The organism is Collinsella aerofaciens, from assembly GCF_039752775.1.
Classification (GTDB): Bacteria; Actinomycetota; Coriobacteriia; order Coriobacteriales; family Coriobacteriaceae; genus Collinsella; species Collinsella aerofaciens_R.
The window spans coordinates 1-41,982 of the sequence record NZ_JBDMGT010000021.1 but is presented as its reverse complement, the minus strand read 5'-3'; the positions used below and the strand labels follow the sequence as shown (position 1 = coordinate 41,982).

33 protein-coding genes are annotated in these 41,982 nt (G+C 58.7%); 28 read left to right on the top strand and 5 right to left on the bottom strand.

Annotation, left to right across the window (positions count from 1 at the left end):
• The first annotated feature begins 267 nt into the window (after positions 1 to 267).
• The 3 genes from coaE to uvrB are packed head-to-tail and all read left to right on the top strand — an operon-like array spanning position 268 to position 3,775.
• Entirely contained in the window at positions 268 to 909 is a 642-nt protein-coding gene (coaE, locus tag ABHR63_RS06795; protein ID WP_346965166.1) for a dephospho-CoA kinase, read from the top strand.
• A complete protein-coding gene (locus ABHR63_RS06790; RefSeq protein ID WP_346965165.1) occupies positions 902 to 1,483 on the top strand; it encodes a lytic transglycosylase domain-containing protein in 582 nt (193 codons plus the stop codon). Before coaE ends, ABHR63_RS06790 begins: the two co-directional genes overlap by 8 nt.
• Before the next feature lie 51 nt (positions 1,484 to 1,534).
• Positions 1,535 to 3,775, top strand: a complete 2,241-nt coding sequence (uvrB, locus tag ABHR63_RS06785; RefSeq protein WP_346965164.1) for an excinuclease ABC subunit UvrB — start codon at positions 1,535 to 1,537, stop codon at positions 3,773 to 3,775.
• Positions 3,776 to 3,840: 65 nt separating this feature from the next.
• Here the strand turns inward: uvrB and ABHR63_RS06780 are convergent, their stop codons facing one another.
• The 4 genes from ABHR63_RS06780 to ABHR63_RS06765 all read right to left on the bottom strand — a co-directional run bounded on the left by ABHR63_RS06780 (position 3,841) and on the right by ABHR63_RS06765 (position 9,962).
• Positions 3,841 to 5,481 carry an NAD(P)/FAD-dependent oxidoreductase gene (locus ABHR63_RS06780; protein ID WP_346965923.1) on the bottom strand — a complete coding sequence of 547 codons (1,641 nt, stop codon included), beginning with the start codon at positions 5,479 to 5,481 and terminating at the stop codon, positions 3,841 to 3,843.
• Positions 5,482 to 5,560: 79 nt separating this feature from the next.
• Positions 5,561 to 6,832 carry an NAD(P)/FAD-dependent oxidoreductase gene (locus ABHR63_RS06775; RefSeq protein ID WP_346965162.1) on the bottom strand — a complete coding sequence of 424 codons (1,272 nt, stop codon included), beginning with the start codon at positions 6,830 to 6,832 and terminating at the stop codon, positions 5,561 to 5,563.
• Complete coding sequence (locus tag ABHR63_RS06770; protein ID WP_022094864.1) at positions 6,833 to 7,663, bottom strand: Mrp/NBP35 family ATP-binding protein; 831 nt, start codon at positions 7,661 to 7,663, stop codon at positions 6,833 to 6,835.
• A 145-nt stretch (positions 7,664 to 7,808) separates the two neighbouring features.
• Complete coding sequence (locus ABHR63_RS06765) at positions 7,809 to 9,962, bottom strand: LTA synthase family protein (protein ID WP_346965161.1); 2,154 nt, start codon at positions 9,960 to 9,962, stop codon at positions 7,809 to 7,811.
• A gap of 193 nt (positions 9,963 to 10,155) precedes the next feature.
• Between ABHR63_RS06765 and uvrA the strand changes: the two genes are divergently transcribed.
• The 25 genes from uvrA (at position 10,156) to ABHR63_RS06640 (ending at position 41,577) form a co-directional block, all read left to right on the top strand.
• Positions 10,156 to 13,035 (top strand): excinuclease ABC subunit UvrA, encoded by a 2,880-nt coding sequence (gene uvrA / locus ABHR63_RS06760; protein ID WP_346965921.1) that lies wholly within the window; start codon positions 10,156 to 10,158, stop codon positions 13,033 to 13,035.
• 132 nt (positions 13,036 to 13,167) lie between these two features.
• Positions 13,168 to 13,668 (top strand): Cys-tRNA(Pro) deacylase, encoded by a 501-nt coding sequence (gene ybaK / locus ABHR63_RS06755; RefSeq protein ID WP_006236166.1) that lies wholly within the window; start codon positions 13,168 to 13,170, stop codon positions 13,666 to 13,668.
• Between the two features lie 3 nt (positions 13,669 to 13,671).
• Positions 13,672 to 15,354, top strand: a complete 1,683-nt coding sequence (murJ, locus tag ABHR63_RS06750; RefSeq protein ID WP_346965919.1) for a murein biosynthesis integral membrane protein MurJ — start codon at positions 13,672 to 13,674, stop codon at positions 15,352 to 15,354.
• Positions 15,355 to 15,360: 6 nt separating this feature from the next.
• Entirely contained in the window at positions 15,361 to 17,301 is a 1,941-nt protein-coding gene (gene uvrC, locus ABHR63_RS06745; RefSeq protein WP_346965158.1) for an excinuclease ABC subunit UvrC, read from the top strand.
• A 365-nt stretch (positions 17,302 to 17,666) separates the two neighbouring features.
• Positions 17,667 to 19,280 carry an ABC transporter substrate-binding protein gene (locus ABHR63_RS06740; protein ID WP_346965157.1) on the top strand — a complete coding sequence of 538 codons (1,614 nt, stop codon included), beginning with the start codon at positions 17,667 to 17,669 and terminating at the stop codon, positions 19,278 to 19,280.
• A 157-nt stretch (positions 19,281 to 19,437) separates the two neighbouring features.
• Positions 19,438 to 20,394, top strand: a complete 957-nt coding sequence (locus ABHR63_RS06735) for an ABC transporter permease (RefSeq protein WP_035138896.1) — start codon at positions 19,438 to 19,440, stop codon at positions 20,392 to 20,394.
• A gap of 3 nt (positions 20,395 to 20,397) precedes the next feature.
• Positions 20,398 to 22,413: a dipeptide/oligopeptide/nickel ABC transporter permease/ATP-binding protein gene (locus ABHR63_RS06730; RefSeq protein ID WP_346965918.1), complete on the top strand. Its 2,016-nt coding sequence runs from the start codon at positions 20,398 to 20,400 to the stop codon at positions 22,411 to 22,413.
• A complete protein-coding gene (locus ABHR63_RS06725; protein ID WP_006236159.1) occupies positions 22,414 to 23,241 on the top strand; it encodes an ABC transporter ATP-binding protein in 828 nt (275 codons plus the stop codon).
• A gap of 80 nt (positions 23,242 to 23,321) precedes the next feature.
• On the top strand, positions 23,322 to 24,299 hold the full coding sequence (locus ABHR63_RS06720) for an acetylxylan esterase (protein ID WP_346965154.1): 978 nt from the start codon (positions 23,322 to 23,324) through the stop codon (positions 24,297 to 24,299).
• Positions 24,292 to 25,143, top strand: a complete 852-nt coding sequence (locus ABHR63_RS06715; protein ID WP_346965153.1) for an acetylxylan esterase — start codon at positions 24,292 to 24,294, stop codon at positions 25,141 to 25,143. Before ABHR63_RS06720 ends, ABHR63_RS06715 begins: the two co-directional genes overlap by 8 nt.
• Positions 25,144 to 25,211: 68 nt before the next feature.
• A complete protein-coding gene (locus tag ABHR63_RS06710; RefSeq protein WP_346965152.1) occupies positions 25,212 to 26,132 on the top strand; it encodes a dihydrodipicolinate synthase family protein in 921 nt (306 codons plus the stop codon).
• Positions 26,133 to 26,304: 172 nt separating this feature from the next.
• Complete coding sequence (locus ABHR63_RS06705; protein WP_346965151.1) at positions 26,305 to 27,270, top strand: ROK family protein; 966 nt, start codon at positions 26,305 to 26,307, stop codon at positions 27,268 to 27,270.
• Between the two features lie 140 nt (positions 27,271 to 27,410).
• On the top strand, positions 27,411 to 28,097 hold the full coding sequence (locus tag ABHR63_RS06700; RefSeq protein WP_022094877.1) for an N-acetylmannosamine-6-phosphate 2-epimerase: 687 nt from the start codon (positions 27,411 to 27,413) through the stop codon (positions 28,095 to 28,097).
• Positions 28,098 to 28,195: 98 nt separating this feature from the next.
• Positions 28,196 to 29,116: an RNase adapter RapZ gene (gene rapZ, locus ABHR63_RS06695; RefSeq protein WP_022094878.1), complete on the top strand. Its 921-nt coding sequence runs from the start codon at positions 28,196 to 28,198 to the stop codon at positions 29,114 to 29,116.
• 6 nt (positions 29,117 to 29,122) lie between these two features.
• The gene (whiA, locus tag ABHR63_RS06690) at positions 29,123 to 30,052 is read left to right on the top strand and encodes a DNA-binding protein WhiA (RefSeq protein WP_346965150.1); all 930 of its coding nucleotides are present in this window, start codon (positions 29,123 to 29,125) and stop codon (positions 30,050 to 30,052) included.
• A gap of 193 nt (positions 30,053 to 30,245) precedes the next feature.
• Positions 30,246 to 31,271: a type I glyceraldehyde-3-phosphate dehydrogenase gene (gene gap, locus ABHR63_RS06685; protein WP_022094880.1), complete on the top strand. Its 1,026-nt coding sequence runs from the start codon at positions 30,246 to 30,248 to the stop codon at positions 31,269 to 31,271.
• 140 nt (positions 31,272 to 31,411) lie between these two features.
• The gene (locus ABHR63_RS06680; RefSeq protein WP_006236149.1) at positions 31,412 to 32,602 is read left to right on the top strand and encodes a phosphoglycerate kinase; all 1,191 of its coding nucleotides are present in this window, start codon (positions 31,412 to 31,414) and stop codon (positions 32,600 to 32,602) included.
• Complete coding sequence (gene tpiA, locus ABHR63_RS06675; RefSeq protein ID WP_346965149.1) at positions 32,595 to 33,362, top strand: triose-phosphate isomerase; 768 nt, start codon at positions 32,595 to 32,597, stop codon at positions 33,360 to 33,362. The genes ABHR63_RS06680 and tpiA overlap by 8 nt, the downstream gene beginning before the upstream one ends.
• Positions 33,363 to 33,367: 5 nt before the next feature.
• Positions 33,368 to 34,921, top strand: coding sequence for a 2,3-bisphosphoglycerate-independent phosphoglycerate mutase (gene gpmI / locus ABHR63_RS06670; protein WP_346965148.1), 1,554 nt, complete (start codon positions 33,368 to 33,370; stop codon positions 34,919 to 34,921).
• A 164-nt stretch (positions 34,922 to 35,085) separates the two neighbouring features.
• Positions 35,086 to 35,340 (top strand): preprotein translocase subunit SecG, encoded by a 255-nt coding sequence (gene secG / locus ABHR63_RS06665; RefSeq protein WP_006236144.1) that lies wholly within the window; start codon positions 35,086 to 35,088, stop codon positions 35,338 to 35,340.
• A 294-nt stretch (positions 35,341 to 35,634) separates the two neighbouring features.
• Positions 35,635 to 37,311 carry a peptide ABC transporter substrate-binding protein gene (locus ABHR63_RS06660; protein WP_346965147.1) on the top strand — a complete coding sequence of 559 codons (1,677 nt, stop codon included), beginning with the start codon at positions 35,635 to 35,637 and terminating at the stop codon, positions 37,309 to 37,311.
• 156 nt (positions 37,312 to 37,467) lie between these two features.
• The gene (locus tag ABHR63_RS06655) at positions 37,468 to 38,505 is read left to right on the top strand and encodes an ABC transporter permease (RefSeq protein ID WP_161144843.1); all 1,038 of its coding nucleotides are present in this window, start codon (positions 37,468 to 37,470) and stop codon (positions 38,503 to 38,505) included.
• A gap of 14 nt (positions 38,506 to 38,519) precedes the next feature.
• Complete coding sequence (locus tag ABHR63_RS06650) at positions 38,520 to 39,455, top strand: ABC transporter permease (RefSeq protein ID WP_035138881.1); 936 nt, start codon at positions 38,520 to 38,522, stop codon at positions 39,453 to 39,455.
• A 2-nt stretch (positions 39,456 to 39,457) separates the two neighbouring features.
• Entirely contained in the window at positions 39,458 to 40,549 is a 1,092-nt protein-coding gene (locus tag ABHR63_RS06645; RefSeq protein WP_022094887.1) for an ABC transporter ATP-binding protein, read from the top strand.
• Positions 40,549 to 41,577, top strand: a complete 1,029-nt coding sequence (locus ABHR63_RS06640) for an ABC transporter ATP-binding protein (protein ID WP_022094888.1) — start codon at positions 40,549 to 40,551, stop codon at positions 41,575 to 41,577. Before ABHR63_RS06645 ends, ABHR63_RS06640 begins: the two co-directional genes overlap by 1 nt.
• 190 nt (positions 41,578 to 41,767) lie before the next feature.
• On the opposite strand, the gene ABHR63_RS06635 is transcribed toward ABHR63_RS06640, so the two are convergent.
• The coding region (locus tag ABHR63_RS06635; protein WP_346965917.1) for a hypothetical protein at positions 41,768 to 41,982 on the bottom strand (215 nt) is incomplete at its 5' end.

The following is a 41,982-nucleotide window of genomic DNA, read 5'->3' as shown; positions in this document are numbered from 1 at the left end:
AACCCGGAAGCTAAGCCCCATCGCGCCGAGAGTACTGCGGGGTCAGCCCGTGGGAGGCCAGGGCGCCGCTGACCGGTAGACGGCACCGAGCCGTGCATGGAACTGAAGAAGGGGGAGGCCTCGCGGCCTCCCCCTTTTTTGCGTTTGATAGAGACCTGTAATACAAGAACTCGCCTTCATTTAGCTTGTCTTACTGTTTGGCTGTATTTTGAGTCCTTCTTTTGTATTTGCGCGATAATAACTCCCATTGGCGTTAGGGAGGACTTGATGTTTACCGTTTTTTTCTTGGGCAATATTGCTTCGGGTAAGTCGACTGCCTGCCGCTATCTCGAATCTCATGGCGCCATGCTTATCGATCTGGACGAGCTTGCCAAATCGCTGTATGTGCCAGGCTCCGATATCGTCAATGCCCTCGCGGAAGAATTCGGTTGGGACATTCTGGACGGGGAGGGCGGCATTCGCCGCAATGTCCTCGCTGCTCGAGCTTTCGCTTCTCCTGATACAGTTGCGCGGCTCAATGGCATCGTTCATCCGGTTCTTGTCGAACAGCTGTCACTGAGGATTCTTGATCCGGTCTGCTGCACGGTTTCGTCTCCCCATTATCCCTTTGCGGTGGTCGAGGTTTCTGCCCCGACTGGTTTTGAGGATGCTTTTGGCCTGGCTGATGAAATTCTGGTTATCAGCGCTCCTTTAGCAGTTCGTCGCGGGCGTGCCATTCATTGTGGTATGGAGCCCACTGATTTTGATGCGCGGTCTGCATGCCAACCTGATGAGGCTTCACTTTGCAATCTCGCTACGACGGTAATCGATAATGCGGCGGGCGACAACTCGCTCTTTGAACAACTGGACGCATGGCTTGTGCACCATGGCTTCGGGGATGTAGTGGATAAGGAGGAGGCCGATGTCTAGGACACGTTTCTTTACGTGGTTTCGCGTGGCGCCACTTGCCGTCGTGTTCGTCTTTGGCCTTATTTCGCTCGTCTACTCGTATGCTCCTGCCGCCTTCTTTAAGCCTTTGCATCCGATTGACTACGAGGCGTACGTAAAGCAATCGAGCATTTCGCACAATCTAGATCCGTATCTGGTGTGTGCTGTCATAAAGTCGGAATCGAATTGGGATCCCGAGGCTGAGTCGAATCAGGGCGCTCGGGGGTTGATGCAGCTGATGCCCGAGACTGCCCAGGATATGATTGCCTTGGGTCTTGTCGATGGTAGTGAGTATTCAACCGACAATCTTAACGATCCCGCTACGAACATCGAGTTTGGCTGCGCGTATCTTTCGTATCTTCTAACGTATTTTAACGGGTCGACGGATAGCGCTATTGCCGCATATAACGCCGGCATGGGCAATGTAGACGGTTGGGCACAGCAGGACACATCGCTTCACAACGCGATTACCTTTCCCGAGACGCAGGCGTATCTGATTCGCGTCAATAATGCCTGGGTTCGCTATAAGACGCTCTATCCCGATCGGTTCGTATAGGACTAGGCCTGCCGCCTGCGTATGCTGCAGATATATGAGTTAGGAGTATCCATGGCGGAATTTGAAGTAGAACGCGTTGGCGGTGAACTTAAGCGCTTTGGCGTTGAGGGCTCTGAGGTGCCTTTTAAGGTCGTGTCCCCATACGAGCCCGCTGGTTCCCAGCCTAAGGCCATTGAGTCGCTTGTACAGGGCGTGAGGGATGGAGATCGCTATCAGGTTTTGCTGGGCGTGACTGGTTCGGGCAAGACCTTCACGATGGCTAAGACTATTGAGGCCCTGGGGAAGCCGACGCTGGTCATGGCTCCCAATAAAACGCTTGCCGCTCAGCTCGCGAGCGAGCTCAAGGAATTCTTCCCTGACAACGCCGTGGTCTATTTTGTGTCGTACTACGATTACTATCAGCCCGAGGCGTATGTGCCGCAAAGCGATACGTATATCGAGAAGGATTCCTCGATTAACGAAGAGGTCGAGATGCTGCGACATCAGGCGACCGCATCGCTGCTATCTCGACGCGATGTGATCGTCGTCGCATCGGTCTCGTGTATCTATGGCATCGGTTCTCCCGAGGACTATGCGGGGCTGGCACCGAACGTCGACAAGAAGGTGCCGCTCGAGCGCGATGACTTTATCCATGCACTTATCGATATCCAGTACGATCGCAATGACTATGATTTGGCACGTGGCACCTTCCGCGTGCGCGGCGATGTCGTTGACGTGTATCCGCCCTATGCCGAGCATCCGTTGCGGTTTGAGTTCTTTGGCGACGAGGTCGAGCTGATTGCCGAGATCGATGAGGTCACCGGCGAGATGCTGCGTGAGTACGAGGCCATTCCCGTATGGCCGGCCTCGCACTACGTGACTGAGAAGCCTAAGGTCAAAGCGGCCCTGAAATCAATCAGTGAAGAGTGCGAGAAGCGTGTGGCCGAGCTCAAGGCGACTGATAAGCTGCTCGAGGCACAGCGTCTGCAGCAGCGCACCGACTATGATCTCGAGATGCTCGAGACCATGGGTTTTTGTAACGGTATCGAGAACTACTCGCGTCATCTGGACGGTCGAAAACCGGGCGAGCCGCCGTTTACCCTGATCGATTACTTTCCTAAGGACATGCTCTGCATCATCGACGAGAGCCATGTAACGGTGCCGCAGATCCGCGGCATGCACGAAGGCGACCGTTCGCGTAAGGTGACCTTGGTGGAGCACGGCTTTCGCCTGCCCTCGGCGCTCGATAACCGTCCGCTTCGTTTCGATGAGTTTGAGGCGAGGATTCCCCAGTTCATCTACGTTTCGGCCACGCCGGGCGACTATGAGCTGCGGGTGAGCCAGAACGACGTTGAGCAGATCATTCGTCCGACCGGTCTGCTCGACCCCAAGATTGACGTGCGTCCGGTTCGTGGGCAGATTGACGATCTTGAGGACGAGATTCGCGAGCGCGTTGCCCGCAATGAGCGCGTGCTGGTGACCACGCTCACCAAGCGCATGGCCGAGGACCTGACCGACCATCTGCTTGATGCCGGCATTAAGGTCAATTACATGCACTCCGATACAGCGACGATGGACCGTGTCGAGATCCTGCGAACGCTGCGCGAGGGAAAGATTGATGTTCTCGTTGGCATCAACCTGCTCCGCGAGGGTCTAGACCTTCCCGAGGTCTCGCTGGTGGCAATTCTCGACGCTGACAAGGAAGGCTTCTTGCGCAATCGCCGTTCGTTGATTCAGACGATTGGCCGTGCGGCCCGTAATGCCGACGGCGAGGTCATCATGTATGCAGACGTTGTGACCGATTCGATGAAAGAAGCCATCGAGGAGACGCAGCGCCGTCGCGAAATTCAGATGGCATATAACAAAGAGCATGGCATTGTTCCCAAGACGGTTCGCAAGGCCATTAACGACATTTCGAACTTTATTGCCGAGGCCGAAAAGACCGTGGGCTCGAAGGGGCGCTCGAGAGGCGATTCGCTGGGTCACGGTGCGTTCTATACACCCGACGAAAACGGCGAGGGCGCCGCGCCGGAGACGGTGGCACCCGAGCAGACGCTTGCCGAGCAGCTGGAAGGGTTACCGCATGACGAGCTCGTGCGGATTGTCGAGACCATGGAGGAGGACATGCGTAACGCTTCCGCCGCCATGGACTTTGAGGAGGCGGCACGTCTGCGCGATGCCGTCGTTCAGATTCGGGCGATGCTTGAGGGCGCATCTGAGGACGAGACGATCGAGCGCTTACGTTCGCAGGCCCGCAAGGGTTCCACTTTCGCATCGGGCAGAAAACGCCAGGGTGCACGGTTTAAGAAATAACGAACAGGCCCCGAGTTCCCTGTGGAGCTCGGGGCCTGTGTCTTTTGAGCGCTGGAATTCGTGCGTTAGAGGTCTGCGATCAGGGCTTCGGCACAACGGACGCCGTCGGTGGCCGCGCTCATGATGCCGCCGGCATATCCAGCTCCCTCACCACAAGGGTAGAGACCCGGGGTCGACACGGCATGGCACGCTCGGTCTCGGGTGACAGTGACCGGTGAGCTCGAACGCGTCTCCACGCCAGTGAGGACCGCATCGGGGCGGTCATAGCCACGCAGTTTCTTACCGAGCAGGGGGATTCCCAAACGAAGCGACTCGACGATATGCTGCGGGAGGGCATCGTCGATCGCCGTCCAGGTCACACCAAGTGGATAGGTTGGTTTTACCTTTCCGGGTGCCGTGCTGGCGCGTCTAGCAAGGAAATCTCCGACGAGCTGTGCCGGCGCCTTCCAGTTGGAGCCACCCAGGCGATAGGCGGCTCGCTCGCAGGCGCGCTGGAGCTCAATGCCTGCGAGCGGATCATCGCCGGGAAGGTCGTCAGGTGTGACGTTGACGAGTAGGGCGGCATTCGCGTTGCGCCCGTCGCGGGCATTGAGGCTGGCACCGTTGACGCACAGATGGCCCTGCTCGGAAGAAGCCGCGACAACCTGTCCGCCGGGGCACATACAAAACGAGAACACGCTGCGGCCGTTGGGGAGATGGGCGACAAGCTTGTAGGGGGCTGCTCCGAGTGCCGGGTGCCCCGCCGAAGGGCCATATTGGGCGCGGTCGATGTCGCGCTGTGGATGCTCGATGCGCACACCCATGGCAAAGGTCTTTTGCGCGAGGGCAACATTATGTTCTTTGAGAAGCTCGAATACGTCGCGGGCGGAATGGCCGCAGGCGAGAATGAGGTGCTTTGTGGCGATTGTCTCGCTTGTGGTTTCTTGGGGCGGTTGGACATCGACGCCGGTGATGGCGCCAGATCCATCGGTTCGAATATTGACGAGCTTTGTTCGATAGCGGACGGTTCCACCGAGCTGCTCGATGCGTTGAGAAATGTTGGTGACGACGGTGGGGAGGATGTCAGAGCCAATGTGCGGCTTGGCGTCCCACAGGATGTCGCGAGGTGAGCCAGCTTCGACGAAGGTCTCAAGAATCAGTCGATGGGCAGGATTCTTGGTTCCCGTGTTGAGCTTGCCGTCCGAGAAGGTCCCTGCGCCGCCCAGGCCAAATTGGATATTGCTTTCGGGGTCGAGGATACGCTCCTTAAGAAAGAGATCAATCGCTTCTGAGCGGCGAAGTGCGGGGTCGCCGCGCTCGATGAGCAGGGGTTTAAGGCCCGCTTCGGCAAGGGTCAGGGCGGCGAAGAGACCGGCGCAACCGGCGCCGACAACGACGGGACGCTCCTTAGGTGCATTCGGGACAGGGTTGGGGAATGAAGGCGCCTCGCCGTCTACCATGCGGATGCGCGAGCGGTCGCGCTCGGCGACGCGGTCGACCACCTCCTGCTCGAGTCGGGAGCTTGTCAGTTCAACTCGAAAGCTCAAAATAAAATGGACATCTCGCTTTTTACGGGCGTCGATTGACTTGCGATGGAGCTCAATGGCTTTAATCTGGGAATCCTCGCATCGCAGGGCTCGTTTGACGGCGCGTCTACCAATAGCAAGACAGGCGGTTTCGTCGCCGGCCTCATCGAGTGACGCGTGGACTTGGGTGATTTCGATCATCGAGGTCTCCTTAGATGCAAGAAAGAGGCCGCCCGGTGTCCCAGACGGCCCGAATGCGTTTTGATTATAGACTGCGCGGCTATAGGCTGCTTGCAGCGCGAATACCCGAGATCCAAGCCCACGCAAGGTTGAAACCGCCGCAATCGGCATCGATGTCGAGTGCCTCGCCACAGATGTAAAGTGGGGCGCCTGCCGCGTTGCTCACGCAGAGGTCGGGAGCTGAGACGCTCTCGATGGGCACGCCGCCGCGCGTGACCTGGGCCGAACGCTCCTCTGTCGTTCCCTCGACGAGCAGCTTAAAGTGCTTGAGGATTGAGACCAGATGGATGACGTCGTACGACCCGGGGTGGCACTGTTCGAATGCGGTGCAGACAACGTGAGAGAACTGCGGGGCGAGCATGCCGTCGAGCCAGCGGGGGTCGCGGGGTGAAAAGCCGCCGAGCAACTCAACTCGCTGGTTGAGCATATCGAGCAACTCGTCTTTGGAGAGGTCGGGGAAAACGTCGAGCAGAATCGTGTCTCCGCGCTGGACGCGACGGGAGAGGTTAAAGGCGGCAACGCCCGAGATGCCAAAGGTTCGGAAGAGCACTTCACCGTCTTCGTGCCAGAGCTCATTATGATTGCGGGCGAGCGTCAAGCGGGCGCGGACGCGCAGACCGTCCAACGTCTTGAGTGCCGCCCGATCGCCGACGACCGTTGCCGATACGGGGCAGAGGATGGGGCGCAGCGAAGTGAGGGGGAGGCTAAACGTATCGGCGATACCGGTGGGGTTGCCACCCGTGGCGATAATTACGGCATGTGCCTCCAGGGCCTCGTTCTTGCGAGGGACATCGGCGAGCGCTTTCCGAAGCGAGCGGAGCTCCGATTTTCGGTCGTCATGCTTTTTTGCCTTGAGTGCCCGCGCTGGACGGTCTATTTGGAGTGTCCAGCCTTCGGAAGCTTTGTGCGCCGAGGCAACGTTGGCTCCGCAGATTAAGGTGATACCTAGGCGGTCGCAAACGTTGAGAAGCGCGTCGCGCACCGATTCTGCGCGAAGGGAGCGCGGGTATAGCCGGCCTTCCTCGGAGGTTGTCATGATGCCCAGCGAGGAGAAGAAACCCATAAGCTCTTGTTCGGGTTGGGGGCCCATGACAGATTCGACGAATGCGGGGTGGTTATACCGCTGAGGATCAATCGATTCGTTGGAGAGGTTGCAGCGGCCGTTACCGGTCGCAAGGAGCTTAAGGCCGCAGGCGACATCGCGCTCAACGATGCAGACGCTTTTGCCAGCACGTGCAGCCGTAATGGCGGCGGCGAGGCCTGAAGCCCCGCCGCCGATTACCAGGACGTCATAGAAGGCGCTCGTGTTCACTTAGGCCTCGTCGGTCTCGTGCGGGGTAATAGCCTCGACGGCAGAGACTGCCTTGGGCAACATGCCATCGGGCAGTGCGGTCTCGACCTCGCCCTTATCGCAGGCCTCGGCGAGTGCCGGATTGATGGGAAGCTGGCCCAAGATGTCGAGGTTATAGCGTTCTGCGACCTCGGGGAGCTTGCTCTTGCCAAAGACCTCGATCTTCTTGCCGCAGTCGGGACACTCAATATAGCTCATGTTCTCGACAATGCCCAGAATGGGGACGTTCATCTTCTCGGCCATGTTGACCGCCTTGGCGACAATCATCGAGACCAGATCCTGCGGGCTCGTGACGATGACGATGCCGTCGACGGGCAACGACTGGAAGACGGTGAGCGCGACATCGCCTGTTCCCGGAGGCATGTCGACCAGCAGGTAGTCGATGGGGCCCCACGAGGTCTCGCTCCAGAACTGCCTAATGGCGCCTGCGATGACCGGACCGCGCCAAAGGACGGGGTCGGTCTCGTTTTGGAGCAGCAGGTTGGAGCTCATGACCTTGACGCCGTGCTCGGAGATTTCGGGCAGCATAAGGTTGCCGAGGGCATGGACGTGGCGTCCGCTCATACCGAACATCTTGGGGATGGAGGGACCGGTGATGTCGGCATCGAGGACGCCGACCTTGTGGCCGTGACGGGCAAGCTCGGTGGCGATGGCACCGGTGACAAACGACTTGCCGACACCGCCCTTGCCGGAAAGCACGGCGATGACGCGTTTGACCTCGGACAGCGTGTTCTCCTCAAATTGCGACGGCGACGTTTGTCCGCCGGCGGCCTGTGCGTGCTCGCAACCCATGTATGACTCCTTTGTATATGTTGGGGCCGGGGCCCCGTGGTGTGACACGAGCGTCATTGTACCCTCGTTTGCGAGCGGGAGTCATTTGCGATGCATTTGGGCCGAGCGTGCTTGCAATACGATGGGTCCAAACGAATGGGCGGGCTTACTGAACTTTGCTGGCGAACTCGAGGTATTGCATGCGCTGCAGCTTGTCGATCGTCGAGGCGTATGGGCTATCTTCAGATTCCAAGTCGTAGCGCAGCCCGTCGGCACCAAGGTAGCCGGCGACATTGATGGTGGGCACATCTGACCTTGTTGCAAGCAGAGCCTTTTGATAGTCGGTGAGCGGGGCGCCGATCTTATTAAGGGTAATGGCTGCAATCTCGTTTGCCCCGACGGTGTCGTAGACGTTGAGCTCGGTATTGCCGGCGATTTCATAGTTAGCCCAGACAAAATATGTCGACTGATAGATACGGAAAGCGTGGCTTGCCGTATCTTCCTGAGGGTACAGCTCGTCGTTGAGGGTCGTTGCGGCGCTCGGCTGATGGTCGCCAAAAAAGACAAGGACAACCGGTCTGCCGATATTGCGGAGCTCGTTGATAAAGTACTCGAGGTCCCGGTCAGATGCGTTGATGCAGGTAAGATAGGTGTTGAGCGCGCTATTGGCGCCCTCGCTGGCTCCCTCGACCCAATAGTTTGTCAGCTCCTCGGCGGGAACGGTGCCATAGTCGTAGCCGCCGTGATTTTGCATCGTGACGTCAAAGATGAACTGCGGGGCTTCGTCGGTTCTAAGCAGGTCGAGTATCTTGTCGTAGGTGGCGTAGTCGCATACGCCGGCATGGTAACAGGGCGCACCTTCGAAATCGCCGATTGAAAGAAAGTCTCCAAAGCCCAGCTGCTGATAGTTTTTATCTCGATGGTAGTTGACGGGGTTTTGCGGGTGCATAGCGGTAGCGGTATACCCAAGCTCCTTAAGGTCCTTTGCCAGGCTGTTGACGCCATTCATCTGATATAGCTGATAGGGGATTTTGCCTAATCCGACAAAGGCCGTTGTCGCTCCGGTCAAAAATTCGAATTCGGAGTTCGCCGTTCCGCCACCGGCGACCGAAGCGAGCATGGTGCCGCGAACAAGTGTGTCGGGAAGTGAGTTGTAGAATGCGGGGCCGGTGTACCCGGCCGCCTGGAGCTGCTCAAAGCACGAAAGGTCGCTAAAACTCTCGTTCATGACGGCAACAATCGTCGGCTTGATTTCATTGAACTGGGCAACGGCCGCCGCGCGCTGCTCGCTCGAGCCATACGTGCTGTCGTAGGTGGCGGCGAGCTCCTGCTCGATGCTCTGCGCCTCATCGGGCGTATAGTCTTCGGGCTTCTCAATGGGCAACTCGTTGACCATTTCGGTGAACGAAGTGATAAAACCCTGAGACGCATACGTGGTGATGGGCTGCCAACGGTCAAATCCAAAATTCAGCGCCTGCTCCAAGTCGATGCTGGAAAAGCCCGAGAGCCCCACAACGGTCACTAGCAGAAAAGCGCAGAGGTTAGCGGCGATTGCGGGGAACACATGGGTGGGTGTACGGAGCTTTCTCGGTCGGATAAGCGAAAGAAGCCCCAGGGAAATCTCCAGCAGGGCTAGAGAGGTTACGATTCCGGCGGTAAAGGTAAACTCGTATCCCTCGCTCACTTCCATTGCGGTGCCAAGGGCCAAGATATCGCTTGGCAGGATGGCCTCACCTTTAAACGTTATGACGAAGTGCTCGGCAATGCCAAGGATGCAACAGGCGACGGGCACGAGGGCCATGACGCCTCCATGACGCTGTCCCAGCAAATAAAGGGAGAGCAGAACCGTCGCGAGCAGCCCGACGGAAAACCCGAATGAGTTGGCGGGAATGCGATAGAACGTTTCGTTACAGGCAATTTCGAGTGAAACGAACGAGAGCGCTGAAACAGCGGCGATGACAAGGATGTCACGGCAAATACAGGCAACCGTTCCCGTCGCAAGATCGGTTTGGTCGATAAGTCCCGAAACCAAGGGTTCGACAAGAAGTATGACGGCGGCAGCACCGAGCGCCGAATAAGAAAGGAGCCATAGGGAACTGTCCTCATTTACGAGCAATTGATTCGTAACCCATGCAGCTACCACGCCGAGCGGGATGAGGAGCGTCGCGCACCAAAAGACGCGGGCAATGGGCGGCTTTTCATTGTGTTTGATTGAAAAATACACGCGCACGACGACGGCGGCCACGATAAGGACGGCGATGAATATGGGCAGATTGGCCATGTCACTCGAAGTGATTTCAAGGGGGATATCTTCGGTCATGGACGTTCCTCTGTTACGGCAAATTAAGTTCAGTATTAGATTACTGTAACCTTTCCACGGCATTTCGAGAAACAAAGCGCCCGATACGCAAAGCTAAAGGTCTGCGAATCTTGTATTACGAACATCTGTGCGCGTCGAGTGCGCTAAACTCATCGACAGTATGATTCGATGCAATAGGAGGCAAGGAGCTTCCATGTCTGATTCTTCTATCGTTATTCGCGGCGCTCGTGAGCACAACCTCCGTGATATCGATGTTTCCATTCCGCGTGACCAACTCGTGGTCATTACCGGTCTTTCTGGCTCGGGCAAGAGTTCGCTGGCATTTGACACTATCTATGCCGAGGGCCAGCGTCGATACGTTGAGAGCCTTTCGAGCTATGCGCGCCAGTTCTTGGGCCAGATGGACAAACCCGACTTGGATTCAATCGACGGCCTTTCGCCGGCGGTGTCGATTGACCAAAAGACGACGTCTAAAAACCCTCGCTCGACGGTTGGCACCGTAACCGAGATTTATGACTATCTGCGCCTGCTGTTCGCCCGTGTGGGCACCCCGCACTGTCCCGAATGCGGCCGCGTCATTGAGCGCCAGACGACCGACCAGGTTGCCGACAAGGTCTTGGCGGCGGGGGAGGGCCGCCGCGCGTTTGTGCTGGCACCGGTGGTGCGCGGGCGAAAAGGCGAGTACACCAAACTGTTTGAGGACCTTCGCGCCGAGGGCTTTAGCCGCGTGCGTGTCGACGGTGAAGTGCGCTCGTTCGACGATCCGATCGATCTGGATAAGAAATTCAAGCACGATATCGAGGTCGTAGTCGATCGCATCGTGATCCGTGAGAATTCTCTGGGCCGTATCGCCGAGTCTGTTGAACAGGCGACTGCCTTGGCGCACGGCAATGTAAACGTGTACATGCTGCCCGATCGCGATGCTCCCGAGGGGACCGAGGGCGAACTGCTGGAGTATTCGTTGGCCTTGGCGTGCCCGGAGCATGGACACTCCATTGACGATCTTCAGCCGCGTGATTTTTCGTTCAACGCTCCCTATGGCGCATGTCCTGAGTGCGACGGCCTGGGCTTTAAGAAAACCGTTGATGCCGAGGCGCTGATTGAGGACCCCTCGAAGTCCATTGCCGACGGAGTCTTTGGTAGCCTGTTTGGCAATTCGAACTACTATCCGCAGATTTTTGCTGCGGTCTGCAAACACTTTAAGGTGAGCGCCGATACGCCGTGGGAGGACTTGCCCCCTCGCGTGCGTCGTGCATTCTTGGATGGCCTGGGCGATACGAAGATCTCGGTCGACTACCAAAAGCTCGACGGACGTCGTAGCCAGTGGGATACAAAGTTTTCGGGCGTTCGCAACATCCTGTACGAACGCTATGCCGAGACGACGAACGAGAACACCAAGGCGCGCCTGGAGAAGTACATTCGCGAGGAACCGTGCTCGAGCTGCCACGGCGCTCGTTTGCGCCCTGAGATGCTCGCCGTCACCGTGGGCGGCAAGTCCATTTACGAGGTTTGTTGCCTGTCGTGCCGTGAGTCGCTCGAGTTTTTTGAGGGCTTGGAACTTACCGAGCGTCAACGGTTTATCGGCGGCCGTATCGTCAAGGAAATCCTGGAGCGCTTGCGTTTTCTGGTTGATGTTGGACTCGACTATCTGACGCTCGATCGTGCCTCGGCGACGCTTTCCGGTGGCGAGGCACAGCGTATTCGACTGGCAACGCAGATCGGCGCGGGTCTCATGGGCGTGCTCTATATTCTGGATGAGCCCTCGATCGGTCTTCATCAGCGTGACAACGAGCGCCTGATCAAGACGCTCGAGCGCCTGCGCGATATCGGCAATACCGTTATCGTCGTCGAACACGACGAGGATACAATCCGTGCCGCCGACTACGTGATCGACATGGGGCCCGGCGCCGGCGTCAACGGCGGACACGTAGTCGCGGCGGGAACGCCTGCCGATATCATGGCGTGTCCTGAGTCGATGACGGGCGCTTATCTGACCGGCAAACGAATGATCCGGGTGCCTGATGAACGGCGCAAACCCGGTCGCGGCTGCCTTAAAATTACGGGCGCTCGAGCCAACAACCTCAAAAACGTTACTGCCAAGATCGAGTTTGGTACGCTTACGGTTGTTACCGGCGTGTCGGGATCGGGCAAGAGCTCCCTAGTTACCGACACCATTGCGCCTGCCCTTACGAATGCCATTCACCGCTCGACGCGCCCTGTGGGTCCGTATAAGAAAATCGAGGGCATCGAGTGTATCGATAAGGTTATCGATATCGACCAGTCGCCGATTGGCCGCACGCCGCGTTCCAACCCTGCTACCTATATCGGCCTGTGGGATGATCTTCGCGCACTGTTTGCGAGTACGCCGGAGTCGAAGGCGCGCGGCTACTCGCCAGGTCGTTTCTCCTTTAATGTGAGTGGCGGGCGCTGTGAGGCGTGCAAGGGCGACGGACAGATCAAGATCGAGATGCACTTCCTTCCCGATATCTACGTTCCCTGCGAAGTTTGCGGCGGTAAACGCTACAACCGCGAGACACTCGAGGTCACCTATCGTGGCAAGACCATCTCGGACGTGCTCGACATGAGCGTTACCGAGGCGCTGGCCTTCTTTGGGAATATCCCGCAGATTAAGCGCAAGCTCCAGACGCTGTACGATGTAGGCTTGGGCTACGTGAGCCTGGGCCAGCCCGCCACGACGCTTTCGGGCGGCGAGGCGCAGCGTGTAAAGCTCGCCAAGGAGCTTCATCGACGCCAGACGGGCAAGACGTTCTATATTTTGGACGAGCCGACGACCGGCCTTCATTTTGAGGACGTCCGCCAGCTGCTCGATGTACTGCAGCGCTTGGTCGATGCGGGCAACACGGTGCTGGTGATTGAACACAACCTTGATGTCATCAAGGTTGCCGACCGCCTGATCGATATGGGTCCCGAGGGCGGTAACGGCGGCGGAACCGTCGTGGTTTCGGGTACACCGGAGCAGGTTGCGGACTGTCCGCAGAGTTATACGGGCAAGTTTTTGGCGCCGTTGCTCAGGCGTGACCGGGAGCGCCAGGTTCAACTTGATGCTCAATAAATAGGCGATTCAGTTTATGGGCGCCATCGACTCCTTGTGATTCGATGGCGCTTGCTGTGCCGAAGTGACGTATGCAGCCGAATTGGACATATACTTAATCCTTGCGTCCGAATGCGAGGGAAAGGATATGTCATGGCAAAGGCTGTAAAGACGCCAAAAACCAATGCGATGCGCGAGCTGGAAAGCGCCGGCATTTCCTATGTTCTACATACGTACGAAGACGATGGCGATGAGTCGGTGGGCCTGGGGGTCGCGATTTCGGAGCAGCTTGGCGAGGAGCCCGGTCAAGGATTTAAGACTTTGGTCTGTGTGACACCGTCCAACGACTATGTCGTGTGCTGCATCCCTGTTGCCGACGAGCTCGATCTAAAGTCCGCCGCGCGTGCCGCGGGGGAGAAGTCCTTGGCCATGATGCATGTGAAGGATTTGCTTGCGGCGACTGGCTACGTTCGCGGCGGCTGCAGCCCGGTCGGTATGAAAAAACGCTACCGGACGCTCATTGATGAGACATGTGTCCTTTGGGATACCATTTTTATTTCGGGAGGCAAGCGTGGTTATCAGCTCGAGCTTGCACCCGATGATTTAATTGCATTTTGCGGGGCGACGGTTGCCGCGATTACGAGAGAGGACTGAGCGATGCCGCAGGAAGAATTGAAGCGCGGAGCTCATTTTGCAAAAGAATCTGCGCCTCAGACACCCTCATCCGAAGCTTCTTCGTCGCGAGATGACACTGACGACATGGGCTCGTCGGACTACTCCACGGTTGGTCGTTCCGCCGGGCTTATGACCATCCTGACTATCGTGTCTCGCGTCACCGGTTTTATCCGCACGTGGGCAATGGCGGCCGCTATCGGCATGTCGCTACTCTCGTCCTCCTATCAGGTCGCCAACAACCTGCCCAATATGCTCTACGAACTCGTGATGGGCGGCATGCTCGTGACGGCGTTTTTGCCCGTGTACATGGGCGTGAGGCGTGAGCAGGGTCGCGAGGCCTCAAACGAGTACGTGGGCAACCTGCTCGGCATTCTGCTTTTGGTGCTGGGTGGCATTTCGTTGCTGGGGACCGTGTTCGCCCCGGGCTTTGTCTGGACGCAATCGTTCCTTTCGGGTGACGGCGGCAGCATGGATACCGCTGCGTTCATGTTCCGTTTCTTTGCCATCCAGATTCTGTTTTATGGTTTGGGCTCGGTGTTCTCGGGCGTTCTCAACGCACACCGCGACTACTTCTGGTCGACGTTTGCTCCGGTCCTCAACAATGTGATCGTCATTGCGAGCTTTATGGGTTTTGCGCCCGTGTCCGCACAGTTTGGCGAACGTGCCGGCATCATCTTGATTGCGGCCGGTACGACCCTCGGTGTCTTTGTTCAGATGGCATGTCAGATCCCCGCGCTTGGCAAGCACGGCGTGCATCCCCATATCCATATCGACTTTAAGGACCCCGCACTGCGGCAGACGATTGCGCTCGGTATCCCGACGCTGCTCGCCACGGTGTGCATGTTTGTCTCGACTTCTATCACCAACGCTGCCGCGCTGGTGGTCCAGCCCGAGACTGGTCCTTCCGTCATCGCCTATGCGCGCCTGTGGTACACGCTGCCCTACGCGCTGATTGCCGCCTCGCTTTCGACGGCGCTCTATACCGAGCTCTCTCACGACGCGCAGGAGAAGGATTACGACAGCGTTCGCACGGGCATTTCGCGTGGCGTCGCCCAGATGCTGTTCTTCCTGATTCCGTTCGCGCTGTACCTGATTGTCTTCGCGCGTCCGCTCAACATGATCTACTGTGCTGGCAAGTTCGATGAATCCGGCGTGACGCTGGTGTCCGAGTACCTTGTCTACCTGGCGCTCTCGCTGCCGCTCTACGGCGTGGTCGTGTTGATGCAGAAGAGCTTCTCTGCCTTGCTCGACATGAAGCCCTATAGCCGCTATTGCCTGTATTCTGCCATCGGCCAGGCCGGCTCGGTTCTGCTGTTTGGCGTTGTGCTGGGCTTCGGCATGCCGGCAATCGCGCTTTCGTATGTCGTCGACTACGTGATCTTGGTCGGTTGTTCGCTGTGGTGGCTGCGTCGTCGTCTGCGTGGCCTTCACGTCAAATCTATCCTACATGGCGGTTTCTTTGGCCTTTTGCTCGGTGGCCTGGGTGCTGCCGCAGGCGCCGGCGTCATGTGGGCGCTTGAGCACTTTGTCGGGGCGCTTGGCGGTTCGATTCTGATTACTCTTGGCTATGTTTGCGTTGCGGGTGTCGTCTCGCTTGCTGTTACCTTTGGCCTTGCCGTCGTCCTTAAGATGCCCGAGGTCTCGGCGCTGCTTCGTCGCAAGTAGGTGCGCGTGGCCGGTCACGACAACATTCCAACGCTTGCCGAGCAGGTTTCGCGCGTTCCCACACAGCCCGGATGCTACCTTTGGAAGGATGCCAAGGGCGATGTCATCTACGTGGGCAAGGCGAAAAACCTACGCGCCCGCATGCGTCAATACGTGACACTGCAGGATGAGCGTCAAAAGATTCCGCTGATGATGCAGCTGGTGGCGAGCTTTGACTATATCGTGGTGGAGACCGAGCATGAGGCGTTGGTGCTCGAGCGCAATTTGATTGGTCAGTACCATCCGTACTTTAACGTCGACCTCAAGGATGACAAGAGCTACCCCTTTATCGCCATTACAAAGGGCGACCTGTATCCCGCTATCAAATATACGCGTGAGCGTCATAAGCCGGGAACGCGCTATTTTGGACCCTATACCGATAGCCGTGCGGCACGTGAGACGATAGATACGCTGCGCAAGGTTATTCCCATCTGCTCCGCATCCTGTGCGGAGTGGCGTCGTTGTCGCCGTATCGTTGAGTCCCACAAGGGCGAGGAAGACATCGTCAATATGATTTGCGCGCAAAACGGGCGTCCCTGCTTTGACTACCATGTCGGGCGCGGCCCGGGTGCGTGTGTCGGCGCGATTTCCCCGGCAGACTATGCCAAGAACGTCAAGCGTGTCGAGCGCTTTTTGTCTGGCCATCGCAAGGATGTCGTCGATGAGCTCACGTCTGAGATGACGGAGGCCGCCGAGGCACTCGACTTTGAGCGTGCGGCGCGCGTCAAACGTCGTTTGGAGGTCATCAGGGGTCTGGACGATCGCCAACAGGTTGTTTTTCCATCGTGCGTCGATATCGATGTCATCGGGTTCTATCGCGAGGAGACCATCTCCGCCGCTTGCGTCTTCGTCGTTCGCGAGGGCCGAACAGTTCGCACCTGCGAGTTCATTCTCGACAAGGGTCTTGATGTTGACGAGGAAGAGCTCCAGTCGGGCTTTCTTAAGCGCTATTACGACGAGACGGCTGATATTCCAGCTGAGGTCAACCTTTCCGTCGAGCTTGAGGATGCGGAGGCGCTGGGGGAATGGCTTGCGGGCAAGCGCGAGCGTTCCTGCCATCTCCATAGGCCGCAGCGTGGCGAAAAGCACCGTTTGCTCGATATGGCATCCAAAAATGCGCGCCATGCCCTCATGCGCTACATGATGCGAACGGGGTACGCTGACGACCGCACCAATCAGGCGCTCCTGGAGCTCGAAAGCGCGCTGGCGCTGCCAGCGCCGCCGATGCGTATCGAGTGCTTCGATATCTCGACGCTGCACGGAACCTTTACCGTCGCCTCGATGGTGGTGTTTACCAACGGACGCGCCGACAAGAGCCAGTACCGTCGTTTTAAAATTCAGGCCGAATTGGACGAGGCAAACGACTTCGTGTCGATGTCCGAGGTTTTGGGACGACGCTATGCTCCCGAGCGCATGGCCGACGAGCGCTTTGGATCGCGCCCCGATTTGCTCGTTGTCGATGGCGGTAAGCCGCAATTGACCGCTGCGATCAAGCAACTTGAGGCTCTTGGGCTCGATATACCAGTTTGTGGCTTGGCAAAGGCCGATGAGGAGGTTTTCGTGCCTTGGGACGAGACTCCAGTCGTGCTTCCGACCGGGTCCGCGTCGCTCTATCTAATCAAACAGGTGCGCGATGAATCGCACCGTTTTGCCATCACGTTCCATCGCGAATTGCGCGATAAAGCCATGACGGTTTCGGTACTCGATGACGTTCCAGGCGTGGGACCCACCAGAAAACGTGCCCTTATGCGCCATTTTGGCTCGATGAAGCGTTTGCGCGCGGCGAGCGAGCAAGAGATCGCGGAAGTTCGAGGCGTTCCGGCCGATGTCGCCAAAGCGGTCCACGAGGCACTTGTTGCATGGAATGCCGAACGCGCCCAGGCATCGGCCAACCGTTCCGAAAACTAAACGTGCTTCTAAACAACTGATATACATGATTGGCCGATTTTCAATCATTTATTTCGCGGCGATTACCTGTCGATTTCGGGTTTTATTAACGCTAAAACGTTTGACTAGCCATGGTGAACAACCCTGCTATCCTGCGGGTTGACGATGACTGATATCTCACCTCGTCGATACATACTGTCTGGCGAATCGTTTGTCAATGAATTCGGTGAACGGTAGTAAATACCGTTCAAGCGTATGTATGTATCGGTCGCCGAGCGCGGCACCTCAGTTGGGTTCGTCGGTAGGTAAGGTATATATCGTCCGCAAGTTGCGCGGGGGCAAGTCTAGGTGCTCCCGGGTAAGATTCTCTATTGATAGGAGAAGACATGGCCATCATCAACAAGGGTATGTCCAGGCGTTCGTTCCTCGGCCTCACCGGCAGCGTCGCTGCTGTCGCAGGGCTTGGTCTCACCGGCTGCGGTGGCAGCTCCAACGACGAGGGTTCCGCTTCCGGTTCCGCCGATTCCGCCAACCGTGGCGGCGGTGTGATTACCGCTGGTTCCGCTTACGCTCCGTCCAGCTTCGATCCCGCCAGCACCGGCTCCGCTGTGGGCCTGGGTGCTAACTGGCACGTCGTCGAGGGTCTCTACGGCATCGATTACCACGACTACAGCACCTTCAACGAGCTCGCCACCGACGATCCCAAGTCCGTGGACGACACTACCTTCGAGGTCACCATCCGCAAGGGCGCCAAGTTCTCCGATGGTACCGAGGTCACTGCTGACGACGTCGTCGCTTCCTACACCGCTTGCGCTGCTTCCGCTACCTATGCTCCGTTCTTCCAGCCCTTCGAGTCCATCGAGGCCAAGGATGCCAGCACTGTAACGGTCAAGACCAAGGTCCCCAACTTCTCCCTGCTCAAGGATCGTCTGGCCATCATCCGTGTTACCCCGGCTACTCAGTCCGAGGAGGATCGCGCCAAGCAGCCGATCGGTTCCGGCCCCTGGATGTACGACTCTATCTCCGATACCGAGATCACCCTGGTTCCCAACCCCGAGTACAACGGTGAGTATGCTGCCGAGGATAAGAAGATCCAGTACAGCATCCTGACCGACCCCACCGCTCGCGTTACCGCCCAGCAGGAAGGCTCCACGCTCGTTATGGAGCTCGTTACCGCTGACGCCGTCGACCAGCTTGAGAGCGCCGGCTGCAAGATCGATAACGTTCAGGGTTTCGGCACCCGCTTCATCATGTTCAACGTCGCCAAGGAGCCTTGGAACAACGTCAAGGTCCGTCAGGCTGTCATGTATGCGCTCGACACCGAGAAGATGGTCAGCAACACCTTCGCCGGCCTTGCCACCGCTGCCAGCTGCTACCTGCCCAAGAGCTTCACCAACTATCATGAGGCTTCCACGGTGTACAAGACCGACGCCAAGAAGGCTAAGAAGCTCATCGAGGAGTCTGGCATCACCCCGGGTGCCATCACCCTGCGCACCACCGACAACGAGCAGATTAAGGGCATGGCCGCCCAGGTCAAGAACGACCTCGACGCTCTCGGCTTCGATGTGACCATCCAGACCGATACCTCGCCGGCCACCTACGCTGCCATCGACGGCGGCGAGGCCTACGATATCCTCCTTGCCCCTGGCGATCCTTCCTGCTTCGGCGCCGACCCCGACCTGCTGCTCAACTGGTGGTACGGCGACAACGTCTGGATGCAGACCCGTTGCCCGTGGAAGGAGTCCGCTGAGTGGCAGAAGCTCCACAGTCTCATGGACGAGGCTCTTGCCGCCGAGGGCGACGAGCAGCAGAAGAAGTGGAACGAGTGCTTCGACATCATTGCCGACAACGCCGTTCTGTACCCCGTTGTCCACGTCAAGACCGTCTCCGCTTCCTGGGACGATCCGTCCACTGCGCCCAACGGCGAGGCCCTCGATGGCTTCAAGGGCATCGGCACGACGAGCATGTCCTTCAGGGGCGTTGCGACCGTCAAGGCGTAAGACTCGCTTGAGTCTGTATGCAGGATATCGGTCATTGGGGCCGTATCCTCATAGTTGAAACAAAGACCCGGGCGGCAACGATGTCGCTCGGGTCTTGTAATGAGTACCCGTACTCATATACCAGTTGGTCCTACCGACAAAAGAAAGGGGAGAGAACGTGAACAACTTGCTACGTTTGATTGGAAGGCGTCTTGTGGCGCTGCCGATCATGGCATTGGGCGTCACCGTCCTGGTGTTCTTCCTTATGTCGTTCTCCAAGACCGACCCCGCCTACACGGCGTTGGGTGACGGTGCCTCGCCCGAGGCGGTTGCCGAGTACCATGAGAAGTATGGTCTGGACGACCCCTGGCCCGTGCGCTACGTGCGCTATATGGGCGATTTGATCCATGGCGACATGGGCACCTATGGTGCTGCTCGCAACTCCGTTGCCAAGCGCATCTCCACGGCCCTGCCCGTCACGATGCAGCTGACCTTTATCGGTCTTGCCATCGGTGCGGTCGTTTCGTTTTTGCTCGGCGTCATCGCGGCACTGTATCGCGACAAATGGCCGGACCAAGTGATCCGCGTCTTTTCCATCGCCGGCTTGGCAACCCCGTCGTTCTGGCTTGCCGTTCTGTTGATCCTGCTGTTCTCTTCCTACCTTAAGGTGCTCCCGGCATCGGGTGCTCTGCCTCACTTCACCACGAATCCGGTTGGCTATCTGGGACGTATGATCATGCCCGCTATCGCCTTGGCATTTCCGCTGACGGGCCAGATGACTCGTATCGTGCGTACCGCCATGGTCGAGGAGCTCGACAAGGATTATGTCCGTATGGCTCGCGGTGCCGGCGTTCCCGAGAAGGTCGTCGTCGGCATCAACGTTCTTCGCAATGCGCTGATCACCCCGGTCACCACCCTCGGTCTTAAGATCGGTTACCTCATGGGCGGCGCCGTCGTCATCGAGGTTATCTTCAACCTCCCCGGCATGGGCACTGCGATTCTGCAGGGCGTTCAGGGCAACGAGGCGAACCTGGTTCAGGGCGTCGTTATCGTCGTTGCTCTTGCCTTCATCATCATCAACATCGTGGTTGACATGCTCTACCTGCTCATCAACCCGCGCATCAGGACGGTGTAGATTATGGTAAAGATTCGAGAGAAGCAAACCGAGCAGCTCGAGAAGGCTGCCTCCAAGGGGCTCAAGCTCGGTGGCTGGAAGAAGATGACGTTGTCTTCTAAGATTGCCGCCGTCGTGCTGGTGCTGGTCGCCCTGACTGCGATTCTGGCGCCCCTTCTTGCCCCCTATAGCCCGGTCGAGATCTTTACGGCTCGCCAGGCTCCCGGCAACGGATTTATCTTCGGTACCGACGATAAGGGTCGCGACATTCTGTCGCGCATGCTCTACGGTGGTCGTTACTCGCTGATCATCGGCTTTGGCGCCACTGCCATGGCTCTGGTCTGCGGCTCGGTCGTGGGCGCCCTCGCGGCGGTTTCGCGTAAGTCCGTTTCCGAAGCGATCATGCGCATCCTGGACATCATCATGTCCATCCCGGGCATCGCCCTCGCTGCCGTCTTCGTCTCCATCCTGGGCAATTCCGTGCCGTCGATTATCTTCGCCATCGGCTTTATGTACACTCCGCAGATTGCCCGTATCGTGCGCGCCAACATCGTGTCCGAGTACGGCGAGGACTATGTCCGCGCGGTCATCGTTTCCGGCGCCAAGGCTCCGTGGATTTTGATCAAGCACGTCCTGCGCAACTGCATCGCCCCGATTATGGTCTTCACCGTTACTCTGGTCGCCGATGCCATCATCTTCGAGGCCTCGCTGACCTTTATCGGCGCTGGTATTCAGGAGCCTACCGCTACCTGGGGCAACATCCTCGCTGACGCCCGCGGTGGCGTGCTCGCTGGCCGTTGGTGGCAGGCGCTGTTCCCGGGCCTGGCCATCATGATCACCTGCCTGGCACTCAACATCCTGTCCGAGGGCATTACCGACGCCATGGCCGCTGCTCCCTCCGCCGCCCTGGATCCGACCGACTCCTCCAAGCGCCGCGAGGCCGACCTGCTGGTCTCCGACCCCGTTCGCGCCTACAAGGAGCAGGCTCAGTCCCTCTCCGCTCGCCTTGGCGCCCTGCGCGATGTTGAGCTCAAGCGTGACGATCGCCATGTGCCCGACGAGTCTGTCGAACCGATTCTCTCGGTCCGTGACTTCTGCATTCAGTTTGAGCATCACGGCGATATCAACGTCGTCGACCATGTCAACTTTGACGTCCGTCCTGGTCAGACCATGGGCCTGGTGGGCGAGTCCGGTTGCGGTAAGTCCATCACCACGCTGGCCATCATGGGCCTGACCGACGATGACGAGCACCTTTCCGGCCAGGTCCTCTGGGAGGGCCGCGACCTGCTCAAGATGAGCAAGAAGGAGTGGTTCGGCCTGCGCGGTACCGATATCGCTATGGTCTATCAGGACGCCCTGTCCTCGCTCAACCCCTCCATGCTCATCTCTGCCCAGATGAAGCAGCTCACCAAGCGCGGCGGCACCCGCAGCGCCGAGGAACTCCTGGAGCTCGTGGGCCTCGACCCCAAGCGTACGCTCGAGAGCTACCCGCATGAGCTTTCCGGTGGCCAGCGTCAGCGTGTCCTGATCGCTATGGCCCTTACCCGCGACCCCAAGCTGGTCATCTGCGACGAGCCCACGACCGCTCTGGACGTTACCGTCCAGAAGCAGGTCATCAAGCTGCTCAACGACCTTCAGGCCAAGCTCGGCTTTGCCATGATCTTCGTCTCGCATGACTTGGCGCTGGTCGCCGAGGTCGCCCATAACATCACGGTTATGTACGCCGGTCAGGTTATCGAGCAGGCGCCCACCAAGGAGCTGCTCACTAACCCGATCCACGAGTACACCCGCGGTCTTCTGGGCTCCGTTCTGTCCATCGAGAGCGGTTCGGGCCGCCTGCACCAGGTGCCCGGCGCCGTTCCGAGCCCGCGCGATTTCCCCAAGGGCGATCGCTTCGCGCCCCGCTCGAGCCATCCGCGCATTGGCCTGGACACCCGTCCGGTCTTCAAGCGCGTGCCCGGCACCGAGCACTTCTATTCCGAGCTCCCCGACGAGGTGCTCAAGGCAAATGGTTTGACCCCTCACGCGGAGGTGATGTAGATGAGCGAGACCGCAGTCAACGGCGTCGAGCCGATCATCTTCCTTGATGACGTCCACGTCACCTTTAGGACCCGTACCGGTTCGATTCTCCACCCTAACCTGGTTCACGCCGTCCAGGGTGTAACGATTAAGCTCATGCCCGGTCAGACGATCGGCATCGTCGGCGAGTCCGGTTGCGGTAAGTCCACCACCGCCAACGTCATGTGCGGCCTGCAGGCCCCCACGAGCGGCAAGGTCTACTTTAAGGGCAAGGACGTTACCAAACGTACCGCCGAGGACCGTCGCCACATGGGTCGCGTTATCTCGGTCGTGTTCCAGAACCCGGCCACGGCGCTCAACCCCCGCATGGTCGTTCGCGAGCAACTGCTCGACCCCATGCGCGTCCACAACCTGGGTACCGAGGCCGAGCAGGAGAAGCGCGTCAAGGAGCTCTTGGAGCTCACCGGTCTGCCCAGCTCTGCCGCTGAGGTTCTTCCCGGCCAGCTTTCGGGCGGCCAGCGCCAGCGCGTCGCAATTGCCCGTGCCCTGTCGCTGAACCCCGATGCCATCATCGCCGACGAGCCCACCTCGGCTCTGGACGTTTCGGTCCGCGCGCAGATTCTGAACCTGCTGACCGACCTTAAGAAGGAGCTCGGCCTGGCCATGGTGTTCATCAGCCATGACATCCAGACGGTCCGCTATATCTCTGATGACATCATCGTTATGAATGGCGGCAAGATCGTCGAGCAGGGCGAGGCCAAGCAGGTCTTCCAGCACCCCCAGGACCCCTACACCAAGATGCTGCTCGGCGCTGCACCGTCGCTGCTGCATCCCAAGCTCGGCGAGTAGTCTCGCTTTCCCTCCCGTGCGCCCGGTTCCCTTGCCGGGCGCACCTCCGTTGCGATTTCGAAAGGTTGGGTTCACGAGCCATGCCAAGTGCTCAGGAGCTGCAACATCAATTTGGTGAATATCGAGGCGCCATGCCCCGTCCATCAGATTTCGATCTCTTTTGGAAGGACCGCATGGCCGAGGCCGACGCCGTCGGGCTTGACTATGCGATCGAGACGGCATCGGTCACCGATGCCGTGACCTGCCAGCTTTTCGACCTCTGGTATACCGGCATGTGTGGCGCTCGCCTGCATGCCAAGTACCTTAAACCCGTCTCGGACGAGCCCGTGCCATTGGTACTTCAGTTCCATGGGTATCCGGGTGCAAGCCGCAGCTGGTTTGAGCAGGCGTCGTTTGCGGGCATGGGCATGGCGCTCATCGCGCTTGACTGTCCTGGTCAGGGCGGTCCCTCCGAGGATATTGGCGGATTTGAGGGTACGACGGTCGCGGGCCATATTGTCGCCGGTATCGACGGCGATCCGGCCAACCTCTACTATGTCCGTCTGCACCAGGACATTCGCATCCTGTGCCGTATCGTCCGTGAGCTCGAGGGCATCGATTTAGCCCGTGTGTTTGTGAACGGCGCGTCGCAGGGCGGCGGTTTGGGCATTGCGACCTGTGCACTTAACAGCGAGCTTATCAATCGCGCCGCCATCCTCTATCCCTTCCTGTCGGATTTCCGCTTGGTCTGGGATTTGGATGCCGACGACATTGCCTACGAGGGCCTGCGCTATTGGTCTCGCTGGTTTGACGAGGATTCGACTCGTATCGAGGAAGCCTATGCCAAACTGGCGTACTTCGATTCCAAGAACTTTGCCCCTATGGTCAAATGCCCCGTCCTGTTTGGTACGGGCACGGCGGATATCGTCTGTCCGCCGGCAACGCAGTTTGCGGTGTACAACAACCTGTCCTGTGAAAAGCGTCATGAGTTCTTTGAAGGCTTTGGCCACGAGGAGATTCAGGATTTTGACGATCTGATCATTCCGTTTTTCTGCAAGGGAGGGGAGGCTCATGTCTAAGTGCGAGAGCAATGTCAATGAGCTGATTGTCTCCGACCTTGTGGGGATTCCCGGAACGGTCTCGTCAAGGCTCGCTGATTTCCGGGATTGGCGCGGTGATGCTTCTGCGGATGTTTCCGAATTAGAGATAGCCGCTTCGGACCTTGAGGCTTGCGGGCCGAGTATTACGGCGATCGATTTCGCCAATCCGTATGCCCGCTACTCCGAGGTTTCCTTTGAGCTTGGTGGCGATGTGGTCCACGCACGTTTGATCGAGCCTGCCGGTCGCGCCCGAGCATCCGAGCTTGTGCCGCTATGTCTGATGTTTCACGACATCGACCGACCCGTGCGGGGATGGCATCACATGACGAGGTTTGCGGCCATGGGATATGCCGTGCTTGCGCTGAACGATGAGGCGATTGGACCCAGCGATCTGCGGCAGGGGATTACCTCGCCTGCTTTTGTCAGGCGCGTCCGTTGGGGCTGCGCGTTGGCGGAGGTCGCGCGCAATCTTGATGGCATGGACCCCGACCGCATCTTTGCATGGGGCGAGGGTCTTGGCGGCGGAGTCGCGCTGGCGGTTTCCGCTCTGGACGAGCGGGGCCTCGCCTGCACGGCGGTTGCCAATCCGCTTCCTGGCGGCCTCGAGGTGCTGTCGTCTCGGGTGCGCGGATCGGTGCTCATGGGCACATCGCTTATGGATACCGTGAGCGATCCCAAGGATCAGTTTGCCGTATTCAACGGTCTTGAGTGTGACCGGAGGCATATCATCTATGCAAAATACGCTCACGAGCGCATCAATGCGTTCGAAAACGAAGTCGTAGACTTTTTTAACCAAACGTTCTACTCGTGTTCTTTGGCCTAGACGGCCTGGACACTGCCAACAAGAGTGGGTGGCATAGGGCCGCCCGCCAGACAACTAAGGAGATTCTTGTGGCAACTCAGAAATTCACCGGCGTTATCCCTCCCGTCGTTGTTCCCGATACCGAAGATCACCAGCTCGATGTTGCCTCCTTTGAGCGCAGCATCAACCGCATGATCGATGCCGGCGTCGATGGCCTGTTCTTCTTGGGCTCTTCGGGTGAGGTCGTTTTCTCCACCGACGAGCGTCGTCGCCAGATCATCGCCGAGGCCGTCCGCATCGTCGACCACCGCGTGCCTGTTCTGGTCGGCATCATCGATACCGAGACCGAGCGCATGATTGAGCACGGCAAGGTCGCTCAGGAGCTGGGCGCCGATGCCCTCGTCGCCACCTGCCCGTTCTATGCCCTGCAGGGCATGACCGAGGTCGAGGAGCACTTCCGCATCCTGCACGAGGAGCTTGACCTGCCCATCTTTGCCTATGACATTCCCGTCTGCGTTCACACCAAGCTCCCCTGGAAGCTCCTTGCCAAGCTCGGCGCCGAGGGCGTCCTTGCTGGCGTCAAGGATTCCTCGGGTGATGACATCTCGTTCCGCTACCTCGTTCAGGAGAACGAGAAGAACGGCCATCCGATGAGCATTCTCACCGGCCACGAGGTTGTTGTCGACGGCGCTTACCTCGGTGGCGCCGACGGCTCTGTCCCGGGTCTCGCCAACGTTGAGCCCGAGGGCTACGTTCGTCAGTGGAAGGCCGCTCAGGCTGGTGACTGGGCTACCGTCAAGGCCGAGCAGGATCGCCTCAATGAGATTTCGCACATCTGGGATGTCACCTCGGGCGTCCAGGGCTATGCCGGTGGCGTCGGCGCCTTCAAGACCGCTATGAACCTCATGGGTATCTTCGACAGCCCGACCATGCCGCGCCCGGTGAAGGCCATGACCGGGAAGAACGTCGAGGCTATTAGGAAGGTCCTCCAGAACAACGGCCTCCTGTAAAGCTTTCCCAGGCACCCGACCTCGCCGTTCAACCGTGTGGCCATGACTATTAGGTCAATGGCCACACGGTTTCTCGGCGATCTTGGGCACCTGGAAAACCTTTACTGCGCTGTGACGGCTAGCCTGACGGCGCATTTCCTATAGTTGTTTTTTATCTCCGAAGGAGAGCGACATGGAGAACAAGTACGTCTGTTCTGTCGATATCGGCGGAACTAAGATCGCGACTGCCGTCATGGAGTACCCGGCTGACGGTAGTGTGCCCCATCCCGTTTTTGAGGCCGAGGTTCCCACCGAGGCCCAAGAGGGCGGCGAGGCCGTCTTCCAGCGTATCGAGGCGTCCATCAAGGCTGCTCTCGAGGCGAATCCCGATGTCGAGGTCCTTGGCGTCGGTATCGGTGCCGCCGGCGTCGTCGATCCCAAGACGGGCGCCATCGCGTATGCCAATGAGATCATGCCCGGCTGGTCCGGCGTTCAGTTGGGGCCGCGTCTGCGCGAGGATCTCGGTCTTCCCGTTGCCGTTGTAGGCGACGTGCAGGCTCATGCTCTGGGCGAGGCCCACTGGGGCGTCGGCAAGGGCAAGTTCTCCGTCTTGTGTCTTGGCATCGGTACGGGTATCGGCGGCGCATATGTCGAGAACGGCCGCGTGATGCAGGGCTTCCATGGTGCTGCTGGCCATATGGGCCACATCGAGTGCTCGGCTGCCGCCGGCATTCCCTGCGCCTGCGGGCGTTCCGGCCATCTGGAGTCGGTTGCTTCGGGCACTTCCATTGGTCGTATGTACGATGAGCGCTTTGGCCGCGTCGACCCCAGCCGTCCTTCGGTCGGTCGCGATGTGAACGACCTGTGCCGTGCAGGCGACGCAAAGGCGACCGAGGTCATCCATGACGCCGGCTTTGCACTGGGCGCCAGCTTAGGCTCGCTCGCCAACATCTTGGATCCCGAGGTCATCGTGCTTTCGGGCGGCGTGATTCACCAGGGTCCCGATTGGCGTTCGCAGACGTGGAAGGACTCGGTGCACGAGGGCTATGCCAGCCAGGCGCTCGACCCGCTTCAGGACACACCGATCCTCATCGGGTCTCTGGAGGGCGATGCTCCGCTCATCGGTGCCGCCGAACACCTTCTTGCTTCGTTGAAGTAAACATAACTACCAAGTGTGCCTTCTGAGGTGCCGCAGATTGACGTGAAAGAGGAGCGAAGCGTACTTCGGTACGCGAGCGACGGTTTGAACGTCAAGGTGCGGCGTCTCAGAAGGCTGTTTTGAGAAAGGTTGAGTCGAACATGACCGTCGATCCTTTGATCCAGTCCCTGAAGGGCAAGCTCGTCGTGAGCGTTCAGGCGTATATGGGTGAGCCGCTTCGTACGCCCGAGACCATGGCTCAAATGTCTCGCGCTTGCGAGCTTGGCGGCGCCGCCGCCATTCGCTGCCAGGGCCTTGCCGATATTGCCGCCATTAAGGGTCGTTGTGAGGTTCCTGTTATCGGCCTGTGGAAGGATGGGCACGAGGGCGTTTACATCACGCCGACGCTGCGCCACGCTCGCGCCTGCGTTGCTGCGGGTGCCGATATCGTGGCGATCGACGCCACTGATCGCCCACGTCCCGATGGCAAGACCGTCGAGGACACCTTCCGCCCGCTGCACGAGGAGGGTGTGCTCCTGATGGCCGACTGTGCCACCATCGAGGACATTCGCCGCGCGGTTGATATGGGCTTCGACCTGGTATCCACCACGCTTTCTCACGGTGTCGCCGCCATCGACTGCACCATGGCCGATGGCCCCGATCTGCCGCTCCTGCGTCAGGCGACCGAGGAATTCCCCGGTCTTCCCATCATCTGCGAGGGCCGCGTGCACACGCCCGAGGAGGCCCGCGCCGCGATTGATGCGGGCGCCTGGGCCGTTGTCGTCGGCACCGCCATCACGCACCCCACGAGTATTACAAGTTGGTTCAAGGCTGCGCTTGAGGCGTAAGACGGACCTCGTATCCACTTGGGGCGGTATACTCAATAAAGGCAATTGATCGCGCGTGATCCGCTGGCCGGATCCCGCGCTTGTTTTAGGAGGCACACATGCAAAAGGGAGATGCCATGGATGCGGCGGAGCGCTCGGAGCGCATCCCCGATATCGTCATCATCACCGGAATGTCCGGATCGGGCCGAACGCAGGCCATGCATGTGTTCGAGGACATGGGCTACTTTTGCATCGACAACTTGCCTCCGCGTCTGATCGCCCAGCTTGCCGAACTCGTCGGCATCAATACGGGCGTGGGCAGGCATCTTGCCGTCACCTGCGACCTGCGCAGCCAGGGCTTGTTCGATGAGCTGCTCGATGCCGTTGCCGCACTCGAGGAGCGCGAGATGAGCTGTGACATTGTGTTTCTCGAGGCCTCTGACGAGGTGCTGATCCGTCGTTATAGTGAAAACCGCCGCCGCCATCCCATTGCCAAGCCGGGGGAGACTACGGCCGATGCGATTCAGCGCGAGCGCCTGCAGCTGCAGGGCGTTCGCGACCGAGCTGACATGATTATCGATACGAGCCGCTTGCGCACCTCTGCTCTGCGCAACAAATTGCGCATGGCGTTCTCCGAGTTGTCCGACCAGCAGCTCATGGACGTTCACGTGTTCTCGTTTGGCTTTAAGCACGGTATGCCCGTCGAGGCGGACATTATGATCGACGTTCGCTTCCTGCCCAATCCGTTCTACGATCCCGAGATGCGCACCATGACCGGCCTCGATAAGAAAGTCTCCGACTTTGTTCTGGATCATCCCAAGACCCAGGAGTTCTGGAAGGCCTGGACGCAGCTGCTCGATACGGTCATGCCCGGCTATATCGCGGAGGGCAAGCCACAGCTTTCTATTGCCATCGGTTGCACGGGCGGTCAACACCGCAGTGTTGCCATCGCCGAGGCCACGGCACGTTATTTGGAAGGCGCCCAGTATCACGTGAGCATTTCCCATCGCGACCTGTCGCGCGCCAACACGAAAGCATAGGTCTGCATGTCGTTTACCGCCGAGGTGCGTGACGAGCTCGCGCGCTGCGAACCCGAATGTGAATACTGCGATTTGTCGACGCTTGCCGCCCTGACGCGTGTGAGCGGTACACTTTCGCTGGCCGGCTCCGGGCGGTATCGTTTGACGGTCGCGACCGAGACGGGTGCCGTCGCGCGCACGATGATCACACTGACGCATCGCATCCTTAAGCTCAAAACGGAATTCACCGTTCGTAAATCGGTCTTGCATAAGGTCCGTAACTATCTCATTACCCTGCCCGATCAACCCGACCTGGACAAGGCTCTGGTGCTGCTGGGCATTCTCGACCGCAGGGGAGGGCTCGTCGCTGGTGTTCCCCGGCACATCGTTGCTCGTCCCTGCTGCAGGGTTGCCTACATTCGCGGCGCGCTCATCGCCGGCGGTTTCGTGGCCGATCCCCGCGGCGACTTTCATTTGGAGATTGCGGTGCAGGGCGAGCAATATGCCAAGGGACTTTGCGATCTATTGGAGCAGATTGGGGTCCATGCGCGCGTTAACGCGCGGCGCGGGTCTTATGCCGTGTACATTAAGAGCGCCGAGGAAATCGAGCATCTTTTAAAGCTGATTGGTGCCAAGCGCAGCGTTGCCGAGATCGAGGAGGCGCGCGCGGTCAAATTGGTTAAGAACGATGTGAACCGTCGCGTGAATGCCGAGCTTGCCAACCAGACCAGAAGTGCGGGTGCCGCCCAACATCAGCTTGCGTTGATCGATGAGCTCGAACAGCGGGGTTTGCGCGACACGCTTCCGGACGCCTTGGCGGTCTTTTGCGACCTACGCGAGCGCTATCCCGATCTGTCGCTGCGCGATCTGGGCGAGATGGCTGACCCTCCCTTGTCGAAGTCTGCCCTGTACCATCGCGTTTTGAGGCTTGAAAAGCTCATTGAAGCAAACAAGTAGTTTGAAGTATCGACTTATATACGGATTTAGCTGCTATTTTATTCTTTAAAACGTTTTAACGTAAATTTGATTTTCAATTTCGAGCATTCTCGTGAAATTCAAGTCAAAAAAAAGGTATATTAGGCGAGTGGTTAGTTTGTGGGCCTCAACGGCGGGCGCTGTAGCTCGCGGGGGCCTTACGAAAGGAGACACAATGGCAGTAAAGGTTGCTATTAACGGCTTCGGTCGCATCGGTCGTCTGGCTTTCCGTCAGATGTTCGGTCATGAGGGCTCCGAGATCGTCGCTATCAACGACCTCACCTCTCCCGATATGCTCGCTTACCTGCTGAAGTACGACTCCACGCAGGGCAACTACGCTCGCGATCACGAGGTCGTTGCTGGCGAGGATTCCATCACCGTTGACGGCAAGGAGATCAAGATCTACAAGGAGGCCGACGCCAACAACCTGCCTTGGGGCGACCTCGACGTCGACGTCGTTCTCGAGTGCACCGGCTTCTACACCAGCAAGGCTAAGGCTCAGGCCCACATCAACGCTGGCGCCAAGAAGGTCGTCATCTCCGCTCCGGCCGGCAGCGATCTGCCCACCATCGTGTACAACGTCAACCATGAGACGCTGACCGCTGAGGACAACATCATCTCCGCTGCTTCCTGCACCACCAACTGCCTCGCCCCGATGGCCAAGGGTCTGAACGACTTCGCTCCCATCGTGTCCGGCATCATGACCACCATTCACGCCTGGACCGGCGACCAGATGCCGCTCGACGGCCCGCAGCGCAAGGGCAACAAGCGTCGTAGCCGCGCCTGCGCCGTCAACATCGTCCCCAACACCACCGGTGCTGCCAAGGCCATCGGCCTGGTTCTCCCCGAGCTCAACGGTAAGCTCATCGGTGCCGCCCAGCGCGTCCCGACGCCGACCGGCTCCATCACCAACCTCTACGCTGTCGTTGACAAGAAGGTCACCGTCGACGAGGTTAACGCCGCTATGAAGGCCTACGCTGCCACCATCTCCGAGACCTTCGGTTACAACGAGGACGACATCGTCTCCACCGACATCATCGGCGAGACCCACGGCTCCATCTTCGACGCCACTCAGACCATGTGCTCTGACCTCGGCAACGGCCAGACCCTCGTTCAGGTCACCTCTTGGTACGACAACGAGAACTCCTACACCTCTCAGATGGTCCGCACCATCAAGTACTTCGAGAAGTTCGTTGCTTAATTTAGCTTTTAACGAATAGCTCGTTGAGCGTCTAAAGAAGGGCGCGGCCTTATAGGGCTTACACCCTAGGGTCGCGCCCTTTTTATAAGAAATCGTCTGCCGTAATGGAAGGCAGACACGTACGAAAGGTAGAAGCAAACATGGCCTTTACCAAGAAGACCGTCCGCGACATCGATGTCGACGGCAAGCGCGTTCTCGTCCGCGTTGACTTTAACGTGCCTATCAAGGATGGCGTCGTTGGCGACACCACCCGTATTAAGGCTGCCCTGCCCACCATCAACTATCTCGTTGAGCACAACGCTCGCGTCATCCTCATGAGCCACCTCGGCCGTCCCGAGGGCACCGGCTTCCAGCCCGAGCTGTCTCTCGAGCCCGTCGCCAAGAAGCTCGCTGAGCTCTCTGGTCTCGACGTTGCCTTTGTCGCCGACACCTACGGCGAGAAGGCTGCTGAGGCTGTCGCTGCCGTCGAGCCGGGCAAGGTCCTCGTTCTCGAGAACGTCCGTTTTGACAAGCGTGAGAAGAAGAACGATCCCGAGATCGCCAAGAAGCTCGCTTCCTATGGTGACGTCTTCGTTCTCGATGCCTTCGGTACCGCTCATCGCGCCCAGGGTTCCGTCGTGGGCCCCGCCGCTTACCTGCCCGCAGTCGCTGGCTTCCTGCTCGAGAAGGAGGTCGACACGCTGACCGGCATCTTCGCCGAGCCCGAGCGTCCCTTCGTCGCTATCGTCGGCGGTTCCAAGGTTTCCTCCAAGATCGGTGTTCTCGATCACCTCATCGACTCTGCTGATACCCTGATCATCGGTGGCGGCATGGCCTACACCTTCTTCCTGGCTCAGGGCCTGTCCGTTGGTCAGTCCCTCAAGGAAGAGGACTGGGTCGAGCGCGCTGGCGAGATGCTCAAGAAGGCCGAGGAGAAGGGCGTCAAGATCCTGCTCCCCATCGACAACCGTGTTGCCGATCACTTTGGCGAGGACGCTGTCCCCGAGGTTGTCGCTTCCGACGCTATCCCCGACGATCGTGAGGGTATGGACATCGGCCCCAAGACCGAGGAACTCTACGCCGAGGCCGTCAAGGGCGCCAAGACCGTGTTCTGGAATGGCCCCATGGGCGTCTTCGAGTTCGATAACTTCGCTCACGGCACCCAGGCTATCGCCGAGGCTGTCGCCGAGGCCGACTGCACCTCGATCATCGGTGGTGGCGATTCCGTCGCGGCCGTCAACAAGTTTAACCTGGCCGACAAGATGAGCTGGATTTCCACCGGCGGTGGCGCTTCCATGGAGCTCGTCGAGGGTAAGGCCCTGCCCGGAGTGGAGGCGCTTCTCGATGCCTAAACGCACCCTTCTTATCGCTGGTAACTGGAAGATGAACAACGACGTCGCCGAGGCTGCCAAGCTCGCCGACGAGCTGGCTCAGGCTCTGCCCGAGGTTCCGGCTGGCGTCGAGGTACTCGTCTGCCCTCCGACCATCGACATCACCACGGTTCATGACCGCATTCAGGCTGCCCCCATCGCCCTCGGTGCACAGAACGTGTACTGGGAGGCCAAGGGTGCCTTCACCGGTGAGTCCTCTTGCGACATGCTCAAGTCCGCTGGCTGCACCTACTGCATCATCGGTCACTCTGAGCGTCGCGACTACTTCCACGAGACCGACGAGGATCAGAACATGAAGGCCAAGGCCCTCGTTGCCGCAGGTCTTGTTCCCGTTTTCTGCTGCGGCGAGTCCCTTGAGGTCCGCGAGGCCGGCACCTATGTCGAGCACGTCGTGAACCAGGTCAAGGCTGGCCTTGCTGGTCTTGAGATCACCTGCCCCAAGCAGATCGTCGTCGCTTACGAGCCCATCTGGGCCATCGGTACCGGCAAGACCGCTACCGCCGAGGACGCTCAGGAGGTCTGCGGCGCTATCCGTGAGACTCTTAAGGAGATGTTCGGCGAGGAGCTCGCCGATGGCATCCGTGTTCTCTACGGTGGCTCTGCCAAGCCTGGCAACATCGCCGAGCTCGTCGCCAAGCCCGACGTCGACGGCGCCCTCGTGGGCGGCGCTTCGCTCAAGGCTGCCGACTTTGCCTCTATGGTTGTTAAGGCAGGCGAGTAGGACATATGGCACAGCGTCATCTTCCTGCACTCCTGATTATCATGGACGGCTGCGGCCTGGCCCCGGACGACGGCGAGAACGCCGTCGCCGCTGCCAAGACGCCTTTCCTCGATAGCCTGTATGAGAAGTACCCCCACACCACGCTCGGCGCTTCGGGCGAGGACGTGGGCCTTCCTGACGGTCAGATGGGCAACTCCGAGGTGGGTCACCTCAACATCGGTGCCGGCCGCATCGTGTTCCAGGAGCTTTCGCGCATCAACAAAGCCATCCAGGACGGATCCATCGCCAAGAACGAGGTTTTCGTCAAGGCTATGGATGATGTCAAGGCCGAGGGCAAGACCCTTCACCTTATGGGCCTTATGAGCCCTGGCGGCGTTCACTCCCACATGAACCACGTCGAGGCTTTGGTCAAAATGGCTGCCCAGCATGGCGTCAAGACCGTTCGCGTCCATGCCTTCATGGACGGCCGTGACGTCGACCCGCAGTCCGGTGCCGGCTACATGAGCGAGTTCTGCGCCTTCCTGGCCAAGATCTCCGAGGAGACCGGTTGCGACGCTCGCGTTGCCACCGTCTCGGGCCGTTATTGGGCCATGGACCGCGATAACCGCTGGGAACGCATTCAGCGCGCCTACGACGTCATGGTCAATGCGTCCGATGCCGATACCGACCCCGTTGCCGGTATCAAGGCCTACTATGAGAAGGATCCGCGCGGCGACGAGTTCGTCGAGCCCTTTGCTGCCCACAATGAGGGCATCCATGAGGGCGACGCGGCTATCTTCTTTAACTTCCGTCCCGACCGCGCCCGTCAGATGACCCGCGTGTTCACGGACAAGGAGTTCGACGGCTTTGAGCGCGAGCAGATCAAGCTTTCGCATTTTGTGACGATGACCGAGTACGATCCGACGTTTGACGTCGAGGTCGCCTTCCCCAAGACGTTCCCCGAGAACGTCCTGGCCGACGTCATCGCCGCCAATGGCCTGAAGCAGCTGCACACCGCCGAGACCGAGAAGTACGCCCACGTGACGTTCTTCCTCAACGGCGGCATCGAGGAGCCCAAGGAGGGCGAGGAGCGCGTGCTCGTCGCTTCCCCCAAGGTTGCCACCTACGATCTGCAGCCCGAGATGAGCGCTCCCGAGGTTACCGAGAAGCTCGTCGCCGCTATTAACGAGGATCGCGCTGATTTCTACATCGTGAACTTCGCGAACTGCGACATGGTTGGCCATACCGGCGTGTTCGATGCTGCCGTCAAGGCTGTCGAGGCCGTTGACGATGCCCTGTCTAAGGTTGTCCCGGCGATTCTCGCCAAGGGCGGCTTTGCGCTGATCACCGCCGACCACGGCAACGCCGATCACATGTTTGACGTTGCTTCCGACGGTTCCAAGCATCCGTTTACGGCTCACACCACCAACCGCGTTCCGTTCATCATCGTTGATGAGAAGGCCAAGCTCACCGGTATCGAGGACGGCCGTCTTTCCGATATCGCTCCGACCATGCTCACCATGGCTGGTATTGAGCCTTCCGCCGAGATGACGGGCCGCGTGCTCGCCACCGAGGCCTAATAGAAAACAAATACCGTTTTCTAGTAAGGGGGTTGTCCACAACCGGACAACCCCCTTTTTGGTATTTCTGCCATTTCCACCCCGTCCTTGAGTGGCAGGTAGGGGAGAGCGGGGGATTGTGGTACAGTACTGGAGTTTAAACTGTTCTATTAAGGAGCTTATCTATGGGTCCGTTCCAGATTCTTCTGTTTGTCGTTTGGGCTGTCTCTGCCGTGGCGCTGACGATTCTCGTCCTGATGCATTCCGGTAAGGGCACCGGCGTTTCGGATATGATCGCTAGCTCGCTGTATAACTCCAGCTCTGCCACGGGCGTCATGGAGCAGAACCTCGACCGTCTGACCGTCATCATGGCTGTCGTGTTTGCCGTGTGCGTCGTGCTGTGCATGTTCTTCTTCCCGCAGGGCATCGTCGGCTACTAAGCACGAGCCGCATAAATATTCAAAAAGGGTCCCGTAAGTGCGGGACCCTTTTTGTTTACATATTTGTAACAGAGTCAAAATATCCCCACATACTTCGCCCAACTAAAGAAATTCTCGACCGTTAACCGGAATTAGCCCCAAATTGTGTATAAAATGCGCTACTGTATTGTAAAACGTTGGTCCGTTGTGCATAACCAGCCATAGCAGCGGGCGGCGTTTTGATGGTTCGGATCGGATTGTTTCGACATGTGTCCGACTGAACATTTCTTTGTCCTATCTCATAAGGAGGATGGCATGGCTGATTCTATGTTCCACCAGCCCGTTATGGGTCGTCGCGCCTTTGTTGGCGGCACCCTTGCTGCGAGCTCCATGGCTTTTCTTGCCGCATGTGGCAAGAAGGGTGGCGACGCTTCCGGTTCTGAGTCCGGTTCGACGCTGAACTTCTACATCAACAACCCGGTCTGCATCGACCCCTACAATGTCCAGGAGGACCAGGGCACTCAGGTCGAGTACCAGCTCTTTGACGCTCTGACCTCTTACGACGCCGAGAAGGGCGAGATCGTTCCGCTGGCTTGCGAGTCCTTTGAGTCCAACGACGACGCCACCGAGTTTACCTTCAAGATCAAGAAGGCCAAGTTCCACAACGGTGACGACGTTACCTCCAAGTCCTTCAAGCTCGGTTGGGAGCGTCTGGTCAACACCAAGTCGGCCATCGCTACCGAGTACGGTCCTTCCGAGGTCTCCTATCACCTTTCCATGGTCGAGGGTTATGACGACCTGCTTGCCGGTAACGCTACCGAGCTCAGCGGTGTTACGTGCCCCGACGATGAGACCCTCGTCGTCAAGCTGTCTTCCGCTTACGCTGACTTCCCCTTCGTCGCCTCTCATCCGGCTCTGGCCCCGGTTCCCGAGTGCGCCGAGTCCGATGTCAAGAGCTTCTATCTTGCCCCGGTCGGTAACGGCCCGTTCATGATGGACGGCAAGTGGGAGGATGGCCAGGAGATCAACGTCAAGAAGTTCGACGATTACTATGGCGACAAGGCCAAGATCGATGGCATCCACTTCCAGGTCATCAAGGACATGGAGACCGCTTACAAGGAGTTCCAGGCCGGTAACCTCGATGTCTGCGACGTTCCCGTCGCTCAGATCGATGCCGCCAAGAAGGATCGCGGCGTGTCCAAGGACGGCTACACCATGGGTGACGGCGAGCGCATGCTGCTCGGCGCCGAGCCTTCCACGTACTATCTGACCTGCAACACCACGGCCGAGCCGTTCAACAACGCCGACCTGCGTAGGGGCATCTCCCTGGCCATTAACCGTGAGGCCATCTGCAAGACCATCTTCAAGGGTACCCGTACCCCTGCCGACGGCATTGTTCCTCCGGGCATCGATGGCTACAAGGAGGGCGCATGGGAGTTCTGCGCCTACGATGTCGACAAGGCTAACGAGTACCTCGACAAGGTTGCTCCCGCTGGCGCTAACGGGGATCGTGGCATTAGCGTGACCCTGTCCTACAACCAGGACGGCGGTCACAAGGAGATCATGGAGTCCATCATCGGCGACCTCGCCAAGGTTGGCGTTACCGCTGTCTCCGATACCCCTGAGTGGTCTGCCCTGCTCGAGCAGTATCAGAACTTTAACTATCAGTTCGGTCGTCTGGGTTGGATTGCCGACTACCCGATCATGGACAACTTCCTGTATCCGCTGTTCCACTCCGACTCCCTCGGTGGCGACAACCGCTCCGGTTACAACAACCCCGAGTTCGACGCCAAGGTCGACGAGGCTCGTACTATTGTTGACGACGAGGAGCGCGTCGCTAAGATGCAGGAGGCCGATGCAATGGTCGCTGCCGACTGCCCGGTCATCCCGATTATGTTCTACACGCACACCATCGCCGGCTCCGATCGCATCAAGCACCTCTATGTCGATCCGCAGAAGCACGCCGATCTGGGTACCGCTGAGCTCTCCTAAGAGTTTGCAGCTTTGGTGAGGGTCAAGTATTTACGTAGACCTCATGGGAAACATACAGTTCTCCCTAACCTGGGGTAAACTGGCTGATGGTAATTTTGGGATGCCGGTCTGGCGATCGGCATCCCATTTAGGTTAATCCCTAGATAGGGGAGTGGTATGGGTAAGTACATCGTTAAACGTGTGCTTCAGTTCATCCCGGTGTTTTTGGGCGTTACGCTGATTCTGTTCGCCCTCCAGAATATCGTGCCGGGAGATCCGATCAAGCTGATCGGTGGAGACAAGGCTCTGTCCCCCGAGGTGGAGCTTCAGCTTCGCGTCCGCTATCACCTGGTCCAGACGGACGAGGACGGCAACGCGATCCTTGACGAGAACGGCGACCCCGTTCAAACGTCGCTCGTGGACCGTTACTTGTATTACATGAACGGCCTGCTTCATGGCGATCTGGGCAATTCGTATCAGCGCAAGCTGCCGGTTACGGATATCTTTGCCCAGAAGTATCCGTATACGGTCAAACTTGCCGCGTGCGCCATCGTGCTCGAGGCAATTATGGGTATCGGTGCGGGTATCATTTCGGCGGTAAAGCGTTATTCCTTCTGGGATATTTTGGTAACGCTCACCACGTCGATCCTCGTTGCGGTCCCGGCCTTCTGGCTCGGTATGTTGCTGCAGCTGTTCTTTGGCGTCATCCTCAAGGACGCCACGGGCGGTGCAATCTCCATGCCGATCTCGGGTGCCGGCGGTTCCAGCTCTCAGTATCAGGATTGGATGCACTATGTGCTTCCGACCATTACGCTGGCTTCGGTTTCGACCGCTTATGCTGCGCGCATCATGCGCTCGCAGCTGCTTGACGTCATGAACCAGGATTACATCCGTACGGCAAAGGCCAAGGGTCTCTCCAATCGTGCGATCATCGTCAAGCATGCGCTTAAGAATGCACTCATCCCCGTCGTTACCTATATTGGTGTCGACTTTGGCGGCATGCTTTCGGGCGCCATCCTGACCGAGACGGTCTTTAACTGGCCCGGTATCGGCTATGAGGTCTATCGCGCCATTAGCATGCGTGACTGGCCCATCGTTATGGGCGGCGTTACGCTCATCGTCGTCGTCGTTATGGTGATCAACCTGCTCGTCGACATTAGCTATGCATTCCTCGACCCGCGCATCCGCCTTGGCGGTCCGTCGGATAAGGCCTAAGGGAGGTACGTCTCATGCAGGAAACTGATTCTCAGTCTCAGGAGCAGGCTACCGCCACCAAGGCCGCATCTGCTCCCGCCAAGTCCCGCACGCTGTGGGGCGACGCTTTTAAGCGTCTTCGCAAGAACAAGCTCGCCGTTATCGGTGTCTGCTGGATCATCATCGTCGTTGTGGTTGCCCTGACCGCAGATCTGTGGGCTAAGCCCTGGCTCGGTTCGCCGACAGCTTCCGACTCGACCACCATGGCCGAGACGTCGCTGCTGGCTCCGTGTGCCGAGCACCCGTTTGGCACCGACGCCCTTGGTCGTGACATTCTCGTCCGCGTTATCTACGGTGCGCGCGTTTCGCTGTCCGTCGGAATTATGGCCACCGCGATCTCCACGCTGATCGGTCTGGTCATGGGTGCTCTGGCCGGTTTCTACGGCGGCATCTGGGATACGATCATCATGCGCTGTGCGGACATCTTCCTGGCGTTCCCGTACGTGCTGTTCGTTGTCGCCATGATCGCCGTTATCGGCCGTGGTCTTCAGAACGTCTTTATCGCCATCGGCATTCTTGGCTGGCCTTCGATTGCGCGCGTCTTCCGCTCTGCAATCTTGACGGTCAAGGAAAACGACTATGTTGATGCTGCGCGCGCGATGGGTGCATCTGATGCTCGTATCGTCGTGCGTCACATCTTCCCGAACTCCGTCGCCTCCATCGTGGTCTACGCGACCATGAACATTGGTGGCGCCATTCTGACCGAGTCCGCTCTGTCCTTCCTCGGCATGGGCGTTATTCCGCCTACGCCTTCGTGGGGCTCCATGATTCAGGACGGTCAGCAGTATCTTCTGACTGCTCCGTGGATGATGATCATGCCCGGTCTGGCAATTCTCTCGACGGTGCTCGCCTTCACCCTGTTGGGTGACGGTCTGCGCGACGCCCTCGACGTCAAGATGAAGGACGCATAAGGATGAAGAAGAACAAGAACTATGTGGACCTGAAGGACCAGCCGGTTCCCGAGGGCCAGCATCTGCTCGAGGTCGATGACCTAAAGATGTATTTCCACACCGAGGATGGCGTCGTTCGCGCTGTCGACGGTGTCTCCTACACGCTCGATCGCGGCGAGACCCTGGGCGTCGTCGGTGAGTCCGGCTCTGGTAAGTCCGTGACCGCCATGACCATCATGGGCCTCATCTCGATGCCTCCGGGAAAGATTGAGGGCGGCGACGTTCGCTATCGCGGTCGTTCTATCCTCGAGATGACTGAGGAAGAGATGCAGCACATTCGCGGTAACGATATCGCGATGATCTTCCAGGATCCTATGACCTCCTTGAACCCGGTCTATAAGATCGGCAAGCAGGTGGGCGAGGGCCTTCGTCTGCACCGTGGTTACTCCAAGCAGGAGGCGCTCAAGCGTGCCACCGAGCTTCTGGACCTCGTTGGTATTCCCGAGCCCGAGAAGCGCGTCAATGAGTATCCGCACCAGTTCTCTGGCGGTATGCGTCAGCGCGTCATGATCGCTATGGCTCTTGCCTGCGACCCCGATATCCTGATTGCCGACGAACCCACGACGGCCCTGGACGTTACCATTCAGGCTCAGATTATCGAGCTCATGCAGGAGATGCAGGAGAAGAACGGCAACGCCATTATCATGATCACCCATGACCTGGGCGTCGTTGCCGATATGGCCGACAAGATCATGGTTATGTACGCCGGCCGTCCCGTCGAGTTCGGTACTGCTGAGGAAATCTTCTACGAGAGCCGCCATCCCTACACCTGGGGTCTTATCCGCTCCATCCCGGAGCAGGCCATCGAGGAGAAGAAGCCGCTGACGCCGATTCACGGCAACCCGCCTTCGCTCATGAACCTGCCCGAGGGCTGCGTGTTCTCGCCTCGTTGTCCCTATGCGACCGATAAGTGCCGCAAGCAGCGCCCCGAGCGCGTTGTCACCGAGTCTGGTCATTACTCTGCGTGCCACTACTCCGGTGACCCCGAGTTCCTCAAGAACGCTCCTGAGACGTCCCGTACGCGTAAGGATTCCAAGAAGGGAGGCGAGGCGTAATGGCAGATACCAACGAGCGTACTCCGCTGCTGAAGGTCGAGCACCTCTCTAAGGAGTTTCCCGCTGAGTCCGGCATGTTCGCCAAGCGCTTCTCTAAGCGTGTCGTCTCTGCTGTGAATGACATTTCGTTCGAGATTTATCCGGGCGAGACCTTTGGCCTGGTCGGCGAGTCTGGTTGCGGTAAGTCCACCACGGGCCGCACCATCATGCGCCTGACCAAGCCGACGGCAGGCAAAGTGTTCTTCCAGGGCAAAGACGTTGCCGAGATGAGCAAGCACGAGATCAAGGACATGCGTCGCGAGATGCAGTTCATCTTCCAGGATCCCTATGCTTCGCTCAACCCTCGTATGACCATCGGCGAGATTGTTTCTGAGCCCATGACCATTCATGGCGTTGGCACCAAGGAAGAGCGTATCGAGCGTGTCCGCGAGCTGCTGGACGTCGTCGGTCTGAACCCCGAGCACATCAACCGCTATCCGCACGAGTTCTCGGGCGGTCAGCGTCAGCGTGTCGGCATTGCCCGCGCTTTTGCGCTGAAGCCCAAGCTGATTATCTGCGACGAGCCGGTTTCCGCTCTGGATGTTTCCATTCAGGCCCAGGTTTTGAACCTGCTCAAGGAACTGCAGGACAAGTTCGGTACCGCGTATCTGTTTATCGCCCACGACCTGTCCGTCGTGCAGCACATTTCCGATCGCGTTGCCGTTATGTATCTGGGGAAGATGGTTGAGGTTTCGGACTGGAAGACGCTCTACAGCGAGCCTCACCATCCGTACACGCAGTCGCTGCTGTCTGCCGTGCCGGTTCCCGATCCTGATATCCAGAAGACCCGCAAGCGCATCATCCTCGCTGGCGATCCGCCGTCGCCGCTGGATCCGCCGACCGGTTGCCGTTTCCACACTCGCTGCCCGATCGCTCAGGGTATCTGCTCTGAGAAGCTTCCCGAGTTTAAGGAAGTCGCACCGGGCCACTGCTGCGCCTGCCACTTCGCGGAGCCGTTCCCGATCAAGGAATCGCACATCGACTTGTAGCCGGTTGTTATCGTCCGGGCCCGCCCTGAAGTTACTTTTCAGAACGTCCTCGGACATGCAAGAAACCCCCGCTGCGCACTTCGTGCGGCGGGGGTTTCTTGCGTCCTGCGGAGTGTTCTGAAAAGTAACTTCAGGGCAGGCCCTGCGGTAACTCGGCAGAGGAGGGGAGTGCGATTCCTCGATCGCTCACTTAATCTAATAGGAAAGTTAGTGAGGCCGGAGCTTTAGCTCCGGCCTCCTTATATAAGGGCTCGGCAAAGCCGAGCCACCAAATTTGCATCAGCCCCCAGAACATGTTTGAGAACTGTGCCTGAAGTATGTATTTGCAGGCCCCGAATCGGTGTTGCCTCCCGGCGCATTCCGCAGGGGGAGCGGTATTTTGCAGCACGAAGTGCGCAACAAAAT

What these genes read in the sequence shown, in the direction of transcription:
- ABHR63_RS06705 (WP_346965151.1), top strand. Translation starts at nt 26,305, where the DNA reads ATGGAGAACAAGTACGTCTGTTCTGTCGATATCGGCGGAACTAAGATC.
- ABHR63_RS06650 (WP_035138881.1), top strand. Translation starts at nt 38,520, where the DNA reads ATGCAGGAAACTGATTCTCAGTCTCAGGAGCAGGCTACCGCCACCAAG.
- tpiA (WP_346965149.1), top strand. Translation starts at nt 32,595, where the DNA reads ATGCCTAAACGCACCCTTCTTATCGCTGGTAACTGGAAGATGAACAAC.
- rapZ (WP_022094878.1), top strand. Translation starts at nt 28,196, where the DNA reads ATGCAAAAGGGAGATGCCATGGATGCGGCGGAGCGCTCGGAGCGCATC.
- coaE (WP_346965166.1), top strand. Translation starts at nt 268, where the DNA reads ATGTTTACCGTTTTTTTCTTGGGCAATATTGCTTCGGGTAAGTCGACT.
- ABHR63_RS06645 (WP_022094887.1), top strand. Translation starts at nt 39,458, where the DNA reads ATGAAGAAGAACAAGAACTATGTGGACCTGAAGGACCAGCCGGTTCCC.
- ABHR63_RS06765 (WP_346965161.1), bottom strand. Translation starts at nt 9,962, where the DNA reads ATGACCGAAGATATCCCCCTTGAAATCACTTCGAGTGACATGGCCAAT.
- ABHR63_RS06725 (WP_006236159.1), top strand. Translation starts at nt 22,414, where the DNA reads ATGAGCGAGACCGCAGTCAACGGCGTCGAGCCGATCATCTTCCTTGAT.
- ABHR63_RS06790 (WP_346965165.1), top strand. Translation starts at nt 902, where the DNA reads ATGTCTAGGACACGTTTCTTTACGTGGTTTCGCGTGGCGCCACTTGCC.
- ABHR63_RS06660 (WP_346965147.1), top strand. Translation starts at nt 35,635, where the DNA reads ATGGCTGATTCTATGTTCCACCAGCCCGTTATGGGTCGTCGCGCCTTT.
- ABHR63_RS06640 (WP_022094888.1), top strand. Translation starts at nt 40,549, where the DNA reads ATGGCAGATACCAACGAGCGTACTCCGCTGCTGAAGGTCGAGCACCTC.
- gap (WP_022094880.1), top strand. Translation starts at nt 30,246, where the DNA reads ATGGCAGTAAAGGTTGCTATTAACGGCTTCGGTCGCATCGGTCGTCTG.
- secG (WP_006236144.1), top strand. Translation starts at nt 35,086, where the DNA reads ATGGGTCCGTTCCAGATTCTTCTGTTTGTCGTTTGGGCTGTCTCTGCC.
- uvrB (WP_346965164.1), top strand. Translation starts at nt 1,535, where the DNA reads ATGGCGGAATTTGAAGTAGAACGCGTTGGCGGTGAACTTAAGCGCTTT.
- ABHR63_RS06655 (WP_161144843.1), top strand. Translation starts at nt 37,468, where the DNA reads ATGGGTAAGTACATCGTTAAACGTGTGCTTCAGTTCATCCCGGTGTTT.
- ABHR63_RS06715 (WP_346965153.1), top strand. Translation starts at nt 24,292, where the DNA reads ATGTCTAAGTGCGAGAGCAATGTCAATGAGCTGATTGTCTCCGACCTT.
- ybaK (WP_006236166.1), top strand. Translation starts at nt 13,168, where the DNA reads ATGGCAAAGGCTGTAAAGACGCCAAAAACCAATGCGATGCGCGAGCTG.
- ABHR63_RS06770 (WP_022094864.1), bottom strand. Translation starts at nt 7,663, where the DNA reads ATGGGTTGCGAGCACGCACAGGCCGCCGGCGGACAAACGTCGCCGTCG.
- ABHR63_RS06740 (WP_346965157.1), top strand. Translation starts at nt 17,667, where the DNA reads ATGGCCATCATCAACAAGGGTATGTCCAGGCGTTCGTTCCTCGGCCTC.
- ABHR63_RS06780 (WP_346965923.1), bottom strand. Translation starts at nt 5,481, where the DNA reads ATGATCGAAATCACCCAAGTCCACGCGTCACTCGATGAGGCCGGCGAC.
- gpmI (WP_346965148.1), top strand. Translation starts at nt 33,368, where the DNA reads ATGGCACAGCGTCATCTTCCTGCACTCCTGATTATCATGGACGGCTGC.
- ABHR63_RS06680 (WP_006236149.1), top strand. Translation starts at nt 31,412, where the DNA reads ATGGCCTTTACCAAGAAGACCGTCCGCGACATCGATGTCGACGGCAAG.
- whiA (WP_346965150.1), top strand. Translation starts at nt 29,123, where the DNA reads ATGTCGTTTACCGCCGAGGTGCGTGACGAGCTCGCGCGCTGCGAACCC.
- ABHR63_RS06730 (WP_346965918.1), top strand. Translation starts at nt 20,398, where the DNA reads ATGGTAAAGATTCGAGAGAAGCAAACCGAGCAGCTCGAGAAGGCTGCC.
- ABHR63_RS06720 (WP_346965154.1), top strand. Translation starts at nt 23,322, where the DNA reads ATGCCAAGTGCTCAGGAGCTGCAACATCAATTTGGTGAATATCGAGGC.
- ABHR63_RS06700 (WP_022094877.1), top strand. Translation starts at nt 27,411, where the DNA reads ATGACCGTCGATCCTTTGATCCAGTCCCTGAAGGGCAAGCTCGTCGTG.
- uvrA (WP_346965921.1), top strand. Translation starts at nt 10,156, where the DNA reads ATGTCTGATTCTTCTATCGTTATTCGCGGCGCTCGTGAGCACAACCTC.
- murJ (WP_346965919.1), top strand. Translation starts at nt 13,672, where the DNA reads ATGCCGCAGGAAGAATTGAAGCGCGGAGCTCATTTTGCAAAAGAATCT.